This window comes from Mixta sp. Marseille-Q2659, from assembly GCF_940807255.1.
Lineage (GTDB): Bacteria > Pseudomonadota > Gammaproteobacteria > Enterobacterales > Enterobacteriaceae > Mixta.
Genome location: NZ_CALNWY010000013.1, coordinates 1 through 57,671, shown reverse-complemented (window position 1 = coordinate 57,671; position 57,671 = coordinate 1). Strand labels below are relative to the sequence as shown.

The 57,671-nt window shown below is 55.2% G+C and carries 47 protein-coding genes and 2 pseudogenes; 24 read left to right on the top strand and 25 right to left on the bottom strand.

The window, feature by feature from the left end; genetic code table 11:
* Nucleotides 1-130: 130 nt before the first annotated feature.
* The 5 genes and pseudogenes from purM (at nucleotide 131) to P3C52_RS11275 (ending at nucleotide 3,293) form a co-directional block, all read left to right on the top strand.
* Nucleotides 131-1,168, top strand: a complete 1,038-nt coding sequence (gene purM / locus P3C52_RS11295) for a phosphoribosylformylglycinamidine cyclo-ligase (protein ID WP_275555094.1) — start codon at nucleotides 131-133, stop codon at nucleotides 1,166-1,168.
* On the top strand, nucleotides 1,165-1,803 hold the full coding sequence (gene purN, locus P3C52_RS11290) for a phosphoribosylglycinamide formyltransferase (protein ID WP_275555093.1): 639 nt from the start codon (nucleotides 1,165-1,167) through the stop codon (nucleotides 1,801-1,803). Before purM ends, purN begins: the two co-directional genes overlap by 4 nt.
* Nucleotides 1,804-2,134: 331 nt before the next feature.
* A pseudogene (locus P3C52_RS11285) lies at nucleotides 2,135-2,356 on the top strand (type VI secretion system tube protein Hcp); the annotation flags it as partial.
* Nucleotides 2,356-2,718: a tlde1 domain-containing protein gene (locus P3C52_RS11280; protein WP_275555092.1), complete on the top strand. Its 363-nt coding sequence runs from the start codon at nucleotides 2,356-2,358 to the stop codon at nucleotides 2,716-2,718. The pseudogene P3C52_RS11285 and the gene P3C52_RS11280, both read left to right, overlap by 1 nt.
* Nucleotides 2,715-3,293 carry a hypothetical protein gene (locus P3C52_RS11275; RefSeq protein ID WP_275555091.1) on the top strand — a complete coding sequence of 193 codons (579 nt, stop codon included), beginning with the start codon at nucleotides 2,715-2,717 and terminating at the stop codon, nucleotides 3,291-3,293. The genes P3C52_RS11280 and P3C52_RS11275 overlap by 4 nt, the downstream gene beginning before the upstream one ends.
* 220 nt (nucleotides 3,294-3,513) lie before the next feature.
* Here the strand turns inward: P3C52_RS11275 and pstB are convergent, their stop codons facing one another.
* Genes pstB through P3C52_RS11260 form a run of 3 tightly spaced genes read right to left on the bottom strand, consistent with a single transcriptional unit; the run spans nucleotide 3,514 to nucleotide 8,074 of the window.
* Nucleotides 3,514-4,281: a phosphate ABC transporter ATP-binding protein PstB gene (gene pstB, locus P3C52_RS11270; RefSeq protein ID WP_275555090.1), complete on the bottom strand. Its 768-nt coding sequence runs from the start codon at nucleotides 4,279-4,281 to the stop codon at nucleotides 3,514-3,516.
* Between the two features lie 11 nt (nucleotides 4,282-4,292).
* Nucleotides 4,293-5,942: a phosphate ABC transporter permease PstA gene (pstA, locus tag P3C52_RS11265; protein ID WP_275555089.1), complete on the bottom strand. Its 1,650-nt coding sequence runs from the start codon at nucleotides 5,940-5,942 to the stop codon at nucleotides 4,293-4,295.
* Entirely contained in the window at nucleotides 5,939-8,074 is a 2,136-nt protein-coding gene (locus P3C52_RS11260; RefSeq protein ID WP_275555088.1) for an ABC transporter permease subunit, read from the bottom strand. The genes pstA and P3C52_RS11260 overlap by 4 nt, the downstream gene beginning before the upstream one ends.
* 151 nt (nucleotides 8,075-8,225) lie before the next feature.
* Between P3C52_RS11260 and ppk1 the strand changes: the two genes are divergently transcribed.
* Genes ppk1 through tehB form a run of 3 tightly spaced genes read left to right on the top strand, consistent with a single transcriptional unit; the run spans nucleotide 8,226 to nucleotide 12,479 of the window.
* On the top strand, nucleotides 8,226-10,286 hold the full coding sequence (gene ppk1, locus P3C52_RS11255; protein ID WP_275555087.1) for a polyphosphate kinase 1: 2,061 nt from the start codon (nucleotides 8,226-8,228) through the stop codon (nucleotides 10,284-10,286).
* Nucleotides 10,287-10,292: 6 nt separating this feature from the next.
* Nucleotides 10,293-11,819 carry an exopolyphosphatase gene (gene ppx / locus P3C52_RS11250; RefSeq protein WP_275555086.1) on the top strand — a complete coding sequence of 509 codons (1,527 nt, stop codon included), beginning with the start codon at nucleotides 10,293-10,295 and terminating at the stop codon, nucleotides 11,817-11,819.
* 57 nt (nucleotides 11,820-11,876) lie between these two features.
* Nucleotides 11,877-12,479, top strand: a complete 603-nt coding sequence (tehB, locus tag P3C52_RS11245) for a tellurite resistance methyltransferase TehB (RefSeq protein ID WP_275555084.1) — start codon at nucleotides 11,877-11,879, stop codon at nucleotides 12,477-12,479.
* On the opposite strand, the gene P3C52_RS11240 is transcribed toward tehB, so the two are convergent.
* Nucleotides 12,480-14,672 carry an EAL domain-containing protein gene (locus P3C52_RS11240; RefSeq protein ID WP_275555083.1) on the bottom strand — a complete coding sequence of 731 codons (2,193 nt, stop codon included), beginning with the start codon at nucleotides 14,670-14,672 and terminating at the stop codon, nucleotides 12,480-12,482.
* A 280-nt stretch (nucleotides 14,673-14,952) separates the two neighbouring features.
* Here P3C52_RS11240 and P3C52_RS11235 point away from each other — a divergent pair, with 280 nt between their 5' ends.
* The 8 genes from P3C52_RS11235 to P3C52_RS11200 all read left to right on the top strand — a co-directional run bounded on the left by P3C52_RS11235 (nucleotide 14,953) and on the right by P3C52_RS11200 (nucleotide 24,845).
* Nucleotides 14,953-15,144: a YfgG family protein gene (locus tag P3C52_RS11235; protein WP_275555082.1), complete on the top strand. Its 192-nt coding sequence runs from the start codon at nucleotides 14,953-14,955 to the stop codon at nucleotides 15,142-15,144.
* Between the two features lie 103 nt (nucleotides 15,145-15,247).
* Nucleotides 15,248-16,672 (top strand): magnesium transporter, encoded by a 1,425-nt coding sequence (gene mgtE / locus P3C52_RS11230; RefSeq protein WP_275555081.1) that lies wholly within the window; start codon nucleotides 15,248-15,250, stop codon nucleotides 16,670-16,672.
* Between the two features lie 151 nt (nucleotides 16,673-16,823).
* Nucleotides 16,824-18,089: an imidazolonepropionase gene (gene hutI / locus P3C52_RS11225; protein ID WP_275555080.1), complete on the top strand. Its 1,266-nt coding sequence runs from the start codon at nucleotides 16,824-16,826 to the stop codon at nucleotides 18,087-18,089.
* Nucleotides 18,086-19,039 carry a formimidoylglutamase gene (hutG, locus tag P3C52_RS11220; protein WP_275555079.1) on the top strand — a complete coding sequence of 318 codons (954 nt, stop codon included), beginning with the start codon at nucleotides 18,086-18,088 and terminating at the stop codon, nucleotides 19,037-19,039. Before hutI ends, hutG begins: the two co-directional genes overlap by 4 nt.
* A gap of 69 nt (nucleotides 19,040-19,108) precedes the next feature.
* Nucleotides 19,109-19,846 (top strand): histidine utilization repressor, encoded by a 738-nt coding sequence (locus tag P3C52_RS11215; protein WP_275555078.1) that lies wholly within the window; start codon nucleotides 19,109-19,111, stop codon nucleotides 19,844-19,846.
* Nucleotides 19,847-20,156: 310 nt separating this feature from the next.
* Nucleotides 20,157-21,842, top strand: a complete 1,686-nt coding sequence (hutU, locus tag P3C52_RS11210) for a urocanate hydratase (RefSeq protein ID WP_275555077.1) — start codon at nucleotides 20,157-20,159, stop codon at nucleotides 21,840-21,842.
* 1 nt (nucleotide 21,843) lies between these two features.
* Nucleotides 21,844-23,373: a histidine ammonia-lyase gene (hutH, locus tag P3C52_RS11205; protein ID WP_275555076.1), complete on the top strand. Its 1,530-nt coding sequence runs from the start codon at nucleotides 21,844-21,846 to the stop codon at nucleotides 23,371-23,373.
* An 86-nt stretch (nucleotides 23,374-23,459) separates the two neighbouring features.
* A complete protein-coding gene (locus P3C52_RS11200; protein WP_275555075.1) occupies nucleotides 23,460-24,845 on the top strand; it encodes an amino acid permease in 1,386 nt (461 codons plus the stop codon).
* 148 nt (nucleotides 24,846-24,993) lie between these two features.
* Here the strand turns inward: P3C52_RS11200 and P3C52_RS11195 are convergent, their stop codons facing one another.
* The 4 genes from P3C52_RS11195 to P3C52_RS11180 form a co-directional block, all read right to left on the bottom strand.
* Nucleotides 24,994-25,239: a DUF2543 family protein gene (locus tag P3C52_RS11195; RefSeq protein WP_275555074.1), complete on the bottom strand. Its 246-nt coding sequence runs from the start codon at nucleotides 25,237-25,239 to the stop codon at nucleotides 24,994-24,996.
* Nucleotides 25,240-25,360: 121 nt separating this feature from the next.
* Nucleotides 25,361-25,843 (bottom strand): cold shock domain-containing protein, encoded by a 483-nt coding sequence (locus P3C52_RS11190; protein ID WP_275555073.1) that lies wholly within the window; start codon nucleotides 25,841-25,843, stop codon nucleotides 25,361-25,363.
* Nucleotides 25,844-26,174: 331 nt separating this feature from the next.
* Nucleotides 26,175-26,872, bottom strand: a protein-coding gene (locus P3C52_RS11185; RefSeq protein ID WP_094106546.1) for an IS1 family transposase whose coding sequence is annotated in 2 segments (ribosomal slippage) — nucleotides 26,175-26,623 and nucleotides 26,623-26,872 — 699 coding nt in all. Because the reading frame shifts where the segments join, the coding sequence is not laid out codon by codon here.
* 476 nt (nucleotides 26,873-27,348) lie between these two features.
* Nucleotides 27,349-28,224 (bottom strand): hypothetical protein, encoded by an 876-nt coding sequence (locus P3C52_RS11180; protein WP_275555144.1) that lies wholly within the window; start codon nucleotides 28,222-28,224, stop codon nucleotides 27,349-27,351.
* Between P3C52_RS11180 and P3C52_RS11175 the strand changes: the two genes are divergently transcribed.
* From P3C52_RS11175 to P3C52_RS11165, 3 genes are all read left to right on the top strand, one after another.
* A protein-coding gene (locus tag P3C52_RS11175; RefSeq protein WP_094106546.1) for an IS1 family transposase occupies nucleotides 28,144-28,841 on the top strand; the annotation gives its coding sequence in 2 pieces (ribosomal slippage) (nucleotides 28,144-28,393 and nucleotides 28,393-28,841; 699 coding nt in all). The two genes, P3C52_RS11180 and P3C52_RS11175, sit on opposite strands and share 81 nt — an antisense overlap.
* A gap of 272 nt (nucleotides 28,842-29,113) precedes the next feature.
* The gene (locus tag P3C52_RS11170) at nucleotides 29,114-29,371 is read left to right on the top strand and encodes a substrate-binding domain-containing protein (protein ID WP_275555072.1); all 258 of its coding nucleotides are present in this window, start codon (nucleotides 29,114-29,116) and stop codon (nucleotides 29,369-29,371) included.
* A gap of 227 nt (nucleotides 29,372-29,598) precedes the next feature.
* Entirely contained in the window at nucleotides 29,599-30,180 is a 582-nt protein-coding gene (locus P3C52_RS11165) for a DUF4142 domain-containing protein (protein WP_275555071.1), read from the top strand.
* Nucleotides 30,181-30,854: 674 nt separating this feature from the next.
* Here P3C52_RS11165 and P3C52_RS11160 read toward each other — a convergent pair.
* Entirely contained in the window at nucleotides 30,855-31,007 is a 153-nt protein-coding gene (locus P3C52_RS11160; protein WP_275555069.1) for a hypothetical protein, read from the bottom strand.
* 247 nt (nucleotides 31,008-31,254) lie between these two features.
* Between P3C52_RS11160 and P3C52_RS11155 the strand changes: the two genes are divergently transcribed.
* Entirely contained in the window at nucleotides 31,255-31,620 is a 366-nt protein-coding gene (locus P3C52_RS11155) for a hypothetical protein (RefSeq protein ID WP_275555068.1), read from the top strand.
* Here the strand turns inward: P3C52_RS11155 and P3C52_RS11150 are convergent.
* The 4 genes from P3C52_RS11150 to guaB all read right to left on the bottom strand — a co-directional run bounded on the left by P3C52_RS11150 (nucleotide 31,617) and on the right by guaB (nucleotide 36,674).
* Complete coding sequence (locus tag P3C52_RS11150; RefSeq protein WP_275555067.1) at nucleotides 31,617-32,450, bottom strand: DUF4225 domain-containing protein; 834 nt, start codon at nucleotides 32,448-32,450, stop codon at nucleotides 31,617-31,619. The two genes, P3C52_RS11155 and P3C52_RS11150, sit on opposite strands and share 4 nt — an antisense overlap.
* A gap of 15 nt (nucleotides 32,451-32,465) precedes the next feature.
* Complete coding sequence (locus tag P3C52_RS11145; RefSeq protein ID WP_275555066.1) at nucleotides 32,466-32,930, bottom strand: type VI secretion system tube protein Hcp; 465 nt, start codon at nucleotides 32,928-32,930, stop codon at nucleotides 32,466-32,468.
* A 627-nt stretch (nucleotides 32,931-33,557) separates the two neighbouring features.
* Nucleotides 33,558-35,138 (bottom strand): glutamine-hydrolyzing GMP synthase, encoded by a 1,581-nt coding sequence (guaA, locus tag P3C52_RS11140; protein WP_275555065.1) that lies wholly within the window; start codon nucleotides 35,136-35,138, stop codon nucleotides 33,558-33,560.
* 69 nt (nucleotides 35,139-35,207) lie between these two features.
* Complete coding sequence (gene guaB / locus P3C52_RS11135; protein WP_275555064.1) at nucleotides 35,208-36,674, bottom strand: IMP dehydrogenase; 1,467 nt, start codon at nucleotides 36,672-36,674, stop codon at nucleotides 35,208-35,210.
* A gap of 169 nt (nucleotides 36,675-36,843) precedes the next feature.
* Here guaB and xseA point away from each other — a divergent pair, with 169 nt between their 5' ends.
* Nucleotides 36,844-38,214, top strand: a complete 1,371-nt coding sequence (gene xseA / locus P3C52_RS11130) for an exodeoxyribonuclease VII large subunit (RefSeq protein ID WP_275555063.1) — start codon at nucleotides 36,844-36,846, stop codon at nucleotides 38,212-38,214.
* Nucleotides 38,215-38,545: 331 nt separating this feature from the next.
* On the opposite strand, the gene P3C52_RS11125 is transcribed toward xseA, so the two are convergent.
* On the bottom strand, nucleotides 38,546-40,897 hold the full coding sequence (locus tag P3C52_RS11125) for a glycoside hydrolase family 31 protein (protein ID WP_275555062.1): 2,352 nt from the start codon (nucleotides 40,895-40,897) through the stop codon (nucleotides 38,546-38,548).
* Nucleotides 40,898-40,911: 14 nt separating this feature from the next.
* The gene (locus tag P3C52_RS11120) at nucleotides 40,912-42,210 is read right to left on the bottom strand and encodes an MFS transporter (RefSeq protein WP_275555061.1); all 1,299 of its coding nucleotides are present in this window, start codon (nucleotides 42,208-42,210) and stop codon (nucleotides 40,912-40,914) included.
* Between the two features lie 359 nt (nucleotides 42,211-42,569).
* Between P3C52_RS11120 and P3C52_RS11115 the strand changes: the two genes are divergently transcribed.
* The 3 genes from P3C52_RS11115 (at nucleotide 42,570) to P3C52_RS11105 (ending at nucleotide 45,137) form a co-directional block, all read left to right on the top strand.
* Nucleotides 42,570-43,658, top strand: a complete 1,089-nt coding sequence (locus tag P3C52_RS11115; RefSeq protein ID WP_275555060.1) for a LacI family DNA-binding transcriptional regulator — start codon at nucleotides 42,570-42,572, stop codon at nucleotides 43,656-43,658.
* 121 nt (nucleotides 43,659-43,779) lie between these two features.
* Nucleotides 43,780-44,808 (top strand): M4 family metallopeptidase, encoded by a 1,029-nt coding sequence (locus P3C52_RS11110; protein ID WP_275555059.1) that lies wholly within the window; start codon nucleotides 43,780-43,782, stop codon nucleotides 44,806-44,808.
* Nucleotides 44,805-45,137, top strand: a complete 333-nt coding sequence (locus P3C52_RS11105; protein WP_275555058.1) for a protealysin inhibitor emfourin — start codon at nucleotides 44,805-44,807, stop codon at nucleotides 45,135-45,137. Before P3C52_RS11110 ends, P3C52_RS11105 begins: the two co-directional genes overlap by 4 nt.
* A gap of 50 nt (nucleotides 45,138-45,187) precedes the next feature.
* Here the strand turns inward: P3C52_RS11105 and P3C52_RS11100 are convergent, their stop codons facing one another.
* The 10 genes and pseudogenes from P3C52_RS11100 to P3C52_RS11055 all read right to left on the bottom strand — a co-directional run bounded on the left by P3C52_RS11100 (nucleotide 45,188) and on the right by P3C52_RS11055 (nucleotide 57,647).
* The gene (locus P3C52_RS11100; protein WP_275555057.1) at nucleotides 45,188-47,623 is read right to left on the bottom strand and encodes a glucose/quinate/shikimate family membrane-bound PQQ-dependent dehydrogenase; all 2,436 of its coding nucleotides are present in this window, start codon (nucleotides 47,621-47,623) and stop codon (nucleotides 45,188-45,190) included.
* Nucleotides 47,624-48,190: 567 nt separating this feature from the next.
* Nucleotides 48,191-48,409: a zinc ribbon domain-containing protein gene (locus P3C52_RS11095; protein WP_275555056.1), complete on the bottom strand. Its 219-nt coding sequence runs from the start codon at nucleotides 48,407-48,409 to the stop codon at nucleotides 48,191-48,193.
* 142 nt (nucleotides 48,410-48,551) lie between these two features.
* Complete coding sequence (gene der / locus P3C52_RS11090) at nucleotides 48,552-50,042, bottom strand: ribosome biogenesis GTPase Der (RefSeq protein ID WP_275555055.1); 1,491 nt, start codon at nucleotides 50,040-50,042, stop codon at nucleotides 48,552-48,554.
* Nucleotides 50,043-50,212: 170 nt separating this feature from the next.
* On the bottom strand, nucleotides 50,213-51,394 hold the full coding sequence (gene bamB / locus P3C52_RS11085; RefSeq protein WP_275555054.1) for an outer membrane protein assembly factor BamB: 1,182 nt from the start codon (nucleotides 51,392-51,394) through the stop codon (nucleotides 50,213-50,215).
* 19 nt (nucleotides 51,395-51,413) lie between these two features.
* Nucleotides 51,414-52,030 (bottom strand): annotated as a pseudogene (locus P3C52_RS11080) (YfgM family protein).
* Nucleotides 52,031-52,066: 36 nt separating this feature from the next.
* Complete coding sequence (gene hisS, locus P3C52_RS11075; RefSeq protein WP_275555053.1) at nucleotides 52,067-53,341, bottom strand: histidine--tRNA ligase; 1,275 nt, start codon at nucleotides 53,339-53,341, stop codon at nucleotides 52,067-52,069.
* 143 nt (nucleotides 53,342-53,484) lie between these two features.
* Nucleotides 53,485-54,606, bottom strand: coding sequence for a flavodoxin-dependent (E)-4-hydroxy-3-methylbut-2-enyl-diphosphate synthase (gene ispG, locus P3C52_RS11070; RefSeq protein WP_085070722.1), 1,122 nt, complete (start codon nucleotides 54,604-54,606; stop codon nucleotides 53,485-53,487).
* 36 nt (nucleotides 54,607-54,642) lie between these two features.
* A complete protein-coding gene (gene rodZ, locus P3C52_RS11065; protein ID WP_275555052.1) occupies nucleotides 54,643-55,656 on the bottom strand; it encodes a cytoskeleton protein RodZ in 1,014 nt (337 codons plus the stop codon).
* Nucleotides 55,646-56,383 (bottom strand): type IV pilus biogenesis/stability protein PilW, encoded by a 738-nt coding sequence (pilW, locus tag P3C52_RS11060; RefSeq protein WP_275555051.1) that lies wholly within the window; start codon nucleotides 56,381-56,383, stop codon nucleotides 55,646-55,648. Before pilW ends, rodZ begins: the two co-directional genes overlap by 11 nt.
* Nucleotides 56,384-56,477: 94 nt before the next feature.
* A complete protein-coding gene (locus tag P3C52_RS11055) occupies nucleotides 56,478-57,647 on the bottom strand; it encodes a bifunctional tRNA (adenosine(37)-C2)-methyltransferase TrmG/ribosomal RNA large subunit methyltransferase RlmN (RefSeq protein ID WP_275555050.1) in 1,170 nt (389 codons plus the stop codon).
* Between the last annotated feature and the right edge of the window lie 24 nt (nucleotides 57,648-57,671).

The window sequence follows — 57,671 nt, the reverse complement described above, 5'->3', positions numbered from 1 at the left end:
TGCGCTAAGCATCAGCCAAAAATCAGCAAACCGCAATGTCAGCCTCAGATGGCACTCGCAAACGTTTGCCTGCGCTGTTAGAATTGCCGCGCTTTAATTTAAACCGCAAAAACCGCGTGGGGAAACCGCTGTGACCGACAAAACCTCTCTCAGCTATAAAGACGCAGGCGTCGATATTGATGCCGGCAACGCGTTAGTCGATCGAATCAAAGGCGTGGTGAAAAAAACCCGTCGGCCAGAAGTCATGGGTGGCCTCGGCGGCTTCGGCGCGCTCTGCGCGCTACCGCAAAAATATCGTGAGCCCGTGCTGGTGTCCGGCACCGATGGCGTGGGCACCAAACTGCGTCTGGCGATGGATCTGAAGCGTCACGACGCCATCGGCATCGACCTGGTGGCAATGTGCGTTAACGATCTGGTGGTTCAGGGCGCTGAGCCCCTCTTTTTCCTTGATTACTACGCCACCGGCAAGCTGGATGTGGATACCGCATCGGCGGTGATCGCGGGTATTGCGGAAGGCTGTTTGCAGTCAGGCTGCGCGCTGGTTGGCGGTGAAACCGCAGAGATGCCGGGCATGTATCACGGCGAAGATTACGATGTGGCAGGCTTCTGCGTCGGCGTGGTGGAAAAATCAGAAATCATCGACGGCAGCAAAGTCCAGGACGGCGACGTGCTGATCGCCCTCGCCTCCAGCGGCCCGCACTCTAACGGCTATTCGCTGGTGCGTAAAATTCTTGAGGTGAGTCAGACCGATCCGCTGAGCAAGCAGCTCGACGGCAAACCGTTGGCCGATCATCTGCTGGCACCAACACGCATCTACGTTAAAAACATCCTCAGCCTGATTGAGCAGATCGATGTTCATGCCATTGCTCATCTGACCGGCGGCGGCTTCTGGGAAAATATTCCGCGCGTGCTGCCGGACAATACCCAGGCGGTTATTGATGAAGCGAGCTGGCAGTGGCCAGCGGTATTTGACTGGCTTCAGCAGGCAGGCAACGTCAGCCGCCACGAAATGTACCGCACCTTTAACTGCGGCGTCGGCATGGTGATTGCCGTAAGCGCTGACGAAGCGGACAAAGCGGTTGAGCTGATGAACGCTGCCGGCGAGCAGGCGTGGAAAATCGGCGTAATTGCCGCCTCTGACGCAGAAGAGCGTGTGGTTATCAAATGAAGCGGCTGGTCGTGCTGGTATCGGGCAACGGCAGCAACCTGCAGGCAATCCTTGATGCCTGCGAACAGGGCCGTATCGATGCCCGCGTAGCGGCGGTATTCAGCAATAAAGCGAGCGCGTTCGGCCTTGAACGCGCCCGTCAGGCGGGTATTGATGCGTATGCGCTCTCCGCCGCCGATTATGAAAGCCGCGAAGCCTTCGATCGCCAGCTGATTGCCCGGATCGATGACTACGCGCCCGATCTGGTGGTGCTGGCAGGCTATATGCGAATCCTCAGCCCGGCCTTTGTCGCCCGCTATCACGATCGGCTGCTGAATATCCATCCTTCTTTACTGCCGAAATATCCCGGTCTGCATACACATCGTCAGGCGATCGCCAACGGCGACAGCGAACATGGCACCTCGGTGCATTTTGTTACTGACCAGCTGGACGGCGGCCCGGTGATATTGCAGGCGAAGGTGCCGGTTTTCAGCAATGACAGCGAAGAGGACGTGATCGCGCGTGTTCAACAGCAGGAATACGCCATCTATCCGCTGGTGATCAGCTGGTTTGTTGATGGCCGTCTGGTCATGCGCGATAACGCCGCCTGGCTTGACGGCGCGAAACTGCCGTCCAACGGCTACGCGGGCGAATAATTGACCAATATATAACCATTCCGGTCTGTGTTCTCACAGGCCTTTTTTTTCAGGAACTGAAGCCCAACCGTGTAAAACGGTACGCCAAATATATTTCCAGCCAGATTTAGTAAATAAAGAAAACGAGGGGTTTATTTACTCTTGTCATTGATGCTGACATTCAATATCACTGACGAAATATGAGCATCAATATTATTAACGACGCGGAAGTATCTATAATATCTGTGACGAATCACTTATTTATTATTTTTCCTCTTCATATAGCGCCATTGATAAATGACAGGGAGGGAAGCATAGAGATAAATGAGTTAATGCATTCTGTAGAACAGCCTATAGATTTTCTGACAGGCAAGAGGAGGAGGAATATTTCAGGACTACGCTGGAGAACGTTAAGGTAACAGAAATAGAACCTTTCATGCTGGACATTAAAAATCCTTACTGGGAAAGACATGAGCATCTTGAATACGTAGATTTAGCTTATGAAAAAATCACATGGCACTATCTGGACGGTAATATTGTTCACTCTGATTCATGGAAAGGACAGGCTATATAATGACATGGGAATACGAAGTAGCAACGCACACATTTACCCGCAATGGTGAAAAATACACGGCAAATTACGCAGGTGCAACAGGATATAAGAATGATAGTTCTCAGGAATGCGTAAGCGGTAAAGGGCCACTTCCCAGAGGAACTTATACAATCGGCCATCCTCATAACTCTGTTCATACTGGTAAATACACGCTCAACCTTACTCCCAACCTGAGCAATGTGATGTGTGAGCGTTCTGTTTTTCGTATTCATGGTGCAAGTAAGAAACATCCACTGGATTCATCAGAAGGCTGTATTATCGCTTCTGTCAGCGTCAGAAAGAGCATTTGGGCCAGTGGTGACAGGGAGTTGAAGGTGAAATGAAATTTCTTCTCCTTATTCTTTCTATTATCTCTCCTGTTGCTATGGCTAAACAAATGGAAGGTTTTGATGCCAACTACTACCGGGATGATCTATCCGTCTCCAACTACGACACCAATAAAAGTTTAGTGCCTGATGTCATTATTGGCGATACCGTCTTTGTAATGGCGTTTAGCAAACTGGCAGACATTACAGAAACGACTGGCGTAGCGGTCATCCAGGGCGACCAGGCATCATGGCTTTGCCTTGCATCTAATAATGTTAATTACTGGTTTATCTCTGATAATGAGATGGGGCAAGGCGATTTAACATCTATCGCAATTGCTAAGGCAGGACGACAAAAAGGCTGTTCTTCTTATCATGGTGATTTGAGCGTTACGGTTAAAGGCATTCCTTTGCTGAGTGCGTCATTAGAAAATGTCTCATCGACATTCTCGAACAAGCCAAATGGCAACATCATCCAGTATTGTACTGACACCAAAAGCTACGGTGATTTCACTCAGATGAATTGCCTGCAATATTATCTTAAAAACAAGAAAATTATTGGTCTGTTTATTAGTCAGGTTACGTCCAACTAAATATCTTAAAAGAGGCGGCCAGCGGGTAGCCTTTTCTTTTAGAGTCATTAAATCAGCGCTGCGTTCTGCATTTCCAGTTATTTAACAGCCGCTTCAAGGTCATTCAGGACTATTTAAAAATAAGTTTTATACGTCTGACTTTCACGCCACCGTTGCTGGCCTGAACCACTTTCGCAATTTTTTTCCTGCGCGCAGCCGTTTGAAAGCCAGCGCGCTTTGTTCAGCCAAAACGACCGGTAATATAATCTTCGGTGCGCCGCTGCTTCGGCGTGGTAAACAGCGTATCGGTATCGGCGAACTCCACCACCTTTCCCTGATGAATAAACGCGGTATAGTCCGAAACGCGAGCCGCCTGCTGCATATTATGGGTGACCAGAATCAGGGTGAAATGCTGCTTCAGCGTGGTCATCAGCTCTTCAATCACCAGCGTGGAGATGGGATCCAGCGCCGAGGTCGGCTCATCCAGCAGTAGCACTTCCGGCTCAATGGCAATGGCGCGCGCAATCACCAGCCGCTGCTGCTGGCCGCTGGAGAGCGTCAGGGCATTCTGCCGCAGACTATCCTTCACTTCCGGCCACAGCGCCGCCGCCCGCAGCGCCCGCTCCACCGCCTCATTTAAAATGCGCCGATCGCGCACGCCCTGCAGGCGCAGGCCGTACACCACATTTTCATAGATCGATTTGGGAAACGGATTGGGGCGCTGAAACACCATCCCGACGCGGCGGCGCAGCGCCGAAAGATCGCCGCCTTCCTCCAGGATGTTACGCCGATCCAGCAGGATCTCGCCCTCAATGCGGCAACAATCGATGACATCGTTCATGCGGTTAAAGCAGCGCAGCAGCGTGGATTTTCCGCAGCCGGATGGCCCAATCAGCGCCGTAATACGGTTTTTCGGGATCGCTAAGCTAATCGAATCCAGCGCCTGTTTGTCGCCATACCAGAGGGAAAGATTATTAATCGTCAGCGCGGTTTCAGTTTCAGCCGTCATGGTTCTCACCGTTATTGCACCAGCGAGCGGTAGCGCTCGCGCAGACGATGGCGCAAACCCATCGCCGTAAGATTTAAGCCCAGAATAATCATCACCAGCAACAGCGCCGTGGCGTACACCACCGGGCGATCGGCCTCGGCGTTGGGGCTTTGAAACGCCAGATCGTAAATCTGGAAGCCGAGGTGCATAAACTTGCGGTCAAGATGCAGATAGGGGAACACGCCGTCTACCGGCAGCTCCGGCGCCATTTTCACCACGCCCACCAGCATCAGCGGCGCCGTTTCGCCCGCCGCACGTGCCACCGCCAGAATCAGGCCGGTCAGCATCGCGGGCGCTGCCTGCGGCAGCGTCACGTACCAGAGTGTTTCTGCCCGCGTTGCCCCCAGCGCCAGCGAGCCGTGCCGCAGGCTGGCGGGAATACGCGACAGCCCCTCCTCGGTCGCCACAATCACTACCGGCAACGTCAGCAGCGCCAGCGTCAGCGACGCCCACAGCAGGCCCGGCGTGCCGAACGTGGGATTAGGCAGCGCCGTGGCGTAAAACAGCTGGTCGATGGTGCCACCGATCAGCCAGACATAAAAGCCCAGGCCAAATACGCCGTAGACAATCGACGGCACGCCCGCCAGGTTAGCCACCGCAATACGCACCAGCCGCGTTAGCGGATGCTGACCGGCATATTCATGCAGCCAGACGGCGACCACCACCCCCAGCGGCATTACCACTACCGACATCAACAACACCATCAGCACCGTGCCGAAAATAGCCGGGAAAGCGCCCCCTTCGCCATGGGTAGCATCTGGCGAGTCAGCCACGAAATGCCACAGCTGAAGTAAGAAGTGATGCCATTTCTGCGCGAAACTCATAGCGTTGGGATACCAGGCGTCGCTGATTTGCGCCAGCGGAATACGGTGCAACTGCCCGTTAGTATCGCGCAACATCAACGCATTGCGCGCGCTCTCTTCCAGCAGCGAAGCGCGGCGCTCCGCCTGTACGGCGAACTGGCGCTGTAACTCAGCGCGATTCGCCATCAGCATTGACCTCTCCTGCTCATTCTCCTGCCCGCTGGCCTTTTGCTTTAACGCTTCCACCTCCAGCGCCTCAAGCTGCGCCGTAATATGCGCCATATCGCTGCGCCGGATGCGTTCGGCCAGCTCCAGCAACTGATGCGTCTGCTGCAGGCGCTGCCGTAAAGCTTCCTGCATATTCTGAGCGGTGAGCGGCTGCTGATTTTCATACAGCCCGGCAAACCAGCCAAGCGCATCGCCGCCGACGCGCCGTTGCAGCACCAGCACGTCATGCGGCTGCTCGCGTCGCTGAATATCGCTCTCCAGCAGCGTGCGGAAATCGGGCGCGGCAAAATCGCGGTTGCCGGTTTTTATCAGATAGCGGGTAACGCGATCCGGTAGCTGCCGGGCCTGCGGCAAACCAGCGTCGATCAGCTGCTGGCGCGGCAGCGACTGAATGCTGACCACTTCGCCCAACAGCTGCGCCTCGCCAGCAGCGGGCTGCGCCAGGGTAAACAGCGTCACCGGCTGCGGCCAGAAATGACGCAGCCCCTGCCAGGCGAGCAGCAGCAACAGCAGCAGAAAAGCCAGCAGGCTGAAGGTGACCGCGCCAGCCGTCAGCCAGCGCCAGCGATCGTTTTGCCTGAGCGCGTTCATCCCTGCCCCTCATGTTGTCCATAGCGGCGACGTAAGTTCTGACGGACCACTTCCGCCAGCGTATTCAGCACCAGCGTAAATATCAGCAGCACCAGCGCGCTAAGAAACAGAATGCGATAATGGGCGCTGCCCGCCGCCGCTTCCGGCATCTCCACGGCGATATTGGCCGAAAGCGCGCGCACGCCGTGAAACAGATCGCCTTCGGTTACCGGCGTATTGCCCGTCGCCATCAGTACAATCATCGTTTCTCCCACCGCCCGGCCAAAGCCGATCATCAGCGCGGCGAAAATGCCGGAAGCGGCGCTGGGCAGGATCACCCGCGACAGCGTCTGCCACGCCGTGGCGCCCAGCGCCAGCGAGCCCTGCCCCAGCGCGACCGGCACGCTAAAAATGGCGTCTTCCGCCAAGGTGAAGATCAGCGGCACCAGCGCAAAACCCATTGCCAGCGCGGCAACCAGCAGGTTGCGTTGCTCGTAGCCGCCCGGCAGCCGTTCGGCGAGCGGTCTGCCCCACAGCGCTATATCAGCTAACGGCATTAGCCACAGGCAGAGCGCGCTTACCAGCAGCAACAGCGGCACCAGCAGCCAGACTTCGCGGCCCGGCCCATCCAGCCGTTGACGCCAGCGCGCCGGCAAACGGCGCAGCAGCGGGCCGCACAGCAGCAGCGCCGCCGTCAGAGCGAAAGGCAGCAGCAGCACGCCGGAAAGCCGGGAAGCGATCTGCGGCGCCAGCCACAGACTGGCAAACAGCCCCACCACCACGCTGGGCAACGCGCCCATCATCTCGATTGCTGGCTTGATCCAGCGGCGCAGCGCGGGCGACATAAACCATGCGGTATAGCTGGCGGCGGCCAGCGCCAGCGGCGTGGCAAACAGCATCGCTAATGCAGCGGCCTTCAGCGTACCGGCAACCATCGGCACCAGACTGAATTTGGCCTGATAAGGATCGTCAACCGCCGTTGATTGCCAGACCCAGTCCGGCTGCGGATAGTTTTCATACCAGACTTTCTGCCACAGGCTGCGCAGACTGATGTCAGGCCAGGGGTTATCGACGCGCCAGTATTGCCAACCATCGGCCCGCTCGATGAGCAAGCCGTCGCCCTGTGGCGTAAAGCGCGCCTGCTGAACGCCCGCGCCCAGCGCATGGGTAAAGAAAGCGCCGTCACGTTTGCTGGCGAACATCTGCATCTCACCCGCCGCGCTCAGGGTGGCAAAAACCCGGCGCTGCGGCTCGGTAATTAATAATTCCTGAGCGCGCGCACCGTTGAAATCGCGAATACGATGCAGATGAACGCCTTTGGCGTCAGCAATATCAAACCACTGGCTGATGCCGGAGGCGTCGGCGAGCAGCAGCGAGCGACCACCGCTCAGTAACGCCATCTGGCGCGGCGGCTGCGCTAAAGCAATGGTGTCGCGCAGCGTAACCTGCTGGCCGTTTATCTGCCAGACGCGCAGCGTGCGATCGCTGGCGGCGAACAGCAGTTTGCCGTTGGGCGCCAGCAGCAGTTGGCTAATCGGGCCGCTGGCCAGCGTATCGCTCTGTATCGGCTGGCCCGCCGTTAACCGCAGCAGACGGATCTGTTCTCCATCGCTTAGCGCCGCCAGCCACTGCCGCTCGCCGCTGGCCGCCAGCGCCGCCTGCCTGACTCCACGCATGCGGCTGTTAATATCGCTATCGCCAAGCGGAAATTTCCAGCGCGGCTGCCCATCCTCAGCGCTAAAGTCAGGTTGGACCAGTCTGAAATTGCCATCCGCCTGCAACAACAGTAGGCTGCTGTTATCGGCGGTTGCCGCGCTTATCAGCGGGCCACGCGCCAGTTTCAACGCCGGCTCAGGCTGTGCGCCGTTCAGCGCGAAGAAACGGCCATTGCCCTGCGTATCAATATGCCAGCCCCAGCCATCCTTAACGCCCAGCGCCGTGGCCGGCTGGTTCGACAGCGCAGGCTGAAGCGGGCCTGGCCGCACCGAGGGCGTGGCGAACAGCGGCATTACCACCCAGAGCAGCCAGATAAAGAGCAGCATCATCACCAGCAGTACGCTAATGCCGCAGGCACCGATCGCGCGCGCGGTCAGGCGGTCAACAAAACGCCGGTTGCGGTTGCTGTAGTGAACGGGGATATGATTATCGATCATCGAGCCTGCGGTTCCTTGCTAATGGAGCCGCTATGTTGCCCGTAGCTCTCTGATATGACAACCATTGAGGTTAGACATTGCTGCCATACTCTCGCCATAATGGACGTGGAAACTGGATACCCTCGTCTCAAATCAGCATAACGGAGCCATAATGGGTCAGGAAAAGCTATACATCGAAAAAGAACTGAGCTGGTTATCCTTTAATGAGCGCGTGCTACAGGAAGCCGCCGATAAAACTAATCCACTGATTGAGCGTATGCGCTTTCTTGGCATCTACTCCAATAACCTGGAAGAGTTTTATAAAGTGCGCTTCGCTGACCTGAAACGCCGCATTCTGATTGGCGAGGAGCAGGGTTCGCCGAGTACGCCGCGCCATCTGCTGAAAAAAATCCAGCAGCGCGTGCTGCGCGCCGACCAGGAATTTGATGGTTTATATAACGATCTGCTGCTGGAGATGGCGCGTAATCAAATCTTCCTGATCAACGAGCGCCAGCTGTCGCCCAATCAGCAAAGCTGGCTGCGTCACTACTTTAAGCATGAGCTGCGCCAGCACGTTACGCCGATTCTGATTAACCACGATACCGATCTGATTGAATTCCTGAAGGATGATTACACCTACCTGGCGGTGGAGATCATTCGCGGCGCGGATATCCGCTATGCGCTGCTGGAGATCCCATCAGATAAAGTGCCGCGCTTTGTCAATCTGCCAGCGGAATCGCCGCGCCGTCGCAAGCCGATGATCCTGTTGGATAATATTCTGCGCTACTGCCTGGATGATATTTTTAAAGGCTTTTTCGACTACGACGCGCTGAATGCCTATTCGATGAAAATGACGCGCGACGCCGAGTACGATCTGGTTACCGAAATGGAATCGAGCCTGCTGGAACTGATGTCCTCCAGCCTGAAACAGCGCCTGACCGCCGAGCCGGTACGCTTTGTTTATCAGCGCGATATGCCGGATGCGATGGTAGAGCTGCTGCGCGATAAGCTCAATATTTCTAACTACGACTCCATCGTGCCCGGCGGCCGTTACCATAACTTTAAAGATTTCATCAGTTTTCCGAATGTCGGCAAAACCAACCTGGTGAATAAGCCGATGCCGCAGCTGCGTCATATCTGGTTCGATGGCTTCCGCAACGGTTTCGACGCTATCCGCAATCACGATGTGCTGCTTTACTATCCTTATCACACCTTTGAGCATGTGCTGGAGCTGCTGCGCCAGGCGTCGTTCGATCCCAGCGTGCTGGCGATTAAGATCAACATTTATCGCGTGGCGAAAAACTCACGCATTATCGATGCGATGATCCATGCCGCCTATAACGGCAAAAAGGTCACGGTGGTGGTGGAATTACAGGCGCGCTTTGATGAAGAAGCGAATATTCACTGGGCCAAGCGCCTGACGGAAGCGGGCGTTCACGTTATTTTCTCGGCGCCTGGGCTGAAAATTCACGCCAAGCTGTTTCTTATCTCGCGCCGTGAAGGTGAAGAAGTTGTGCGCTATGCGCATATCGGCACCGGTAATTTTAATGAGAAAACCGCGCGCATTTATACCGACTATTCGCTGTTAACCGCCGATGCGCGAATTACCAATGAAGTGCGCCGGGTCTTTAACTTTATTGAAAACCCTTATCGCCCGGTGAGCTTTGATTATCTGATGGTGTCGCCGCAGAACTCGCGCCGCATGCTCTACCAGCTGATCGATGAAGAGATCGCCAATGCGCAGCAGGGCATTCCGGCTGGGATTACGCTGAAAGTAAATAACCTGGTCGATAAAGGGCTGGTGGATCGACTCTATACCGCTTCCAGCGTCGGCGTGAAGGTAAATCTGCTGGTGCGCGGCATGTGTTCATTGATCCCTAATCTGGAGGGGATCAGCGAAAATATCCGCGTAATTAGCATCGTTGACCGCTATCTGGAACACGATCGGGTTTATATCTTCGATAACGGCGGCGATAAAAAAGTCTTTCTTTCTTCCGCCGACTGGATGACCCGCAACATCGATTACCGTATCGAAGTGGCGGTGGCGATCCTTGATCCTGTTCTGAAACAGCGCGTGCTGGATATTATTGCCATCCTGTTCAGTGATACTGTTAAAGCCCGCATTATTGATAAAGAACTGAGTAACCGTTATGTCCCGCGTGGCAACCGCCGTAAAGTGCGCGCACAACAGGCCATTTATGATTACATCAAATCTCTGGAACAACCTGAATAATTCACTATGCCGATAACCCACAAAAACATGCCCCGACCGCAAGAATTTGCCGCTATTGACCTCGGTTCCAATAGCTTCCACATGGTGATTGCCCGCGTAGTGGACGGTGCGATGCAGGTGCTGGGCCGCCTGAAACAGCGCGTGCATCTGGCGGACGGGCTGGGCGCGGATAACGTTCTGAGCGAAGAGGCGATTCAGCGCGGCTTAAGCTGCCTGGCGCTGTTTGCCGAACGTCTGCAGGGCTTTAGCGCCTCCAACGTGACGATTGTCGGTACCCATACGCTGCGCCAGGCGATCAATGCGCAGGACTTTTTGCAGCGTGCGGCAGAGGTGATCCCTTACCCGATTGAAGTGATTTCCGGCCACGAAGAGGCGCGCCTGATTTTTATGGGCGTTGAACATACGCAGCCGGAAAAAGGGCGCAAGCTGGTGATCGATATTGGCGGCGGCTCTACCGAGTTGGTGATTGGCGAAGATTTTGAGCCCAAGCTGGTAGAAAGTCGCCGTATGGGCTGCGTCAGCTTTGCCAATCTCTATTTTCCCAACGGCATCATCAGTCAGGAAAATTTTCGCCGCGCGCGGCTGGCGGCAGCACAAAAGCTGGAAACGCTCGCCTGGCAATATCGGCTGCTCGGCTGGCAATACGCGCTCGGCGCGTCGGGCACCATCAAAGCGGCCTGCGAAGTGCTGCAGGCGATGGGTGAAAAAGAGAAGCTGGTTACCCCCGAACGGCTGGATATGCTCTATGACGAAGTCATAAAACATAAATCCTTCGCCGCCCTGAGCCTGCCTGGTCTGTCGGAGGAGCGTAAGGCGGTGTTTGTGCCTGGCCTGGCAATTTTGTGCGGCGTGTTCGACGCGCTGGCGATCCGCGAGCTGCGCCTTTCTGACGGCGCGCTGCGCGAAGGCGTGCTGTATGAAATGGAAGGCCGCTTCCGCCATCAGGATATTCGCAGCCGTACCGCGCAAAGCCTGGCTAATCACTACAATATCGACAGCGAGCAGGCGCGGCGCGTGCTGGAAACCACGGACGATCTCTGGCAGCAGTGGCGCGATCAAAATCCCCGGCTGGCCAACCCTCAACTGGCGGCGCTGCTGAAATGGGCGGCGATGCTGCATGAAGTGGGCTTAACCATCAACCACAGCGGGATGCAGCGCCACTCCGCCTATATCCTGCAAAATACCAACCTGCCCGGCTTTAACCAGGATCAACAGCTGCTGCTGGCTACGCTGGTACGCTATCACCGCAAAGCGATGAAGGCCGACGATCTGCCACGTTTTACGCTGTTTAAAAAGAAGCAGATCCTGCCGTTGGTGTTTTTACTGCGTCTCGGCACATTGCTGAACAATCAGCGCCAGGCGACCACCAGGCCGGAGCGGCTAACGCTGGTCACGGATGAAGGTCACTGGACGCTGCGCTTTCCGGCGGGATATTTCAGCCAGAATACGCTGGTGCAGCTCGATCTGGAGCGTGAGCAGACCTACTGGCAGGATGTCTCCGGCTGGAAGCTGACGATAGAAGAAGAGGCGTAAAGTACGCCAGCGAATACGGGCGGCGCTTCCTCCGCCCGCATCAATCAGAAACCGATCATGACTACACGTCCCGATAATTACTTCACTGAAAAATATCAGCTTACCGCCACGCACTCAGAAGTGGTGGCGGCGCTACCGTTACTGACGCCCGGCAAAGCGCTGGATGTGGGCTGCGGCAGCGGACGCAACGCGCTCTGGCTGAACATGAAAGGGTTTGACGTTACCGCCTGGGATAAAAACCCGCAGAGCATCGCGCGGCTGAACCAGATCATCGCCGCCGAAGCGCTGAGCGGCATTGAAACGCAGATCGTCGATCTCAACAGCCAGCGCTTTAACGGGGCCTATAACTTTGTGTTGTCCACCGTGGTGATGATGTTTTTGCAGCCGGAAACCATTCCGCAGCTGATCGCCGATATGCAGGCCAGTACGGTAAGAGACGGCTACAACCTGATTGTCGCCGCGATGGATACCGCAGATTATCCCTGCCCGCTGCCCTTTTCCTTCACCTTTAAATCGGGCGAGCTGAGCCACTATTACCGCAACTGGCAGATCGTGAAATATAACGAGGATGTCGGCCAGCTGCACCGCACCGATGAAAACGGCAACCGCATCAGCCTGCGCTTTGCCACGCTGCTGGCAAAAAAGGCGCCGGCGGAGTAATTACTCCCCAACCAGCGACGTTAACGGCTGCAGTTCACTAATGGCGAAGCCCTGCAAATAATCCACGCCCAGTGCGCGCAGGGCTGTCGCCACCGCCTCTGATTCCACCGATTCCGCCACGATCTGCATGCGTTTCAGGCGCGCGACCCGACAGATAGATTCAATAATTTGATAGTCCAGCGGGCTGTGCAGCATGTTCTTGATAAAACTGCCGTCAATTTTCAGGATGTCGGCCTGCAGCGTTTTCAACTGCAGGTAGCTGGCATAGCCGACGCCGAAATTATCGATCGCGATGCGGCAGCCCATCTGGCGCAGACGATTAATGTTGCGATAGCACACGGTAAAGTCGATGGTTCCCGTCGCTTCGCTGATTTCCATGATCAGCTGCCAGGGCTCAACCTGATAGCTTTTCAGCAGCCGCTCCAGCTCGTTAACAAAATGGGGCCGGTAAAGCGTGGCGGCGTGAATATTGACTGCAAAACGCATGGCAGGCATCGATTCGCGGCAGCGATCGATAAAGCTCAGCGCATGTTCCAGCACCCAGCGATCCACTTCCCACGTCAAACCAAATTCCTGCACCACAGGTAAAAAACGGTCCGGCGTCAGCTGCTCTCCCTGCTCATCAATCAGCCTTAACAACAGTTCGTGATAATCATCGCCGCGCAGACCCTCAATGCGCTGCGCCATCATCACAAAGCGCTCGTTATCCAGCGCCAGCTGAACTTCGCTCAGCTGCGCCAGCTTCTCTTTGACGTGGCGCTGAGCGTTGACGTTACCCAGCTGCAAAAGCTCCGCCTGATGGCTGCGCAGCGAAAACTCCGCCATTTCGCTCAGTTCGCCCAACAGACCGGGCAAATTATTGACCGGCGGCACCACATGGCAGTAGCTGATGCCGATATCGGGCTGTAGCGGCAATCCCTGCCAGCGCAGGCTGTAGCTGTTTACCCGATCGCTAATCTGTTGGATGCGATCTTCGTAAGTAGCTTTATTCAGCCGTAGCGCCAGCGCAAAGCCCGGCAGATGGTAAATCACCTCATTGGCATCCAGTAATGGCTGCAAATGCGCGGCTAGCCGCCGCTTATACTCAATGCGCAGATCCAGTCCCCAGGTGCGGCTAAGGCGATCCAGATCGGGAATACGTAAAAAACAGAGCGTGGAGGAAGCCTGCTGCGTCAGCATTACTTTTAGCGCGCGCAGATTGGGCAGATCCACCACCGGATCCACCAGCGCCGCCGCGCGCGATTTCTTAATCAACCGGCGCTGGCGCACGCCGTTAACTGCCGTAAAGTAAAGTATTAGCGACCAGACCAGCAAATTACTGGTGTTAATCGCCAGATGCAGCGAGATCTCAGGACGGGTATGAAACTGATACAACAAAATCAGCACCATCGCCCACGCCAGCGCGGTAAACAGATAGCCGAAGCGGGCTGCCGACCACAGCATGGTGGGCAATAAGAGTAACAAAGCGAAATCGCCCATCGCCTGATTTCGCAGCTCGCTGTGTAAAATCATCAGCAGACCGACCAGCGACACCAGCCAGAAAAACCAGATTTTTATCTCCGCTGCGCTGACGCTTTCCGCGATTTGCTGACGCAGCAGGTTTATCTGACGCGAAAAATAGCGCGGATGGCGAAAGCAGCGCAGCATCATGGTGTAAAGCGGCAGCACCGCCACGCAGGAGAGTAAAAACGCCTGGTAATTAATCAGCGTGCGTAGCGTGAGCGGATTGCGATTAAAAATGGAGGTGTCGGCGGATACGACGCCAAGCGTAACCATAATTTGCAATAAAGAGACCAGCAGCGTCGGCAGGAAAAAACCGATCCAGAACAGCCGCATCAAACCAAGCCCCTGCATGCCCGGCCCGGCGCCCCAGCTTCTTCCCGCCCAGATTCGATAGCCCAGCCAACAGATGCTGATACAGCTGATAAAAAGCGTGGAGGTGATCAGCGCATGGCCCGGCGAAAAAACCATCAGGTAGCGCCACAACAGCGACAGCGCAATGCCGGGCAGCGCCGCCCAGTCAAAGACTGACAACAGCGCAATCGCTAATGTCACCGGTAAAAACAGCAGATAAACCGGGCCGTCAGGCAGCTGCAGCTTGACTGAAAGCGCGCCGGAAAGCGGCATCAGCAGCAGCGCCAGCCATAGGGGAATACCCCACCAGCTCCGGCGAAAGCGACTAAACGATGACAAATTATACCCGGTAAACAAGAACGGCCTCTCCGGTAAGATGAGGCTCATGACAAGAGCCGCACAGCGCAAAAAAACGTTCTCATACTAATTTCCGCCCAGCTTTCAGGTTTGATATACGTCAAACAGCAACGCTAAAAGCGCGCCTGTCACTATCTTGTTTAGCCTGTGGACAGGTTAGCTCCGCTAGCTTTAGATCATTAATGACGGCGCTCATTGACCTGAAGATAGCGCTGTGCCTAAATTGTTTCTCCGCCTTCGGGCCTGCTACAGGAGACTCTGCGTGAATAGCATTACCTCATTGCGAAAGCGCCGTAAAACTGGCCGAATGACCCGCATTGTGTTGCTTATTAGCTTTATAATTTTACTCGGCCGTTTGTTGTATGTTTTGCCCGGCGCATTTCAGCACCATCAGGAAAAAAAAGTAAATATGGAGACGCCGGTCGCGACTCAGCCCGTCAATAATGAGCCATGACGCGAGCGTTAAGTTGCCTTTGTCGAGACAACTTACCCTCTCCTCATGCCTGTAGATCATAACGGGCTTGCCTTGCCCGTGTTTCAGACACAAGGGAATTTTTATGTCTGTATCCCAAGCTCAGCAGCTCGCCGATACCCGCAGCCGCATTCTTACCCTGTTACTTAATGAACCGGAGCTGGTTGAAAGTCTGCGTAATCCGCAGGACGCCGAGCCGCTTTCCGCTGAAACCGAAGCCCAAATTGCCCGTCTGCATCAGGATCTGACGCTGCTCCATGCGGCCGATATTGCCGATATTTTGGAAGCGCTGCCGGAAGATGAACGCCAGGCGCTGTGGCAACTGGTGGATAATTCCCGCCGCGGCCAGGTGCTGGTAGAAGCGTCAGAAACGGTCTGGGAGAGCCTGACCGAAGCGATGAGCGATAAAGATATTTTGCAGGCTATCGAGCCGCTGGATATCGACGATCAGGCCTACCTGGCGAAATATCTGCCGCGCGATTTAACCGGTCGGCTACTGACCACGCTGGAACCGGCGCTGCGCGCGCGCGTGCTGGACGTGGTGCATTTCGACCGCGATCGCGTCGGCCGCATTATGGACTTCAATTTTATCACCGTGCGCGCCGACGTTAACCTGGCGACGGTGCAGCGCTTTTTGCGCCGCAAGCGCGCGATCCCGGAAGGCACCGATAAGCTGTTTATCACCGATAAAAATAATGTGCTGCTGGGCGAGCTGCCGCTGACCGATATTCTGCTTAACCAGCCCGATACGCCGGTTTTCTCGGTTATGAATGACCGACCGAATACCTTTCGCCTGGATGATAAAGCGGAAGATGCCGCCGGCGCCTTCGAACGTTATAACCTGATTTCCGCCGCGGTAATTGACGCCCAGGGCAAGCTGATCGGGCGCGTGACCATCGAAGATGTTATCGACCTGGTGAATGAAGAGAACGAAAGCAATATCCGCAAAATGGGCGGTCTGAGCCAGGAAGAGGAAGTTTTCGCGCCGGTAAGAAAGGCGGTGCGCACGCGCTGGACCTGGTTGGCGATCAATCTCTGCACCGCCTTTGTCGCGTCGCGCGTTATCGGCCTGTTTGAAGAGACCATTGCCGAGCTGGTGGCGCTGGCGACGCTGATGCCGATCGTCGCAGGTATCGGCGGCAATACCGGCAACCAGACCATTACCATGATCGTGCGCGCGCTGGCGCTGCATCAGGTTGAACCGGGTAACTTTAGTTTTCTTTTTATGCGTGAACTGGGCGTGGCGCTGATTAACGGCCTGTTCTGGGGCAGCATTATGGGCTGCATCACCTGGCTGATGTATGACAATCTGGAGCTGGGTGGCGTAATGATGCTGGCGATGATCCTGAACCTGCTGCTGGCGGCGCTGATGGGCGTGCTGATCCCGCTGGTAATGACCAAACTGAAACGCGATCCGGCCATCGGCTCCAGCGTGATGATTACCGCCATTACCGATACCGGCGGCTTCTTTATTTTCCTCGGCCTGGCGACACTGTTTTTGCTGCATTAATACCGAACATAAATTCAGACCATCAGCCTCCGCCTGCGGAGGCTTTTTTATCGCCCGCCCTCACCCGCTTTCCCGACCAATCCGCCAGCTATCACAAATAGCCAACATTGTTGCAGGGTTTTATTGACAACCTGCGGTGGTTGAAAAATAAATGTATATACAACTCATGACAAGAGAAAGGACCACCGTGCAGCTTATTTCTACCGATACGGTTTGGCGCAATGCCAGACTGGCAACGTTCGATCCCGACCGTCCCGCGCCTTACGGCTTGTTGGACCAGCACGACCTTATCCTGCGCGACGGTCACATTCTTGCCGTTTTACCCCGTGGCGAGACGGTCGGCGGCACGATTCACGATGCCCAGGGACGGCTCATCACGCCCGGCCTGATCGATTGTCATACGCATCTGGTATTTGGCGGCAACCGTGCCGCCGAATGGGAGCAGCGGCTGAACGGCGTCTCCTATCAGGCGATCAGTGCGCGCGGCGGCGGCATTAACGCCACGGTTGAAGCGACGCGCGCGGCCACGGAAAGCGAGCTGCTGACGCGGGCGGCAGCGCGCCTGCAGCGTCTGCTGCTCGAAGGAGTGACGACGCTGGAAATCAAATCGGGCTACGGCCTTAACCTGCAGAGCGAAGCGAAAATGCTGCGCGTAGCCCGCCAGCTCGCCGCACGCTATCCGGTTGAGATCAGCCCGACGCTGCTGGCCGCCCATGCAGTACCCGCTGAGTACCGACATGATAAAGCGGCATATATCGATCTGATTTGCGACAGGCTGTTGCCGTCGCTCTGGCAGGAAGGATTGTTCGAGGCGGTAGATGTCTTTTGTGAAAGCGTCGGTTTTAGTCCAGCGCAGTGCGAACAGGTATTTGCGGCGGCGCAACGTCATGGTATTCCGGTGAAAGGCCATGTGGAACAGCTCTCTTTGCTGGACGGCGCGGCGCTGGTAAGTCGCTATAAGGGCCTGTCGGCGGATCATCTGGAGTATCTCGATGAGAACGGCGTAAAGACGATGAGCGACAGCGGTACGGTTGCCGTGCTGCTGCCCGGCGCATTTTATTTTCTCAAAGAGAGCCAGCGCCCGCCGGTGGAGACGCTGCGGCGCTATCAGGTGCCGATGGCGGTCGCCACCGATTACAACCCCGGCACCAGTCCTTTCGCCAGCCTGCATCTGGCGATGAATATGGCCTGCGTACAGTTTGGCCTGACGCCGGAAGAAGCCTGGGCCGGCGTGACGCGCCATGCAGCCCTGGCATTAGGCCGTCAACGTTCGCACGGTCAGCTTAAGGCGGGATTTGTCGCCGATCTGGCGATCTGGGAGGCGGAACAGCCGGTGGAAATGGTTTACGAACCGGGCCGCAGCCCGCTTTATGCGCGCCTGTTTCGCGGCAAGATCACGCACGGGAGCGCATTATGAAACAGTGGCGCCCTACGTCGCCTGAGGTCTGGCAAGGCCGCGACGACACGCACGAGGCCAGCAACGCGCTGCGCCTGTTTCAAACCGTCGCCCGCAGCGCTGCCTTCAGCCCTGATGCAGAAAACGGCGAGATCGCGCTGTTAGGATTCGCCTGTGATGAAGGCGTTAAGCGCAACCAGGGACGACCCGGCGCGGCCCAGGCGCCAGATACGCTGCGGCGCGCGCTGGCCAATATGGCCAGCCAGCCGGAACATACGCGGCTGGTGGATTTCGGCACGATTTTCGTGGTGGAAGATAAGCTGGAAGAGGCACAGCAGGCGCTGCATGATGCGGTCGTCTATTGTCAGCGCGGCGGGAAGCGCACGCTGGTGCTGGGCGGCGGCCATGAAACCGCTTACGGCCACGGACTTGGCCTGCTTGATGCCTTTCCCGATGAAAAGGTCGGCATTATTAATCTGGATGCGCACCTCGATTTACGCCATGCGCAACGGGCAACTTCCGGCACGCCATTTCGCCAGCTGGCACTCGACTGCGAGACGCAGCAGCGCGATTTCTGCTATGCCTGTTTCGGCTTAAGTATGGCGGCCAACACCCAGACGCTGCTTGATGAAGCGGCAAAACGCAACGTTACACTTATCGAGGATCTGCGCTGTCTGAATGCGCCTGACGAGGCGATTGCCCAGCTGAAGCATTTTATAACGGATTGCGATCGTCTCTACCTGACCATCGATTTGGATGTACTGCCCGCATGGGAAATGCCAGCGGTTTCGGCGCCCGCCGCGCTCGGCGTTCCCAGCGCAATAATCATGCGACTGATAGAGCCGATCTGTCGCAGCGGCAAACTGCAGGCGGTGGATCTGGTGGAGTTTAATCCGGCGCGCGACCGCGATGGACAAGGGGCGGCGCTGGCGGCGCGCATCGCCTGGCAGCTGGTCCGCTGGTGGGGATAAATTGCTGAATTATGGTCGAAACTAAGTATACTTAGGCCACACAGCCAAGCAGTCGTAAGGAAGGCCCGTATGTTTTCGTCCCGATCCCGATCGGCAGTTGCCGGCACGCCCGCGCCCTTTTATGCCAAAGTCAAACAGGCGATCAGTAAAAAGATCGCCGCAGGCGTTTGGCGTCCGCACGATCGCATTCCTTCCGAAGCGGAGCTGGTGGCGCAGTTCGGCTTTAGCCGGATGACGATTAATCGCGCGCTACGCGAGCTGACCGATGAAGGTCTGCTGGTACGTCTCCAGGGCGTCGGCACCTTTGTTGCGGAGCCCAAAGGGCAATCGGCGCTGTTTGAGATCCGCAGCATCGCCGATGAAATCGCCGCTCGCCAACATCAGCATCGCTGCCAGGTACTGAAGCTTGAGCTGATCGACGCCGGTTTTAATCAGGCAACGGCGCTGGATGTGGAAGAAGGCACGCCGGTCTTTCATTCGATCATGGTTCATTTTGAAAACGATATGCCGGTGCAGATTGAGGATCGTTGCGTCAATGCGACGGTCGCGCCCGATTATCTGGCTCAGGATTTTACCCACACCACGCCGCACGCCTACCTTTCGCGGGTAGCCCCGCTTACTGAAGGCGAGCATATTGTCGAGGCGGTACGGGCAACGCCGGAAGAACGTACGCTACTGCAGATAGACGACGGCGAACCCTGCCTGTTAATCCACCGTCGCACCTGGTCCACACAGCATATTGTCTCTCATGCTCGCCTGCTATTTCCCGGCTCGCGCTATCGTTTACAGGGACATTTTATGTCGTAACCCACGGCAAAATACGGATTTGCCGCGAAGTAAAAAAATGGTGAAATTCGTGATAACTAACGCAAATTCGCTTAAAAGTGCCATTTCATACTATTTAATTGAAATAAAAAGATAAATTAGAAAACACTTCTTTAAACACGATTTCCTCGCCTTTTTATTACGCTGATAAATAAAGATTTTTATTGTTTCTTTATTGTTAAATCCCGGCTTGCACGCATTTGTATATACAAGTATATGTGTTTGCAGATGTTCTCTGAACGGCCTCACCAGGCCAGATACTTGTTAATGCAACCGTCAGGAGTTAACTGCGATGCCGCAAAGCAAATACCGAGACAAGGAAATCCGTGCCCCGCGTGGCACCACGCTCAATGCCAAAAGCTGGCTCACCGAAGCGCCGCTACGCATGCTGATGAACAATCTCGACCCGGAAGTAGCGGAAAACCCGCATGAGCTGGTGGTATATGGCGGCATTGGCCGCGCGGCTCGCGACTGGGAATGCTTTGACGCCATCGTGGCATCGCTGGAAAAACTGGAAAGCGACGAGACGCTGCTGGTGCAGTCCGGCAAGCCGGTCGGCGTGTTTAAAACCCATGAAAACGCCCCGCGCGTGTTAATCGCCAACTCGAACCTGGTGCCGCACTGGGCGACCTGGGAACACTTTAACGAGCTGGACGCCAAAGGGCTGGCGATGTATGGCCAGATGACCGCCGGCAGCTGGATCTATATCGGCAGCCAGGGGATCGTACAGGGCACTTATGAAACCTTTGTCGAAGCAGGTCGCCAACACTTCAACGGCGATCTGACCGGCCGCTGGATCCTGACCGCCGGTCTGGGCGGCATGGGCGGCGCGCAGCCGCTGGCAGCTACGCTGGCAGGCGCCAGCTCACTGAATATTGAATGCCAGCAGAGCCGCATCGATTTTCGTCTGCGCACGCGCTATGTGGATGAGCAGGCCGATTCGCTGGATGACGCGCTTAATCGCATCAAAAAATATACCGCTGAAGGCCGGGCGGTTTCGGTTGCGCTGTGCGCCAATGCGGCAGAGATCCTGCCGGAACTGGTGAAGCGCGGCGTGCGGCCGGACATGGTCACCGATCAGACCAGCGCGCACGATCCGCTACACGGCTATCTGCCAAAAGGCTGGCAGTGGGAAACGTACCAGCATCGCGCGCAAACCGAACCACAGGCGGTGACCGAAGCGGCAAAACGTTCAATGGCCGATCATGTCAGGGCGATGCTGGCATTCAAACAGATGGGCGTGCCGGTTTTTGATTACGGCAACAATATTCGTCAGATGGCAAAAGAGATGGGCGTGGAAAATGCCTTTGATTTCCCCGGCTTCGTGCCCGCCTATATTCGTCCGTTGTTCTGTCGCGGCATCGGCCCGTTCCGCTGGGTCGCGCTGTCTGGCGATCCGCAGGATATCTATAAAACCGACGCCAAAGTTAAAGAGCTAATTAAAGACGACAAGCATCTCCATCACTGGCTGGATATGGCGCGCGAACGCATCAGCTTTCAGGGACTGCCGGCGCGCATCTGCTGGGTAGGCCTGGAGTGGCGTCAGAAGCTGGGCCTGGCATTTAACGAAATGGTACGCAGCGGCGAAGTTTCCGCGCCGATCGTCATCGGTCGCGACCATCTCGATTCTGGCTCGGTCGCCAGCCCCAACCGCGAGACCGAAGCGATGCGCGACGGCTCCGACGCGGTCTCTGACTGGCCGTTGCTGAATGCCTTGCTCAATACCGCCAGCGGCGCCACCTGGGTTTCCCTGCATCATGGCGGCGGCGTGGGCATGGGCTTCTCGCAGCATGCGGGCATGGTAATTGTCTGCGACGGCAGCGATGAAGCGGCAGCGCGTATCGCCCGCGTGCTGCATAACGATCCGGCGACCGGCGTCATGCGCCACGCCGATGCCGGTTACGACATCGCCATCAACTGCGCGGCGGAACAGCAGCTTAATCTGCCGATGATTGCGGCAACCCAGGAGAAACGCTGATATGAACTTCACACTGACGCCCGGCACGCTCACCCTCGCCCAGCTGCGCGACATCTACAGCAATCCGGTTCACATTGAGCTGGATGAGCGCGCCATTCCGGCAATCAACAGCAGCGTGGCCAGCGTAAACGCCATTCTCGCCGAAGGCCGCACCGCCTACGGCATTAATACCGGTTTCGGGCTGCTGGCCCAGACGCGTATTCCGGCGGAAGATCTGGAAAATTTACAGCGCTCGCTGGTGCTTTCCCATGCGGCGGGCATCGGCGAGCCGCTGGACGATAAGCTGGTGCGCCTGATGATGGTGTTGAAAATCAATAGTCTGGCGCGCGGTTTTTCCGGCATTCACCTGAGCGTGATTCAGGCGCTGATGGCGCTGGTGAACGCCGAGGTCTTTCCGTTTATTCCGGCTAAAGGCTCGGTGGGCGCATCGGGCGATCTGGCACCGCTGGCGCATATGTCGCTGACGCTGCTCGGCGAAGGCAAAGCGCGCTATCAGGACGAATGGCTGCCAGCCACAGAAGCGCTGGCAAAAGCGGGCCTGCAGCCGATTACGCTGGCCGCTAAAGAAGGCCTGGCGCTGCTTAACGGCACCCAAACCTCTACCGCCTTTGCCCTGCGCGGCCTGTTTGAAGCGGAGGATCTGTTCGCTTCGGCCATTGTCTGCGGCGCGCTGACCACCGAAGCGGTGCTGGGCTCGCGTCGCCCGTTCGATGCGCGTATTCACGAGGTGCGCGGCCAGCGTGGACAGATTGATGCGGCGGCGCTGTTTCGTCACCTGTTAACCGACAGCAGCGAGATCGCACAATCCCATCAGAATTGCGACAAGGTACAGGATCCCTATTCGCTGCGCTGCCAGCCGCAGGTGATGGGCGCCTGCCTGACGCAGATCCGCCAGGCGGCGGAGGTGCTGTTAATCGAGGCCAACGCGGTTTCGGATAACCCGCTGGTATTTGCCGAAGAGAATGAGGTGATCTCCGGCGGCAACTTCCACGCCGAACCGGTAGCGATGGCGGCGGATAACCTCGCGCTGGCCATTGCCGAGATCGGCGCCCTTTCCGAGCGACGCGTCGCGCTGATGATGGATAAGCATATGTCGCAACTGCCGCCTTTCCTGGTGAAAAACGGCGGCGTTAACTCCGGCTTTATGATCGCCCAGGTGACTGCCGCCGCGCTGGCGAGTGAAAACAAGGCGCTGGCACATCCGCACAGCGTTGATAGCCTGCCAACCTCCGCCAACCAGGAAGATCATGTTTCCATGGCGCCCGCCGCCGGTCGTCGGCTGTGGGAAATGGCGGCCAATACGCGCGGCGTGATTGCCGTGGAGTGGCTTGCCGCCTGCCAGGGTGTCGATTTGCGCGAAGGGCTGAAAACCAGCCCACCGCTGGAAAAAGCGCGCCATCTGCTGCGCGAGCAGGTTGCGCATTACACTCAGGATCGTTTCTTCGCGCCGGATATTGAACGCGCCGCTGAGCTGTTGAGCTACCGTCATTTGACGGCGCTGTTGCCTGCCGTACTGCCCAGCCATCAATAACTGTTGTCTCTGTATGCTGCCGGAAAAAACGCCTCCGGCAGCCATACGCATATTTGCAGTTATCATCTTCTAATCAGGATCCTGCTATGCAACAACAAACATCGCATCTGCTGCGCGGGCTCAGCGCGCGTCATATTCGCTTTATTGCGTTGGGTTCCGCTATCGGCACCGGACTTTTTTACGGCTCCGCCGCCGCGATTCAGATGGCTGGCCCGGCCGTGCTGCTGGCCTATCTGGTGGGCGGCGCCGCGGTATTTATTGTGATGCGCGCGCTGGGAGAGATGGCGGTACGCAATCCCGTTTCTGGCTCGTTCGGCAGCTACGCCCGTCACTATCTCGGCCCGCTGGCCGGTTTTATCACCGGCTGGACTTATACCTTCGAGATGATCATTGTCTGCCTGGCGGATGTGACCGCCTTCGGCGTTTATATGGGGCTGTGGTATCCGGATGTGCCGCGCTGGATTTGGGTGCTGAGCATCATCTGTTTTATCGGCGCGCTGAATCTGTGCCATGTAAAGGTGTTTGGCGAAATGGAATTTTGGCTGTCGCTGATTAAGGTGACAGCGATTGTCGCCATGATTGCGGCAGGCGCAGGCGTGATTTTCTTTGGCTTTGGCCACCATTTTCCGGCAACCGGCGTGGAGAATCTCTGGTCACACGGCGGCTTTGCGCCGGAGGGCTTCGGCGGGATCGTCGCCTCGCTCGGCATTGTGATGTTTGCGTTCGGCGGCATCGAAATTATCGGCATCACGGCGGCGGAAGCGCGCAACCCGGAAAAGGTCATCCCACGGGCGATTAATACGATTCCGCTGCGCATTATCCTGTTTTATGTCTGCACGCTGTTTATCCTGATGGCAATTTTTCCATGGACCAGCATCGGGCAACAGGGCAGCCCGTTTGTATTGATTTTTGAAGGGCTGGGATTGCCTGCCGCCGCCAACGTGCTGAATATTATCGTGATTAGCGCCACTATCTCGGCGATTAACAGCGATATTTTCGGCGCGGGTCGCATGATGTTCGGCATGGCGCAGGAAGGTATGGCGCCGAAAAGCTTTTTGCGCCTGGCCCGCAACGGCGTGCCCTGGATGACGGTGGTGGTCCTGGCGGCCTCTCTGCTGGCAGCCGTGGTGCTTAACTATCTGATCCCGGAACAGGTGTTTGTGCTGATCGCGTCGCTGGCCGCTTTCGCTACGCTTTGGGTATGGCTGATGATCCTGCTGTCGCACTTTGCGATGCGCCGCAGCTTAACCGCTGAGGAGCGCCGGGAGATCCGTTTTCCGGTGCCCTTCTGGCCGCTGGCGCCGGTGTTGACGCTGCTGTTTATGCTGTTGGTGATCGGCGTACTGGGCGCCGTAGCCGAAACGCGCATGGCGTTAATGGCCGGACTGGTCTGGCTGGCGCTGCTGACGGCGATCTGGTTCTGGCGGGTCAGGAAACAGCGGCGGCCGCTGGCGCTGGAGCAGCCAGAGTAAGCTCACTGCGAGGATTCAGATGTTGCGCCGGAGATCGGGCGAGAAGACAGGAAACCGCCGTTTGAAGCATAAATAAGCCCCGTAACGGGGCTTATTTATAGCGCGGAGCGAACGCATGTTGCCTGCATAAAGATAACCTCAGCGGGCGCTATTCATTGCCCCACTGATTCAGAAATTCCGCGATATCATCAATACGCTCTTCATCGATACCGGCTTCGATGGCCATTTCTTTCTGCGCATCTTCACTGATCTCTTCGTTATTCATCAGGCGGGTAAGCAGCAGCTGGAAATAGTGCGCCAGGGATTCATGTTCTGTCTCGTTTACCGGCTTTGCCGATTCCGTCGAATACTCATCGACGATGTCATAATATTTAAGTGGTATCTCTTTATTCATACGTCATCCCCAGGGTTAAGGTCGGTGCTGCGTAGTATCGTCGGTAAAAGCGCCGTATCACGAGCGCATTAAGGCCAGTCAGCGAATCCGCTTAACTGGCGCTGGGTCCGTCCGGATTATCTCAGACCTTGAGCAGTTTTACCGTGGCATCAATATCGATCTCATCTTCCGAAAAGATTAACGTCGATCCGTGAAAGGTGGTGATCGCCAGCTTTTTCAGCGAACGCATTTCACCCGGCTTTACGTCTGATTTTGGCCTGATGCTATTCATCAACAGGCCCACCGAGAGAACCGTTTTTTCTTTATCAATGCGCGTCTCAACTGGCACTTCTTCGCTGTAAACCACGTAAGACTTAATCGAGGAAAGCTTCAGGCGCTCGCCCGCAATATAGATATATTTGCTTTCCGGGACGACTTTCACCGCATAGGCTGACAGGCCTTTACTGTTGGTGCCGGGCTCGAACGTTACCGCCGCATCTTTCTTAATCAGCTCAGGGTTGGCGACCTTAATCACATGAAAATAACGGTTATCACCGTTCTCATCTTTGATAAATCCAAAACCTTTATCCTCAAACCACGTTGTGATCGTTCCGTTCATCGCCATTACCACCTGATACTTGTTTATCTACTCAGATTTTGCAGCGCGCAGTGTAAAACACAATGCCCGCACAGACTACGCCTTTGACGTAAGTGTGGACGATCTCTGTCCGGTATACCTAAGCGGGCGGCCAGATAAAACGTTAGCCAGCAGCGATGGCGGCAGGCAACAGCGCGGCAGAGTTAACCAGCGGGTTAAAGGACAAATTATGAGTAGCGCCTGCGTCTCCAGCTAACAAAAAATTTTCGCCACTCTGTTTTTTCCGCTTTTTATTTTATGACGAATATTGAATTTTACTTTCAGCAAATAATATGAAAAATCCGGTAATGACTCCAACTTACTGATAGTGTTTTATGTTCAGATAATGCCCGATGACCTTGTCATGCAGCTCCACCGATTTTGAGAACGACAGTGACTTCCGTCCCAGCCTTGCCAGATGTTGTCTCAGATTCAGGTTATGTCGCTCAATGCGCTGAGTGTAACGCTTGCTGATAACGTGCAGCTTTCCCTTCAGGCGTGATTCGTACAGCGGCCAGCCATCCGTCATCCATACCACGACCTCAAAGGCCGACAGCAGGCTCAGAAGACGCTCCAGTGTGGCCAGAGTGCGTTCACCGAAGACGTGCGCCACAACCGTCCTCCGTATCCTGTCATACGCGTAAAACAGCCAGCGCTGACGTGATTTAGCACCGACGTAGCCCCACTGTTCGTCCATTTCAGCGCAGACAATCACATCACTGCCCGGTTGTATGCGCGAGGTTACCGACTGCGGCCTGAGTTTTTTAAGTGACGTAAAACCGTGTTGAGGCCAACGCCCATAATGCGTGCACTGGCGCGACATCCGACGCCATTCATGGCCATATCAATGATTTTCTGGTGCGTACCGGGCTGAGAGGCGGTGTAAGTGAACTGTAGTTGCCATGTTTTACGGCAATGAGAGCAGAGATAGCGCTGATGTCCGGCAGTGCTTTTGCCGTTACGCACCACGCCTTCAGTAGCGGAGCAGGAAGGACATCTGATGGAAATGGAAGCCACACAAGCACCTTAAAATCACCATCATACACTAAATCAGTAAGTTGGCAGCATTACCAGATCGGTACAGAATCTTCTCTTGCGTTGCGCCAACAGGTAAATGTCATTCTGAAAACGCATACCCCTGTCCCAGAGTTGGTCATTTCTTCTAATGAGATTTAAACAGTAATCCTTTTTAAAGAGTGATTTATATAATATTTCAATCGGTTTACCGTTAGGCTTGAATACTTTCATTACATAGTACTTCCTGCCGTATTCAATTAGCATGACCTTGGTCTTTTCCTGATTGCGGAATACTTTCAGGATCGGCAGTTTGTAATTAATAAAATCCAGGAATATCTGGTTGTAGACGACATTATCCTCTTTATAGTGCAGAGTAAATTTATCATATTTATTTTTTCTTAGCATAAATATCCCAGGCGCAGGTAAAAGAAAGGAACCAGAGGAAATAAATAGACATTCATTTCCTATAAAATATTTTATCCGATGTAAGTCTGTCGAATGGCTTTCGCTTTTTTACTGCATCGGAACTGCAGCGCTGCAACCAGGGCCAGCAAAGGCAGAGACATCTCCAGCATCTCCTCCTGCGAGGTCTGCAGCGCGATTAACCAGTGGGGAGCGTACCAGCTAAATGTCTCTTTCAGTAAACCCAGTGAGCGATCGGCAATGTTCGTCAGCGGTATTAACACAACCAACGTTACCGTCGTTATCGCATAAGCCTGATGCGCTCTCGCCTGAAGCCATATATTTTTTGCATGCTTAATAACCAGATAAAGACAGGCGGCCACCACAGGCAACATGATAAAAAAAGCTTCCAGTTTAGTGTACAGAGGAAGATTGCCGGTCCAGAAGCGCAGTTTCAGCATGCTCATATGCGCGATATATTTATGTAAATCTGCTTCTCTGGCCATCATGCCAAACAACACCAAAATAATTGAGATGCGGGTAAGAAAAGTAATGTGCAGATTAGGCCGCAAGATAAAATAGAGCAGTGCGATAGCATAAGCGTATAGCGTTAATGTCTCAACCAGTTGCCCTTCTTCCATTAAATGAATGAGGGACTCTACAGGTACCACACAAGTTAATAACAATGCAAAAGCAGAAATAAAAACAGCCAGTCCGGCCCCAAAATACGAATGAGCAAACATGAATATTCCCAGGGTGAAAAAAACGAAAAATATAGACCAATTATCTTTAAAGTTATTGATAAAAAATGCCAGGTAATGCTGCCAACTTACTGATTTAGTGTATGATGGTGATTTTAAGGTGCTTGTGTGGCTTCCATTTCCATCAGATGTCCTTCCTGCTCCGCTACTGAAGGCGTGGTGCGTAACGGCAAAAGCACTGCCGGACATCAGCGCTATCTCTGCTCTCATTGCCGTAAAACATGGCAACTACAGTTCACTTACACCGCCTCTCAGCCCGGTACGCACCAGAAAATCATTGATATGGCCATGAATGGCGTCGGATGTCGCGCCAGTGCACGCATTATGGGCGTTGGCCTCAACACGGTTTTACGTCACTTAAAAAACTCAGGCCGCAGTCGGTAACCTCGCGCATACAACCGGGCAGTGATGTGATTGTCTGCGCTGAAATGGACGAACAGTGGGGCTACGTCGGTGCTAAATCACGTCAGCGCTGGCTGTTTTACGCGTATGACAGGATACGGAGGACGGTTGTGGCGCACGTCTTCGGTGAACGCACTCTGGCCACACTGGAGCGTCTTCTGAGCCTGCTGTCGGCCTTTGAGGTCGTGGTATGGATGACGGATGGCTGGCCGCTGTACGAATCACGCCTGAAGGGAAAGCTGCACGTTATCAGCAAGCGTTACACTCAGCGCATTGAGCGACATAACCTGAATCTGAGACAACATCTGGCAAGGCTGGGACGGAAGTCACTGTCGTTCTCAAAATCGGTGGAGCTGCATGACAAGGTCATCGGGCATTATCTGAACATAAAACACTATCAGTAAGTTGGAGTCATTACCAAAATGCCAAACCTAATATCTTAAAAAATTATTAATTACAGCAACTAACTAATCAACGTAACATCTGCTGTGTCATTTCAGAAGAAGGCCAACTGACGTTAAAAATGTCACAAGTCTGTTATGAGAGCGTTGTATAATGAGGATCAATTAAGCCAACCAGCGCGGAATAATTATTAGTGCCACTCATAGAGATAATAAATCGTAGTATGCGTTAATATTATCAGGCCACAACCAAACAGAGTTTCCAGACCTGAAATATGCAGTGGCTCTGTACAAGCCGGTATATCTCGCTGATTGGTCATGATGGCGTTTCCGCAGGCGCATACAGTAATCCGCCGCTGACCACGATAGCCATCGATCCGCTCTCTTTAGGGCAACACGCAGCCAAACAGATTTTGCAGCGCATCGAGAATCCGGCAAAACCGGTCAGCCATCTGGCGGCCAAACTTACAAGTACGATCGTCAACCGGAAAAGCGCCGCTCGCCCGTTGATAAGCACAGTATTTATAAAATAACGTCTGGTTTACTAAATGCGCCGTTCCGGTTTCAGTCAGAAAGCTTCCTTCGTTATAGCTTCCATAGCGCTTTCGTCATTTCCTGCCATCCTCCGTTGAGAACCATAACTTAATCTGCTGGCTCAGTTGATCCACTATACTGACCATTACAGCTGAAATTGACCTATAAAGCTGCGCACGATTAATTACCGGATACTCACCCTACCTATGACCCGCAGGAGAACAAAATGCAAAAAAGTAAAAGCTTGAAAGGGCTGTTAGCCATATCAGCAATAGCAGCTATGTTCAGCACTGTCGGCGTGCAAGCTCAGACGCCAACGAGTGCTGCACAGAGTGGCGCTGCAGGCCAGACAGAATCGAGCGCCCAGCTCAGTTCCGGCGATGAAAAAGCATTGAAGGACATGGCGCAGGCCAATATCAATGAGATCGCCGCCGCCAAGATCGCGCTGAGCAAAGCCCAAAGCAGCGAAGTCAAAGCATTTGCTCAGCAGATGGTCAAAGACCACGGTGATGCCTTGAACAAAGTACAGACAGTCGCCCAGCAAAAAGGCGTGACACTGCCAACTGAGCCGGACGCCATGCACAAAGCCATGGCCACCAAACTGGAAAGTCAGAGCGGCGACGCATTTGACAAGTTGTATATGGAAAACGCCGGCACCAAAGATCACCAGATGGTACTGTCGAAGCTGCAGAGTGATTCTAAGATGATTAAGGATCCAGATGTGAAGGCCCTTGCCGATGCACACACGCCGGTCGTTGAGCAGCACCTAAAGGCCGCCGAGCAGATGTCGATGCAATCAGGTAAATAAAGAGGCCGTTCGGCAGGTAAATGATCCTGCGACCTGGACCTCCTTTGTTCAACGTGTTGCAGAAATTCACGGCGGGAGTGTCATTGTTGACCGTGCTGAAGACGGGGACAATCTTTACGGTGAGTGTGCCGATCGATGCTCGCTTATGTGCAGTCGCAAGCTGACACTCCCTCTATGTGTTAATGGCCAGAATTAAGCCAAAGCAGCCGTTCGCCAGGCTGCATGACGAAACATTGCGAAGGATCGCTTCAGGCATTTAACGGACGATTAAATTGCCTCCTGCCCTACCAGCGCAAAGGCTAAAACAAGCCACGACCTTCTTATTTAGCCAGAACCGAAAACGTAAGCATTCAGCTCTCTACAAGCCTTCCTGCAAAACTTTTAGCGCAATAACAATCCCCTCAGCCTTTTGGAATAAACCAATGGGAACACGCCACATCGCCCATTCCACACGTCAATAAAACAGGGCTTTCCCGTCTTATCTATACCGAATCTGCAGAATCGGGATAGGGGTTGATCTCACGACCAGTCTCCTCCCACACCACCGTACGTACGGGTCCGTATAAGGTGATTCGGTTATGTTGATCGTCGCCTGCCTGTAACTCCGGCAGGCCGAGTCTGATAAACAGTATGTTGGGAAGAGCTATGCCCAGTGCCGGGCTACAACTGATCTGTCACTGCTTATGGCAACTTCCCACCGTCTGGGCCGCCAGGTCTTTGCTTACCCCGCGATTGCACAGTACACTGCAACGCTTGCTGCCCGTTTTCCACTGTTTCCACAGTACACTTCGCAGCCTCCATCTTATCCACCTGCTCAGGTCACGCATCAGACTCGGCCATTCGTTCAACCTGTCGTAACTTTGCCAGCCCGTCAGTTAACGCTTTAACGGCTGGATTAATGTAAAACATAATGCCCACGCAAACTACGCCTTTGACATAAGCGTGGTCGATTTCTGGCCGAAATGGATAAGGCGATGGCCAGGAGGAATGTAAGCGATGTTATATGCAGAACAATGATCATTGAGAAGGCGTTTTATCGTAAGATATTATGGTATTGATAAGACAAGGAAAGGGATGATGTCAGATCTAAAAGGTAAAATAGCAAATGCCAGGTTTAGTAAGCGAGAATTGTTGGGTTTTAAAGATCAACTCAGGGCGTTAAAAAAGATCTATCATCCTAATCTGACAGACAAATTGACGCTTCAACGTCTGATACAAGAAGAAGCAAAAAAGTCAATCGTCATGACCAGATACTACTTCGTCGCAATTATCTTATTTACCCTTGCTACGCTTATTTTTGGAGAGTGGTCTTATCTCTACATGCCCGCCGGAATGCTCTTTTTTGCTTTACTGGACATACGCTCCTCAGCCAGAGAGGCTAACCGAACCATAAAATGCCAGGTTAAGTTGATGAAACTGGCAGTAACGTTATGGTTCTAATTGTCGAATTTGTAGCCGCCATCGATGAATTCAGCTTTAGCTTTATATAAAGAGTTCCCTGAAAAATATAGTTTCATAGCACCGTTTTTACTGGCCCATTTAGATATAAAATCATTACTTACATATCGGAATAACTTTCCAGTCCCAGGCTGGTCGCCAAGATATTTAGTGGCAAGTCTTCCAGGATTCTGGATAAGTACTGGAGTTCTCATTGCAGCATACAACGTTAGCGAAAATTCAACACCGCTATAAGCCAGGTCCCCCGCATCATTACTAAGCCCCGCCATATTTGCCGCCTCCCGGTAAATCTTGCGTATTAACCCTGTATGCTTATGTTCATAAATTAGCGGGGAAGCCGATTCATAGATATCGTTCAAACCATGAGTAACGAGCATGAGCCCTACCCCTCGCATGGCTCGAAGATTAAGCGATTTTCCAATCCTGGTCAGTCGATACCCTCCCCAGGCTTCTATTCCACCACCAACGACGCCACCAGCAATTTTGGCGTATTTCAGGACACCATGCTCTTCAAACACATCCGTCACAGCATAGATGACACGATCTTTCATCCTGAGCATCTGATATTCTTTTTCTGTGAGTTTCAGCTCCGCTTTCAGCTCTTCGATGATCCCTATCTTTTTTTGAGGATTTATTTCCGCATCAAAACGAGACTGATAATCCCTGATACTGGAATTAATATCACGCAGATAGTCATGGCGAATTAACGAATCTCTTATCAAAAACGAGGCAGCAAGATTAGCCACGCGCTGTAACTCAATGATGTAGGTATCAAGATCGTACCTCAGGTGAGAAAATGCACTTGTACCCATAATATCCCCTGCGCGTCAGAAGCAAGATATTGAATTTTTAATATCCCAGCCCATACGGGATTCTGCGCCTTTACCGCCCATGCCTCCCTGTTCCCAGTACTGAAATTTCACCTTATCAGCTTCAAACTCGTATTCAACGTCAGTTGTCGCCCCGTGATCTCTGAAAAGCACTTCCACAAGGATGACGTTTTCCAGCGTAATTCTGTAATACTCCATTTGTCCGTCGCCTGCTTTACAGGCTGACAGTTCAACCGTTTTAATTCTGTTACCATTTGAGGCGTATAGCAGGGCACCCGCTGTCGTTTTATCAACTTGGCAGTGTACCGTCAGGTTATGGTAATTAACTTTTCCTTTCCCCCCTGGCGCACCGCTACTTCTTTTTGAACCCCATGAATAGGCGTTAACATCAGTCCATCCGAGATGCTGTGCGTCTTTTGATTCACCCTTAATTCCATCAATTTTTAAGAAAATATTGTTCATTTGGTCCTTGCTTTCTGGTCGTTTTGAGCTTTATTTTCAACAATCAGGGATTGTTACCTAAAAGTTTAAATTTTAAAAATAGCAGACAGGGTTTCTCCGTGTCCCATCAAGCGGACTTCCACATTCTGCATGCCTCGCTTAAAACTTCTACAGGTTTTATTAACTCAGATCGTCCGTGCATGCGGCTTAATAAACGTGTCACTTGCAACACTAATCAGATGCTGTGGCTTGCTGTCTGGCCTTTTTTGTCATTTTCCGATGTTCTCAATTCCAGCATATTTTCGGTACCGTTTTACACCTGATTGGTTGTGCAACGATGTCTGCTTCTGACACGTAACGGATTATTAAATTCCTCCTTTTCCAAGCCAGCATGAATAATAAAGCAAGCCACTACTTCCCTATTTAACCAGTACCGAAAACTTAATTATCCAGCTACTGATAAATCCTCCGGCAAACGTTTGAAAGCAATAACGTCTTTTGAATGAACCAGGTAGAAATTGCGCCGTTTCAACCTCTCTAAAATCGCAAAAACAGGGCTTTCCCGCCTTATCTATACCGAATCTGCAGACACAAAAAAGCCCGCCTGATGCGGGCTTAAAACGTTTACTGCTTAACAGAGCGGTTAAATCATTCCCACTCGATCGTTGCTGGTGGCTTACCGGAAATATCATAAACGACGCGGGAGATGCCGTTCACTTCATTGATGATGCGGTTGGAGACGCGGCCGAGGAACTCATACGGCAGATGTGCCCAGTGCGCGGTCATAAAGTCGATGGTTTCTACCGCACGCAGCGATACCACCCAGTCATATTTACGACCGTCGCCCATCACGCCGACTGAACGAACCGGCAGGAACACGGTGAAAGCCTGGCTCACTTTATTATAGAGATCGGCTTTACGCAGTTCGTCGATGAAGATGGCGTCGGCACGGCGCAGCAGGTCGCAATACTCTTTCTTCACTTCGCCCAGCACGCGTACGCCGAGGCCTGGCCCCGGGAACGGATGGCGATACAGCATATCGTAAGGCAGGCCCAGCTCCAGACCAATTTTACGCACTTCATCTTTGAACAGCTCTTTCAGCGGCTCAACCAGGCCCAGCTTCATCTCTTTCGGCAGGCCGCCGACGTTGTGGTGCGATTTAATCACGTGCGCTTTGCCGGTGGCGGAAGCAGCGGATTCAATCACATCAGGATAGATGGTGCCCTGTGCCAGCCATTTCACGTCGGTCAGGCTGGTCGCCTGCTCGTCGAACACTTCAACGAAAACGCGGCCAATGGTTTTACGTTTGGCTTCCGGCTCGTCGATGCCCGCCAGCGCGCTCAGGAAGCGCTCTTCTGCCGGAACATGGATAATGTTCAGGCCGAAATGGTCGCCGAACATATCCATCACCTGCTCTGCTTCGTTCAGACGCAGCAGGCCATTATCCACGAACACGCAGGTCAGACGATCGCCGATGGCGCGGTGCAGCAGCATCGCCGTTACGGAGGAGTCAACGCCGCCGGAGAGGCCGAGAATCACTTTATCGTCGCCCACCTGCTCGCGCAGACGCTCAACGATATCTTCGATGATTTTTGCCGGTGTCCACAGCGCTTCACATTCGCAGATGTCGCGCACAAAACGCTCCAGCATGCGCAGGCCCTGACGGGTATGAGTTACTTCTGGGTGGAACTGCACGCCGTAAAAACGTTTTTCTTCATTCGCCATAATGGCAAACGGACAGGTTTCGGTGCTGGCGACGGTAACAAAGTCAGACGGGATCGCGGTCACTTTGTCGCCGTGGCTCATCCAGACGTCCAGCAGCGGCAGACCCGCGGCGCTGACCGAATCTTCGATGCCGCGCACCAGTGCGCTGTCGGTTCTGACTTCCACCTGCGCGTAGCCAAACTCGCGCTCGCTGGAGCCTTCAACTTTGCCGCCCAGCTGCATCGCCATGGTCTGCATGCCATAGCAAACGCCCAGAACCGGTACGCCAGCGTTAAAGATATATTCCGGCGCGCGCGGACTGTTGAGTTCCGTGGTGCTTTCCGGGCCGCCGGAGAGAATAATGCCGCTCGGCTTAAATCCGCGGATCTGCTCTTCGGTCACATCCCACGCCCACAGCTCACAGTAAACGCCCAGCTCACGCACGCGGCGCGCGACCAGCTGGGTATACTGCGAACCAAAATCGAGGATCAAAATACGGTGCTTATGAATATTTTCCGTCGTCATTAAGGCAATTCCAGAGCGATAGACTCAATAAAAGCGCCCGGCTGATGCCGGGCGAGAAAAATTACGGGATTACGATCCCATGCGGTAGTTCGGAGACTCTTTCGTAATGGTCACGTCATGAACGTGGCTTTCCGAAATGCCCGCGCCGCTGATGCGTACAAATTCTGCTTTGGTGCGCAGCTCGTCAATGGTGGCACAGCCGGTCAGGCCCATGCAGGAGCGCAGGCCGCCCATCTGCTGATGCACGATCCCTTTCAGGCGGCCTTTGTAAGCCACGCGGCCTTCGATACCTTCCGGCACCAGCTTATCCGCAGCGTTATCGCTCTGGAAGTAACGGTCAGAAGAGCCTTTGGACATCGCGCCCAGTGAGCCCATACCGCGATAGGATTTAAAGGCGCGGCCCTGATACAGCTCGATTTCACCCGGTGATTCTTCGGTGCCGGCCAGCATGGAGCCGACCATGACGCAGGCGGCGCCTGCCGCAATCGCTTTAGCAATATCGCCGGAGAAGCGAATGCCGCCATCGGCGATAACCGGAATACCGGTGCCTTCCAGCGCTTCCACCGCGTCGGAAACCGCAGTGATCTGCGGTACGCCAACGCCGGTAACGATACGCGTGGTACAGATTGAGCCAGGGCCGATGCCCACTTTCACTGCGCTAACGCCCGCGTCGGCCAGCGCACGTGCGCCAGCCCCGGTTGCCACATTGCCACCGATGATTTGCAGGTCAGGATATTTAGCGCGGGTTTCGCGGATACGTTGCAGCACGCCTTCGGAATGGCCGTGCGAGGAGTCGATCAGCAGCACGTCAACGCCCGCCGCGACCAGCGCATCGACGCGCTCTTCGTTGCCTGCGCCCGCGCCGACCGCCGCGCCAACGCGCAGGCGACCATGCTCATCTTTACAGGCCAGCGGCTTACGCTCGGCCTTCTGGAAATCTTTTACGGTGATCATGCCCAGCAGGCGGAAAGCGTCATCCACCACCAGTGCTTTTTCTACGCGTTTCTCATGCATTCTTTGCAGCACGACTTCACGCGCCTCACCCTCTTTTACCGTCACCAGGCGCTCTTTCGGCGTCATCACCGCGGTGACTGGGAGGTTCAGATCGGTAACGAAGCGCACATCGCGGCCAGTAATAATCCCCACCAGCTTATTGTCATCGCTCACCACCGGATAACCGGCAAAACCGTTACGCTCGGTCAACTCTTTGACTTCGCGCAGCGTGGTGGTCGGCAGTACGGTTTGCGGATCGGTTACAACGCCGCTTTCATGTTTCTTCACCTTGCGCACTTCTTCCGCCTGGCGCTCGATGGACATATTTTTGTGGATAAAGCCCAGCCCGCCTTCCTGCGCCAGTGCGATAGCCAGACCAGCTTCGGTCACGGTATCCATAGCAGCAGAGAGCATTGGAATGTTCAGACGAATGGTTTTGGTCAGTTGGGTACTGAGGTCAGCCGTGTTAGGCAGAACAGTGGAGTGAGCAGGAACGAGCAAAACGTCGTCAAAAGTGAGTGCTTCTTTAGCGATTCGTAGCATGGCAATATCTCAACCTGGGGTGAATGAGAACAGATAAAATATTGCCGCGGCATTATACAGGGCGTAATCGGTTGCCTCCAGCTTTTTTTCAGAAAATGTCTTGATCCCCTGCATCAGCCATGTAGTATCGATGAATTAACTCGCTGATTTATTATTTGATCCTCATCACATGTCGCTACCGCCTTCCGCCAATATTTTTACCGTTAGCCGCCTTAACACCACGGTGCGTCAGCTGCTGGAAGGCGAAATGGGCCAGATCTGGCTCAGCGCTGAAATCTCTAACTTTACCCAGCCCGCGTCCGGCCACTGGTACTTTACGCTGAAAGACGATACCGCCCAGGTGCGCAGCGCGATGTTCCGCAACAGCAACCGGCGCGTGACCTTTCGTCCGCAGCATGGTCAGCAGGTGCTGGTACGCGCGACGGTTACGCTCTATGAGCCGCGCGGCGATTATCAGCTGATCGTGGAAAGCATGCATCCAGCTGGCGAAGGGCTGCTGCAACAGCAGTTTGAACAGCTAAAGCAGCGGCTGGCGGCGGAGGGCTTGTTTGAGCAGCAGCATAAGCAGCCGCTGCCCGACCCGGCGCGCCAGGTCGGCGTCATTACCTCCGCCACCGGCGCAGCGCTGCACGATGTATTGCGCGTGCTGCATCGGCGCGATCCGTCGCTGCCGGTTATCATCTATCCCACCGTGGTTCAGGGCAACGACGCGCCTGCCGCTATCGCTCGCGCCATTGAGTTGGCTAACCAGCGCAACGAGTGCGACGTACTGATTGTCGGACGCGGCGGCGGCTCACTGGAGGATCTCTGGTGTTTTAACGATGAGCGCGTGGCGCGGGCGATTTTCGCCAGCCGTATTCCCATTGTCAGCGCCGTCGGTCATGAAACCGATGTCACCATTGCCGATTTTGTCGCTGACCTGCGGGCGCCGACGCCCTCCGCCGCCGCAGAGATCGTTAGCCGTAACCAGGTCGAGCTGTTGCGCCAGCTTCAGTCGCAGCAGACGCGGCTGGAAATGGCGATGGATTACTACCTGGCGCAGCAGCAGCGCACTTTTACCCGTTTGCAGCATCGCTTACAGCAACAGCATCCGCAGCTGCGGCTGGCGCGTCAGCAAACTGCGCTGTTCCGCCTGCAGCGGCGTCTGGATGAGGCAATGCAGCTACGGCTGCGCAACGCCGCGCGTCAACAGGATCGGCTGGCCCAGCGCCTGACAGCGCAGCAGCCGCAGCGCAATATCGCTCGCGCTCAGCAGCAGCTGCAACAGTGGCATTACCGCTTAACGCAGGTGATGCAGCAGCGCATGAGCGGCGAGAAACAGCGCTTCGGCGTACTGGTTGCGCATCTGGAAGGCGTCAGCCCACTGGCGACGCTGGCGCGCGGTTTTAGCGTGACGCAAACGCCGGGCGGCGCCGTACTGAAAACCACCGCACAGGTACAGCCGGGCGAAGTGCTGCAAACGCGGCTGGCGGATGGCTGGGTGGAAAGTGAAGTGAAGGCGATTACACCGCTGAAAAAAACGCGTAAAAAGCGCGCCTGACGTTCTTTATAGCGCCCCCTGCGGCAATCGGGTAAACGCTGCCGTTACGCCAGAAAAAACCGCGCATATAACGGCACGCGACCATTCGGCGAATGCCTCCGTTACGCCGTAAAAAACCACCTGCATAACAGGTGGCATTGATTACGCCCTGGAAGGGCGTAATCAAATCCTCAAAAAGAAGTCCCTGCCAGTCCTGTGAGATTTAAATCCAAAGACAATAAGGCCGAGCCAAAACCCGTTGATGACCACGCCCACAGGACGTGATATTCAGATGCGTATAAAAAAGCGCGCCGAAAGCGCGCTTTTTTTACCTGCTTTTCCTCTACAGATATCAGACTGAAGCCGGCTCGCCGTTGATCCACAGCGCGCGATGCTCGCCGGGCGGCAGTATCACCTCCAGCTGTCGCCACGCGGGCTGATAGCGTCCTTCCCGTTCCACGCTCAGCGCAATGCGCGTCGCGTCGCAGGTCATGCGCCAGCGCAGCCAGAGCGCATCGCCCTCACGCCAGCCGTGGCTTTCGCCATCATCCTCAAACAGTAGCCCTTCGCTTTCTCCTGACGAGATCGGGAACAATCGCAGCGCGCGCCGATCGTCCGCCGCCACGTCCACATGCGCCATGCGCTGCGACATCGGCAGCCCGGCGCCAGCGCGCGCCAACAGCGGCAGCCGCTCCAGCGGCGCCTCCAGCGTGATCCACTGTCCACCGCCGTACCACTGGCCGCTCCAGAAGCAGTACCAGCCCACGCCATTATCCGGCAGCCACACCCGGCGCTGACGCTGCCCCGGCTCCACCACGCTCGCCACCAGCAAATCGCGGCCGATCAGGAAATCGTCCGTTTCCCGCCAGGTCTGCGCATCCTGCTCGTGATCCAGGAAGGTGGGCCGTAGCATCGGCTCGTCGTCGACGCAGGCCTGCCACAGCAGGGTGTAAAAATAGGGCAGCAGGCGATAGCGCAGACGGATCGCCTCGCGTACGATGTCCGTTACGGCGGGATACATCCACGGCTCGTTTACCGTGCCGTCATCGTTCCACGAATGAATGGTAAAGCGCGGATGCATAACGCCGTTCTGCACCCAGCGGGCGAATAGCTCCGCATCCGGCCTGTCACCGGAGAAACCGCCGACATCGTGACCGACGTTATACAGTCCGGAGAGGCTCATTCCCAGCCCCATGCGAATGTTGTAACGCAGCGTCTGCCAGCTGGTGCGGTTGTCGCCGCTCCAGGTCTGCACATAGCGCTGCATACCGGCGCAGCCGGAGCGCGAAATCAGGTAAGGTCGCTGCTGCGGCGCGAAACGCTGCTGCGCCTCCAGCGAGGCGCGCATCATCAGCAGCGGCATCACCGGGCGCAGATGCTTAATCGCCACGGGGCGGCCGAAGCCGTGACAGCGCGCCTCGCCGTCCCAGATCTCATATTCGTTGTTGTCGTTCCAGGTGGAGTCGATGCCCATCTCCAGCAGCTGCGTGGTAACGCCCTGCTGCCACCAGTGAATCGCATCAGGATTGGTAAAATCGAGGTGCGATCCCTCATCGTCCCAGAAGCAGGAGCGCTCCGGCGCATCCGTTTCAGAATCGCGGATAAACAACCCCTGCCGCGCCGCCTCTTTATAATGCGGATGGTCCCGCAGCAGGCAGGGTTTGATATTGGCCGCCAGCCGCAGCCCCGCTTCATGAAACGCCGCGCTTAGCTGGCGCGGCTGCGGCACCTTGTCATAATTCCAGTTAAATACGTAGCGCTTATTGCCGATAGAGGTGTAGCCGGAAGAAAGCTGGAAAGCGTCGCAGGGAATAGCGTGCTGACGGCAAAGCCGAATAAACTGCTGTAGCTGGTGCTGCGCGTCGGGCGCGTCGGTGTACTGCATAGTGGAGCCGCTGTAGCCCAGGCTCCACTTCGGGCCGAAACAGGTTTTGCCGGTCAGCCGCACAAAGGCTTGGGTGACATCCAGTACGCGCGGGCCGAAAAGCAGGTAGTAGTCGAGATCGCCCGCCTCCGCCTGATAGCGCCGGTAAGGCTGATGGTAGTTATCCAGCTCGTTACCAAGGTCGAGCCAGCAACTGCTGAGATTGTCGTAAAACAGGCCGAAGCTAACCTGCTCGCGGCGGGTAATGGTAAACGGGATATGCTTGTAGAGCGGATCGGTGCTGGCGGCGTTATAGCCCATCGCATCCAGGTTGCGCATCTCAAAGCGGCGTCCGCTGCGTTCAAGATCGCCTGCTTTCTCTCCCAGCCCGTAGTAGCGATCATCGGCGAAGCGGCGCTGATAGTGCGCCACGCCGTCGCCATGCGCATTCAGCAGATAGGCACTGGTGCGGCGATCTTCGGCCAGCGGACGCCACTGGTTATCCGCATCCAGATATTCCCACGCCAGCCAGAGCGGCTGATGCACCGTGACGCGCAGGCGCTGGCTGCTGACGATCAGCCGATCATCGCAGGTTTCCAGGTGATAGCCGGGCAGGCTGAAGCCCGCAGCGCTCAGGCGATCGCGCCCTTCCCAGGGCACATCCTCCTGCGGCGCGATGCTCCAGGTGCGATCCAGCGCCAGTTCGCCGTTGCGTTTGATCAGAATACGGAACAGCGACTCTTCCAGCACGTAGAGGCAAAACAGATGCCGCTCGTCGACCTGCAGTTCAATCCTGTCGGCGTACGTTCCCGCCAGCGTCCAGTTTTTTAACGTCTTCATATCCACTCCAGCATTTAACGTTTTTTAGCGCAGCGCTCGGCCAGCAGAGCAATCAGGAACAGCGCGCCGATAAGGTCGAAAAAGCCCATCGCCACAAACAGCGGGCCGAAGCCGATGGTGTCGGAAACAGCGCCGATTAGCAGCGAAAAGAGAAAGCTGGCGATCCAGGCGCAGGAGCCACGCATGCCGTTGACGGTCGCCATCTGATTTTTATCGAACGACTCCACCACCAGCGCGCTCAGCATGCAGGAGATCACCTGATGGCCGAAGCCGCCGATAGAGATCAGCGCAATCGCCAGAAACGGATCTTTGGTCACCGCGACCAGCGTCAGCGACAGCATCAGGAAGGCACCGGTGACGGAGCTGGCGATCACCGAATTAATGCGCTGGAAGCCGAACCATTTGCGATACAGGTTAGTGAGGTAGCCGCTGGCGACGCTGCCGATATCGGCCGCCAGAAAAGGCAGCCAGGCGAACAGCGCGATCTGCTTCAGATCCATGCCGCGCTCGGTGGCGAGATAGAGCGGCACCCAGAAGCTGAAGACCGCCCAGGCCGGTTCAGCGAGAAAAGCGGGTATGGCGATGCCGTAAAATTTTTTGTCGCGGCAGAGGCGCGCCAGCGAGGTGAAAAACGGCAGCTTCGGTAGATCCGGCTCGTTATCTTCACGAATCAGATCCAGCTCCTGCTGGCTGAGATTCGGGTGCTGCTGCGGCGCATGATAGAAGCGCCACCAGAGTACCACCCAAACCAGCCCCAGCGCGCCGGAAAAGAGAAAGGCGCCCTGCCAGCCCAGCGTCAGGTGGGCGACGACGATAATCGGCGGCGCCAGCATCGCGCCAATGGAGAAGCCCACTCCGGCCCAGCCGGCGGCGACGGGGCGCTCTTTCTTCGGAAACCAGTCGGCGATGGCGCGGGCGTTGGCGGGCGTGGCGGCCGCTTCGGCGCCGCCCATGAAAAAGCGCAGCAGCGCCAGCTGGATCCAGCTTCCCGCTCCGGCGTGCAGCATACAGACCATCGCCCAAAGCGTGGCACAGATCAGAAAGCCGGTTTTCAGGCCAATCACGTCGATCAGCCAGCCGCAGAGCGGCTGAAACAGGGTGTAGGCGAGCTGAAACGCCGCAACCACCCAGGAGTACTGTTCGGTGGTCATATTCAGGCTGACCTTCAGCTCCGGTGCCAGAATCCCCAGTGAGTTGCGGGTAATGTAGTTAATAGTGATGCCCAGCAGGAAAAGCGCCAGCATCCACCAGCGCAGCGATTTGAATTTACGGGCGGGGCGGGCTGCGGCGGTCTGTTCGGTTTCAATACTCATCTGTCTTCTCCATCGCCGTCTCTGTGACGGTGCGCCCACGGGGCGCTTCAGTGGGGGTATCGAAGGCTACAACAGCGGTGCAATGCGACGGCTTTCACAAAACAGCCTTATCACCAGCTTAACCCTATGATTATCGGTTGATTTCCCTGGCGAGCCATCAGCATAGTGAAGCGTCGCGTCTGTCCAACCGAGCTACCGTTGCAGACTAGCCAGCAGCGTTGCCGAGCGAAACCGCGTTTTTTGCAAAAATTTTCATTCGCAAGCAAATCGTCGTAAGCAACAGGGCCTGAGTGCCTAACAGCAGGCTATCCAGCGCTGATGAAAAAATTTTCATCAGCTGATTTGACGGGGATCACAAAATGAATGGAAAGTTAAAAATCACCCTGATCGCCCAACAAACCGGGCTGTCGATCAGTACCGTTTCGCGCGTACTGGCAGGCAAAGCCAACACCAGCGAATCGGCCCGCCAGAGAGTGATGGCCTGCGCGCGTCAGCACGGCATTTTGCAGGATCTGTCGCAGGGCAGGCTGATGCTGAACAACCTGGTGATTTTCGCGCCGCCGCGCGCTTTTTCGGTGCGCACCGACATTTTTTACTACAAGGTGATCCAGAGCGTGATCGACGCGCTCAGGCCGTATGAGTTGCGCATCAGCTCCTGCGGGCTGGAAGAGGAGCGCAGCGACAGCGCGCTGTTTGTCGAAAGGATGAACCATCCGCACACCCAGGCGGCGCTGATTATCGGTATCGACGATCCGCATATCCATTCGCTGGCGGCGGATCTAAATAAGCCCTGCGTATTGATTAACTGCAGTGACCGCAACATGCATCTCGACAGCGTTTCCCCCGATCACCAACTGATCGGCGAGTTCTCCGCCAGCTATTTGTTTCAGCAGGGGCACCGCAACATCCTTAACTTGCAATGCCTGCGGCGTAACACCATGGAACTGCGTCTGGCGGGCATCCGCCAGGCGTGGATGCGGCAAAACCTTACCTTTGACGCAGGGCAGCATCTGATCACTACCGCCGGCTTCGGCGCGGAAGAGGCGGAGCTGGCAGTGACCAGCTGGCTGAGCGCTCTGCCCGATCGCCGCCGCTGGCCGAGCGCCATCCTCGCCGGCGGCGATTTTATGGCGATGGGCGCGGTCGCGGCAGTCAATAAGTTCGGCCTGTCGGTGCCGGGCGATATGTCAGTGATGAGTACCGACAGTTCAAACCTGGCGGAGATTCACGATGTGCCGTTAACCTCGGTGCAGGTGCCGCGCGACGAACTGGGCGTCGAGGCGATTCAGCTGTTGCAGCGCAGGCTGCTGCGCCCCGCCGCCCCGCCCTGCAATTTGCTGCTGCAGGGGAAACTGGCGTTACGGGAATCGGTGCGGCGCTTTAACGCGCATAAGATGCAGCCGGCGCTCAGCACCCATCATCCGCAGCTCTATGACGATCGCACATAACATCAGCATTTTTAATAAATAAACGATCGCAGCGCGCGGCCGGCCCCTGGGAATATCTGAACTACACTTAGCAGGATAAGCTTTCATCAATGAGGGTTATTTCAGCCTAAGGAGAGCCACAATGCCTCGTACGCCTGTCCGCTCGGTTATTCCTCCCTATATTCTGCGCAAAATTATCGATAACGCTTCCGGTCATCAGCAGGACTATGCCCGGCGCACCTTAAACCATGTTCAGCATCTGATGGCGCATAACTGGCAGAAGCCGGTCGCGCCGAAAAATGCCGTCGGCGGCCATGTCGATCGCGAAATTTATGATGCGCAAAACACCGAGAGCCTGCCCGGTACGCTGGTGCGTAAGGAAGGCCAGCCGGAAACCGGCGATGTCGCCGCCACCGAGGCCTGGGATTATCTGGGCGTCACCTATGATTTCTTCTGGCAGGCGTATCAGCGTAACTCGCTGGATAATCAGGGCTTAACGCTACGCGGCACCGTTCATTACGGCAAAGATTATCAAAATGCTTTCTGGAACGGCCAGCAGATGGTTTTTGGCGATGGCGACGGTGAAATTTTCAATCGCTTCACGATTGCCATCGACGTAGTCGCGCATGAGCTGTCGCACGGCGTCACCGAAACGGAAGCGGGCTTAATCTATTTCGAGCAGGCGGGCGCGCTGAATGAATCGCTTTCTGATGTGTTCGGCTCGCTGGTGAAGCAGTTTCATCGCAAACAGACGGCGGATCAGGCTGACTGGATCATTGGCGAAGGGCTGCTGGCGGACGGCATTAACGGACGCGGCCTGCGCTCAATGAGCGAGCCGGGCACCGCCTATGACGATCCGCTGCTGGGCAAAGATCCGCAGCCGGCGCACATGCGCGATTATATCCAGACGCGTGATGATAACGGCGGCGTGCATCTTAACTCCGGCATTCCGAACCGCGCCTTTTATCTGGCGGCGAAAGCATTGGGCGGCTACGCCTGGGAGCTGGCAGGACGCGCCTGGTATGATACCGTTTGCGATAAATCGTTGCCGCAAGATGCGGATTTCAACACCTTTGCGCAGTTCACCATTCGTCATGCCCAGAGCCGTTTTAATAAGGCTACGGCGCAGGCGATTGAGAACGCGTGGAAAGAAACGGGCGTTTTATCATGAAAGAGTTACCGGAACTGACCGACGACGCCGTAATCGATCTGGCGCGCGAAGGCGGTTTTGCTTACATCCCCAAACTGGCTGGCGAGCGCCGTATTGCGCTGGGGCAGCTACCCGATCCGCAAAAAGCGCGCGTTTGCGAAATTTTGCGCCATTCCCTGCCGCTGGGCGAACCGGCCGATAAGCCGGTGCAGGCTGGACGCGGCGATCAATATTATTACCGCATTCAGATTAGCTACAATACCGACCAGCAATCCGGCGATATTGTGATCGTGATCCCTGACAGCCTGGCGCCGCCGGAACTTAAAGCGCTGTGGAAAGAGGGAGAATGATCCCATAAAAAAAGGCCCCGAATCGGGGCCTTTTTATTTTCAACGACGCGTTATTTATCCAGCGCGTAAGCAATCACATAATCGCCGCGATCCGGTGACTGACGCGCACCGCCCGCAGAGATAAGAATGTACTGTTTGCCGGTTTTCGGTGAGACGTAGCTCATCGGGCCCCCCTGGCTGCCTACCGGCAGACGGGCTTTCCACACCTCTTTACCGGTTGAGCTATCGAAGGCGCGCAGATAGTAATCCTGCGTACCGGCGATAAACACCAGACCGCCCTGCGTCGCCAGCGTACCGCCCAGCGTCGGCATACCAATCGGCATTTTCATGCGCATTTTAATACCGAACGGACCGGTATCCTGCACCGTGCCGACCGGAACCTGCCAGACGATTTTCTGCGTTTTCAGGTCGATGGCAGAAAGCGTACCAAACGGCGGCTCCTGGCAAGGAATGCCCAGCGGCGACATAAAGCGGTTCTTGTTAACCGCATAAGGCGTGCCCTTCAGCGGAACCGCACCCATACCAGTGTTAATCGCCTCGCCGCCGTTGCTGCCGCGCGCGATTTTATCAGTATTGGCCGGGATCATCTGCACCCACAGACCCAGACGCATATCATTGACGAAGATGTAATGATTGTTCGGATCGGTAGAGAGGCTGCCCCAGTTCATGCCACCCAGCGAGCCTGGGAAGCTGAGTGATTTGTCGGTGCCCGGCACGGTGAACAGGCCGTCATAGCGCATCGACTTAAAGCTGATGCGGCAGACCAACTGATCGAACGGCGTGGCGCCCCACATATCGGACTCTTTCAACGTCTGCGCGCCAATTTGCGGCATGCCGACAGAGTGCGGCTGGGTTTTGGTGTACTGCTCGTCAGGAATATTGCCCTGCTTCATCGGCAGCTCTTTGACTTCCGTCAGCGGCTTGCCGGTCAGACGATCCAGCACAAATACCTGGCCTGCTTTGGTGCCGAAAACGATCGCCGGCTTAGTGCTGCCATCTTTTTGCGGGAAGTCCACCAGGCTCGGCTGCATCGGAATATCGAAGTCCCACAGATCGTTGTGAACCGTCTGATAAACCCATTTCTCTTTGCCGGTGGTGGCATCAAGCGCCAGGATGGACGCGCCATATTTATGATCCAGCGGTGTGCGGTTAGCGCCCCACAGGTCAACGGACGAGCTGCCCATCGGAATAAATACGGTGTTCATCGCCGGATCGAAGGACATCGGTGCCCAGGAGTTTGGTGTGCTGCGCGCGTAAGACTGTCCCGGCTGCAGCTGGGCATTCGGATCCTCATTGCCCGGATCGAAGGCCCAACGCATCTGGCCGGTAATCACGTCAAAACCGCGCAGAACGCCGCCAGGCATATCGGTCTGGACGTTATCCGCCACGCGGCCGCCGACCACTACGGTTGTACCCGCCAGCGTCGGCGCCGACGTTAATTGATATTTCGGATCCTGCGCTTCGCCCATGCCCTCTTTCAGGTTAACGATGCCGTTATTACCGAACTGCTGGCAAAGTTCGCCGTTATCGGCGTTGATAGCAATCAGGCGCGCATCGATGGTGTTCATCAGCAGACGGCGCTGACAGCTATCGCCCGCAGGCAGCGTGACCGGCGTCACCGGCGTTGAACCCGGCACCGTCGGCTGCGTCAGCGGCTTGTTAACATCAAAGTAAGCCAGCCCACGGCAGCGATTCCAGACCTCAGCCTGCGCATTAACTTCATGCTTCCAGATCTGTTTGCCGCTGTCGGCGTCTACCGCGATAACGTTGTTATGCGGTGTACACATGTAGATGCGATCGCCAATTTGCAGCGGCGTTTGCTGATCTTCTGCGCCGTTGCCGGTTGGGCTGTCCGGCACGTCGCCGGTATGGAATGTCCAGGCGACCTTCAGATCTTTTACGTTGTCACGGGTGATCTGATCGAGCGCGACAAAACGGCTACCGCCTGAGGTGTTGCCGTAGTTTTCCCAGTCTTTTTGCGCTTTGCTTTGGTCAACCGGTACCAGCGGTAGCTGTTGACCGTCAAACGCGACGGTGGGATGCGGCTGGAACATCTGCACCAGCGTAATGACCATTGCGATTGCCAGTACGCCGCTGGCGCTCCAGGCCGCTTTGGCAACGGAAGGCTTACCTTCACGCTTACGCAGCGCTGGCAACGTCAGCAGCGCAAGGATCATAAATCCGGTCGGCACCATCAGGCGTGATACCAGTGGCCAAAATTCAAAGCCGCCGTCAATTGGCGCCCAGATTAAGGAGCCAATAAATACCAGCGCAAACAGCCATACCGCCGACGTTTTGCGACGAAAGAACTGGATTGCCGAAAAAATGGTGACGATACCCGCAATAAGGAAGTACTTGCTACCGCCAAGCAGGGCCAGCTTGCCGCCCCCGATCGTAAAAAACAATCCGGTAGCAAGTAGTATCAGACCCAGCAATATGCACCACAAACTCAGCCATTTTGACGGTCTGGTGGTTGTTTGAGCCATAGTAAAACTCTCCTGGTGAAACCGAGGTTTGTTAACTCTGTACGTCGCGATTTACGTCGGCGCTGATGAGCTAATGCTCAAACCATGACAATTTAATTCGCTGAAGCAGGTGATGCCTGACCGCTGGCTGCAGGCATCTTCAATCGCCGATACCTGAGCCAGGGAAGCGGAGGATCATCCTCAGCGCGCCGGATTGTACCAACCGGTACATAATTTAATAAACAATTTTTTAACAAGAGCGCGAAAATTCGCACTTTTGCTGAAAAGAATGCTCAGATAAATCTTAGTTTAAAAAACAGAAGGGCGACGCTTCTGTCCGGTTCCGTGAAAGGCAACATTTGAGGCTGGGAAATAAGAGAAGCAGCAGCTGGCTCGGTTATAAAGGGGAACGCTGAGCAATAAGAGGAACAGTGGGGCCCTTTCAAAAACGAAAAGTATCTGATAAGCGGACACAAGAAAGTATCCGGGAGGCGAAAATAAGCGGCGCAACGCTTAATGTGAATGCTGAAAAGCAGAAGGAGCCGCGCCAGGCTTACCATAAAATCCTATGACGCCTGACGCCGCGATTTACTGGCTTACCGCTATAAATTCAAGGCGTTTTTTAGAAATGAGCCCATGTCCGTGCTGGCAAAAATAGTCGGTTGCGCCGCAGGCGGTCAGAACCTGTAACGGCTGATGGCAGTCGGGACATAACGCCTGACGCGCATAATGCGCGCCGCACTGTTCACAATAAAAATCACTGTCGGTAAGCGTCAGCGTATGCTGACATTTTTCACATAGCTGCATGAGATATTCCTGTAATACGCCGCTGGCTTGAGAATCATCCTTCCCACAATAACGGTAACAGAAACCCAATTCTCTGATTTACGTTCCCGCTGCTCAATAATATTGCTAAAGAAAAGGGCCGCGTTTCCGCAGCCCTTATTCATTAACGCTTATTCTTTTTAAGATGCGACAGCAGACGCTTACGCTTACGCTGCTGATTTGGCGTCAACAGGTTGCGTTTGCCCGCAAACGGGTTGTCGCCCTCTTTAAACTGGATACGGATCGGCGTCCCCATCACGTTCAGCGAACGACGGAAGTAGTTCATCAGGTAACGCTTGTAAGAGTCCGGCAGATCCTTAACCTGGTTGCCGTGAATGACCACGATCGGCGGGTTATAGCCACCGGCGTGCGCATATTTCAGCTTCACGCGGCGACCGCGCACCAAAGGCGGCTGATGATCGTCAGCGGCCATCGTCATAATACGCGTCAGCATAGATGTGCCGACGCGACGGGTTGAACAATCGTAGGCTTCGTTAATGGATTCAAACAGGTTGCCGACGCCGCTGCCATGCAGAGCAGAAATAAAGTGAACGCGGGCGAAATCGATAAAGCCCAGACGGAAATCGAGCGTCTCTTTCACTTCATCTTTAATTTCCTGCGACAGGCCATCCCACTTGTTGACCACAATCACCAGTGAGCGCCCACTATTCAGCACAAAGCCCAGCAGCGAGAGATCCTGATCGGAAATCCCCTGGCGGGCATCAATCACCAGCAGCACGACGTTGGCATCTTCAATCGCCTGTAGCGTTTTGATCACCGAGAACTTCTCAACGGTATCGGTAACCTTGCCGCGCTTACGTACGCCAGCGGTATCGATCAGAATATATTCGCGATCGTCACGCTCCATCGGAATATAGATACTGTCGCGCGTGGTGCCCGGCATATCGTAAACCACCACGCGATCTTCGCCCAGAATACGGTTGGTAAGCGTTGACTTACCTACGTTAGGACGGCCAACAATGGCAATTTTTACCGGCAGACCGGTCGGGTCGAAGTCTTCTTCTTCCTCCTCGGCCTCTTCACCGTTTTCTTTGGCTTCCAGCGCCGCCCAGTATGCCTCGTTCTCTTCCTCTTCGGTCAGCGGTTCCGCCGGTGCCACTTCGTCCATCCACGGCAGCAGCGCCGTTTCCAGCAGCGAAGTGACGCCACGGCCGTGCGAAGCGGCGATAGAGTGAATTTCGCCCAGGCCCAGCGCGTAAAAATCGACAACCGCGCTGTCCGCGTCCAGGCCGTCAGTTTTGTTCGCCACCAGGAACGTCGCTTTTTCGCGCGAGCGCAGATGCTTGGCTATCGCCTGATCGGCTGGCATCAGGCCGGCACGGGCGTCAACCATAAACAGCACCACATCCGCTTCTTCAATCGCCAGCAGCGACTGTTCCGCCATTCGGGTTTCCACGCCATCTTCAGTGCCGTCAATACCGCCGGTATCAATGACGATAAATTCTCGCCCTTCTACCTCGGCGCGCCCGTATTTACGATCGCGCGTCAGACCGGGGAAATCAGCCACCAGCGCATCGCGGGTGCGCGTTAAACGGTTGAACAGGGTGGATTTGCCCACGTTAGGACGCCCAACCAGCGCGACCACAGGTATCATAAATAAAGCCTCATTACGAAACGAAAAATCAGAAGCCTGAACAGGTTAGTATAAACGGTCAGCGCCGCCCCGATCAGGCTGAAGGCGCTAAGGATAACACGCCGTCAAAAAAACGAAACGGCCCCTGTAAGCCAGGAGCCGTTAATCAGCTATGCGTTCACCGCCAGGGGTTAACGCTTGATGGAATAGACTTCGCCGTTTTTCGCCTGAATCAGCAGCTTATCGCTGGCGACGACCGGTTCCGTCTGGAAGCCGGAGCCGTCAACTTTCTGCTGGGCGACGAAACGTCCATCGTCGGTATTCAGCCAGTGCAGATAACCTTCGCTGTCGCCAACCACAATATAGCCGTTGTAGAGAACCGGCGAAGTCAGGTTACGGTGCAACAGATCGCTCTGGCGCCAGATAGCAACGCCGCCGTCGGCGTTCAGCGCCACGATACGATCGTCCTGATCGACCAGATAGATACGGCCTGCATCAACAATAAAGTCTTTCACCGAACCGATTTCACGTTTCCACAAAATCTGGCCGGAGCGCAGATCCAGCGCGGTCAGGTTGCCGTTGTAGGCCAACGCGTAAACAACGCCGTTAACGATGACCGGCGTGGTGTCCACATCGCTCAGGCGATCGATTTCGGTCGCGCCGCTCGGCTGGGAAATACGCTGCTGCCAGATAATCTGGCCCTGATTCAGGATCACCGCGCTGACGCGGCCGTTATCACCGCCCACGATTGCGCCGCCGAAGGCGGTTGCAGGCGCCGATTCGCCGCGCAGCGACAGCGCTGGCATATCGAGGTTAACCGTCCATTTCACAACGCCGCTGCTCTGATCCAGCCCCTGCAACATGCCGTTGCTGGTGTGAATCAGCACCAGGCCATCGCTGACCACCGGACGCGAAAGTGCTTCGCCAGCCACTTTTGTCTGCCAGGCAACGGAACCATCAGCGCTGTTCAATGCATAAACCAGCGCGCGCTCGCTGCCGATATAGATATGTTCGCCCGCTGCGGTAACGCCGCCAGAGAGCAGCGCTGGCGTATTTTTCGAGAAGAAGCCATTATCGGTAGAAAGGTTTACTTTCCATTTCTGCGAACCGTCACCAGCGTCCAGCGCCTTAACGATGCCAAAACGATCGGCGGCATAAACGGTGCCATCCTGCCAGGCGGGATGCAGATTTGAGTAGAAGTCGCCGATGCCGTCGCCGACAGAGGTACTCCACACTTCCTGCGGATCGAACTGGTTTTCAACTTTCGGCAACGGGGCCATTTTGACGACATCTTCTTCGCCGCTAAACAGCGAGCAACCGCTGAGTAAAGTGACTGAAATCAGCCCTGGCAGCAGGTATTTACGTAATTCCATGCGCTCTCTCTTTAATGGCTTAACCTAAGTTATTCATCTTCATCTGCATCATTTCTTTCAGCGCCGGAGACGCCTCGGAATCGATCCCCTTACTCCAGGCATCGCGGGCGCCTTGCTTGTCGCCCTTGCTCAGCAGCGCTTCACCGCGAATATCTGCGACGATGGCCGTCCAGCCCTCGCCTTTTACGCTATCCAGGGTTTTCAGCGCGTCGTCAGCCTGCTTTTGCTGGAGCTGGATACGCGCCACACGCAGATTCATGACCGCCTGTAGATTGGCGTCCTGCGTATTTTGATGCCGTTCTGTAACTGCGTGGCCGCTTTCGCCAGCTCGTTTTTATCAACGTACTGCTTCGCCAGATCGAGCGAGGCCAGCGCACCATAGGTATTGCTGTTTTCACTGGCGAACTTTGCCGCCGCTTCCAGCGTCTGCGGCTTGTTGGCGTCCAGCGCGCTGGTAACCTGCTGATAATTCGCCGACACTTCACGTGCAGAGGTATCCTGGTGCGTACTCCAGTAGCGCCAGCCGACCAGAGCGCCAATGCCCAGCACCACACCGATCGCCAATGCTTTGCCGTTATTGGCAAAAAAACGACGGAGCGCGTCCACCTGTTCGTTTTCGTTGCTGTAAACTTCCACGCAATCCTTCTCCTTAACTGTTCCTGCCGTAAGTGCTTATGACAGCAGCGTGACTAACGCCGCGGCGACATCATTTTGCGCCAGCGTTTGTTGCTCACCGCTGCGCAGGTCTTTAACCACTACCTGCCCGGCTTTGACTTCATCTTCGCCCAATACCAGCGCAACGCGAGCGCCCCACTTATCGGCACGAGCAAACTGCTTCTTAAAGTTACCGCCGCCGAAGTTAGTCATCAGCTTCAGCGCAGGCGCGGCATCGCGCACCTGCTCCGCCAGCTGCATAGCAGCGGACTGCACGCCCTGGCCCGAAGCGATAACATAGACATCAACAATACGTGACGGTTCAAAATCAGGGTTTACCGCCTGCACCAGCAGTACCAGACGCTCCATGCCCATAGCGAAACCGACGCCCGGCGTAGCGCGTCCGCCCAGCTGTTCAACGAGGCCGTCGTAACGGCCGCCGGCACAAACGGTGCCCTGCGCGCCCAGGCTGGTGGTTACCCACTCAAACACGGTGCGGTTATAGTAGTCGAGGCCGCGCACCAGACGCTGGTTAATGGTGTAAGCGATACCGACGCTATCCAGCAGCGCGCACAGGCCATTAAAATGCTCGCGTGATTCGTCGTCGAGATAGTCGCCCAATGTCGGCGCATCGTTTAACAGTGCCTGTACGTCCGGGTTTTTGCTGTCCAGCACGCGCAGCGGGTTGCTGTACATACGACGCTTACAGTCTTCGTCCAGCTTCTCTTTATGCTGCTCCAGGAACGCCACCAGCGCGTCACGATAGTTAGCGCGCGCGTCGAGGGAGCCGATGGAGTTCAACTCCAGCGCAACGTGATCGGCAATGCCCAGCGCTTTCCACCAGCGGGCGGTCATCATAATCAGTTCGGCATCAATATCCGGCCCCTGCAGGCCAAACACTTCCGCGCCGATTTGGTGGAACTGGCGATAGCGGCCTTTTTGCGGACGCTCATAGCGGAACATCGGCCCCATGTACCACAGACGCTGCTCCTGGTTATAGAGCAGACCATGCTCAATACCTGCACGTACACAGCCAGCCGTCCCTTCCGGGCGCAGCGTCAGGCTTTCGCCGTTGCGATCGTCGAAGGTGTACATCTCTTTTTCTACTACGTCGGTCACTTCGCCAATCGCACGCTTAAACAGCGGCGTATGCTCGACGACCGGCAGGCGGATTTCACTGTAGCCATAGCTGGCCAACACCTGTTTAAGGATCCCTTCGATACGCTGCCAGACAACGGTGTCGGCCGGCAAATAGTCGTTCATGCCGCGGATGGCCTGGATGTTCTTCGCCACGTCATTTCTCTCTATATGTAAATTGCACCAGGCAAATTGCCTGGCCGTTCTGGTGATAATCCCAGAAACCTAAAACAGAAAAAAACCTGCGCGGCTTCAGCCGTTCAGGTTCATTCAGCGCGCCACTGGTGTGACGCTGCCGTTTACTTTTCTACCTGCTGCACGTTAATACGGCGGGTTTCGTCGAGCATTGCCGCTTTGGCGCGGATGCGCGCTTCAAGCTGATCGATCATATCGTCATTATCGAGACGATCGCGCTGACGTACACCGTCTTCATAAAAGCCGCTTTTCTTATTGCTGCCGGTTACGCCAAGCGTGGAAACCAGTGCTTCGCCCGGCCCGTTAACCACGCAGCCGATGATGGAAACATCCATCGGCGTAATGATATCTTCCAGCCGCTGCTCCAGCGCATTGACCGTGCCGATAACGTCAAACTCCTGGCGCGAACAGGTCGGACAGGCGATAAAGTTGATGCCTCGGGTACGAATACGCAGCGATTTCAGAATATCAAAACCGACTTTGACCTCTTCAACCGGATCGGCCGCCAGTGAAATACGCAGCGTATCGCCAATCCCTTCCGAAAGCAGCAGCCCTAAACCAATGGCTGATTTTACTGCGCCAGCGCGCGCGCCGCCCGCTTCGGTAATGCCCAGATGCAGAGGCTGATCGATCTGCTTCGCCAGCAGACGATAAGACTCGACGGCCAGGAAGACATCGGAGGCTTTTACGCTCACTTTAAACTGATCGAAGTTAAGCCGATCGAGATGATCAACATGACGCATCGCCGACTCCAGCAGCGCCTGAGGCGTCGGCTCGCCATACTTTTCCTGCAGATCTTTTTCCAGTGAGCCGGCGTTGACGCCGATACGGATGGGGATATTACGATCGCGCGCGCACTCAACAACCTGGCGGATACGCTCATTGTTGCCGATATTGCCGGGGTTAATGCGCAGGCAGTCAACGCCATATTCCGCCACTTTCAGCGCAATACGGTAATCAAAGTGAATATCCGCGACCAGCGGAACATTGACCTGCTGCTTGATAAGCTTAAAGGCTTCTGCCGCGTCCATGGTAGGTACTGAGACGCGCACTATATCTACGCCGACACGTTCCAGTGCTTTAATTTGTTTAACCGTCGCTTCCACATCCGTGGTACGCGTATTGGTCATGGATTGAACGGCGATAGGCGCGCCGTCACCCACTGGCACCTTGCCGACGTAAATACGCGTTGATTTGCGACGGATAATGGGTGCTTCGTTATGCATGCTGTTTCTCCATAATTGCCGCAAAGCACAAAGGGCTTACTGTGCCCCAAGCGTCAGGCGGGCAACCTGGTTGGTACGAATAAAACGACTTAAATCAACGGGCTGGCCCTGGTAATGTACCTGTACAGCCGCCGGCGCGCCAATCTTCAGACGATAAGGCGCGGTGCCGGAAAGGCTGAGTTTACCACCACTGCGCTGCATTCCGCTGAACAGTTTTTTGCCGGACGCATCGGTGACTTCCAGCCAGCAGTCCGCATTAAAATTCAGAACCACCGTGTTGGCGTCTGCGGCAGGTTCGCTAACGCTGGCGCTGGCGGTCGGCAAAGGCGAGCTGTTGGTAGCCGCAGGCGCTGGCTCAGTCACCGGCGCCTGGCTTGGCGATACCACAGCATTAGCATCACTCGGGTTCGCTACTGGTGCCGCATTATTCGGCACCGGCGCGCTGGCGCCCGGCGCAGCGGTATTGGCCGCCGCGCTGGTCGTATTGTTTACTGGCGTATTGGTTAACGGCACGCTGGTGCCCTGGCTGTCAGCCTGAGGCGCAGTTTCAACGCTACCGTCGTTTAACGGAATCGACTGGCTGTTATCATCGCCAGTGCTGCTCTGATCGGAGAGCGAGACCAGATCATCCTGTGCGGCTTTATGATTTTGCCACCACCAGGCGCCGGTCAAACCGACCACGACAAAGATGACCAGCCAGGTAAAAATCATCAGCCAGCCATCACGTTTTTTACGACGTTTGCCCAGCGAGAAGCTCTGCATCGGCTCGACTTTTGCTGCACGTACCGGCGCCTGCTTTGCCATCATCGGCAGCAGTTCCTCTTCCGGAACATGCACCAGGCGAGCGTAAGAACGGATATAACCGCGTAAAAAAGTCGAGGCCAAATCGGCTGGCGCCTTGTCCTCTTCAATATCTCGCACGGTGGTAAGTTTCAGGCACAAACGCTCAGCAACATTTTGCTGCGTCAGCCCCATCTGCTCACGGGCGGCACGCAGGCGAGCGCCTGTGGAATTTGCTGCTGTTGTATCTTGAGTGGCTTCAGTATTCATTAGCTAGAAAATGCTGGTACTGTATCGATTGTGGAAAATTTTGCGCCAGTTGTTGACCGTAACGTTCTTTATCTACGGTCCGCTGTTCCAGCGCAGCGAAACGAATCTCCAACCACAGGCTCTCTGCTGTTGCAGGCGCGCTGTGATGATATACCTCCAACAAAAGCCGCGTTTGTTCAGGCTCCTGTCGTTCAAGATGCTTATTAGCTTCGGCCAGTAGCACGTTCGCTTTTTGCCGATCGCTTTGCAGCGCCTGTAATAACGCTTGCTGGGCAGCCGGGTAATTTCCCTGCTGCAGATAGCAATAACCGGCGCGTTCCTGGCTATCAGCCCTGGCTGCGGCAGAATTCTGCTGTGCGGCCAGAGTAAATTGTTGATGCGCCGCATCATACTGCCCTAAACCGCAAAGAAACGCACCGTAATTGTTAAGTGCATGATTATTTTCCGGGGCGTATTCAAGTGCCGTCTGAAAATAATGCTGCGCCATTGCGCTATCGCCCTCTTGCTGATAAAGACGCGCCATCGCCAGCAAAACGCGATAATCCTTCGGCGCATCCTGCAACGCACGCTGTAAATTGCGCCGCGCTGCGGGCAGATCTTTCTGCGAGAGATAGATCAGCCCAAGCTGCAGGCGGATCTCTCCGCTGCCACTGGCATGTTGATGCCCGCCACAGCCTGCTAACGTTAGCATCGCTAACATAACCAGCCATCGTAATCCTTTACGCATACTGCCTCCTTCTATCCTGAAGTCTGGTATGTTACGCCAAACTCAGCAAGGGAGGCAGGCTGCTACGCTGGAAACCCGCTTTTCTTGCGCGGTTTCAGAGCGCCTTCACAGATATTTGTTCGCCAACCATTTTCTTGCGCAGCGTACGCTTGGTGCGGTCAATAACATCGCCCGCCAACTGTCCGCAGGCGGCATCAATATCGTCACCGCGCGTTTTACGCACAATGGTAGTAAAACCATAGCTCATCAGTACCTTAGCGAAGCGATCGACCCGACTATTGGAGCTGCGGCCATAAGGCGCGCCCGGGAAGGGGTTCCAGGGGATCAGGTTGATCTTGGATGGCGTATCCTTGAGCAATTCCGCCAGCTGATGCGCGTCGTCAGTGCTGTCATTGATATGATCGAGCATGACATATTCAATGGTAACGCGACCCTGATTGGCATTGGATTTTTCCAGATAACGGCGCACCGAATCCAGGAACATCTCAATATTATATTTTTTATTAATCGGCACGATTTCATCGCGGATCTTATCGTTCGGCGCGTGCAGGGAAATCGCCAGCGCGACATCGATCATATCGCCCAGCTTATCCAGCGCAGGCACGACGCCGGAGGTGGAAAGCGTTACGCGTCGTTTGGAAAGGCCGAAACCGAAGTCATCCAGCATGATTTCCATCGCCGGCACGACATTCGTCAGGTTCAGCAGCGGCTCGCCCATTCCCATCATCACGACGTTGGTAATCGGACGCTGACCGGTGACTTTCGCGGCGCCGATAATTTTCGCGGCACGCCACACCTGACCGATAATTTCAGAAACGCGCAGGTTGCGGTTAAAGCCCTGCTGCGCGGTTGAGCAGAATTTACACTCCAGCGCACAGCCTACCTGGGATGAAACGCACAACGTGGCGCGGTCGTCTTCAGGAATATAAACCGTTTCCACCAGCTGATCGCCAACGCGAATCGCCCATTTAATGGTGCCATCGGCGGAGCGTTTTTCTTCAGCCACTTCCGGGGCGCGGATTTCAGTTAGCTGCTTAAGCTTATTACGCAGCACCTTATTGATGTCGGTCATTTCATCGAAGTCATCACAGCAGTAGTGATACATCCATTTCATAACCTGATCGGCACGGAAGGGTTTCTCGCCCAGAGAAAGGAAAAATTCACGCATCTGCTGACGATTAAGATCGAGCAGATTAATTTTTTCATTTTTCGGGGAAACAACAGCGGGAGTTGCGGACGACGGCGTCACAATGTGTTCGGACATAATTTTCTCTGGCCTCGTTATTAC

Coding starts and splice junctions, on each gene's coding strand:
- P3C52_RS11200 (WP_275555075.1), top strand. CDS start 23,460: ATGCAACAACAAACATCGCATCTGCTGCGCGGGCTCAGCGCGCGTCAT.
- P3C52_RS11105 (WP_275555058.1), top strand. CDS start 44,805: ATGAAAGAGTTACCGGAACTGACCGACGACGCCGTAATCGATCTGGCG.
- P3C52_RS11215 (WP_275555078.1), top strand. CDS start 19,109: ATGTTTTCGTCCCGATCCCGATCGGCAGTTGCCGGCACGCCCGCGCCC.
- P3C52_RS11190 (WP_275555073.1), bottom strand. CDS start 25,843: ATGGCGATGAACGGAACGATCACAACGTGGTTTGAGGATAAAGGTTTT.
- pstB (WP_275555090.1), bottom strand. CDS start 4,281: ATGACGGCTGAAACTGAAACCGCGCTGACGATTAATAATCTTTCCCTC.
- pstA (WP_275555089.1), bottom strand. CDS start 5,942: ATGAACGCGCTCAGGCAAAACGATCGCTGGCGCTGGCTGACGGCTGGC.
- P3C52_RS11145 (WP_275555066.1), bottom strand. CDS start 32,930: ATGAACAATATTTTCTTAAAAATTGATGGAATTAAGGGTGAATCAAAA.
- P3C52_RS11165 (WP_275555071.1), top strand. CDS start 29,599: ATGCAAAAAAGTAAAAGCTTGAAAGGGCTGTTAGCCATATCAGCAATA.
- guaA (WP_275555065.1), bottom strand. CDS start 35,138: ATGACGACGGAAAATATTCATAAGCACCGTATTTTGATCCTCGATTTT.
- ppk1 (WP_275555087.1), top strand. CDS start 8,226: ATGGGTCAGGAAAAGCTATACATCGAAAAAGAACTGAGCTGGTTATCC.
- purN (WP_275555093.1), top strand. CDS start 1,165: ATGAAGCGGCTGGTCGTGCTGGTATCGGGCAACGGCAGCAACCTGCAG.
- der (WP_275555055.1), bottom strand. CDS start 50,042: ATGATACCTGTGGTCGCGCTGGTTGGGCGTCCTAACGTGGGCAAATCC.
- P3C52_RS11170 (WP_275555072.1), top strand. CDS start 29,114: ATGCAGTGGCTCTGTACAAGCCGGTATATCTCGCTGATTGGTCATGAT.
- P3C52_RS11275 (WP_275555091.1), top strand. CDS start 2,715: ATGAAATTTCTTCTCCTTATTCTTTCTATTATCTCTCCTGTTGCTATG.
- P3C52_RS11120 (WP_275555061.1), bottom strand. CDS start 42,210: ATGAGTATTGAAACCGAACAGACCGCCGCAGCCCGCCCCGCCCGTAAA.
- P3C52_RS11155 (WP_275555068.1), top strand. CDS start 31,255: ATGATGTCAGATCTAAAAGGTAAAATAGCAAATGCCAGGTTTAGTAAG.
- P3C52_RS11195 (WP_275555074.1), bottom strand. CDS start 25,239: ATGAATAAAGAGATACCACTTAAATATTATGACATCGTCGATGAGTAT.
- xseA (WP_275555063.1), top strand. CDS start 36,844: ATGTCGCTACCGCCTTCCGCCAATATTTTTACCGTTAGCCGCCTTAAC.
- P3C52_RS11280 (WP_275555092.1), top strand. CDS start 2,356: ATGACATGGGAATACGAAGTAGCAACGCACACATTTACCCGCAATGGT.
- P3C52_RS11150 (WP_275555067.1), bottom strand. CDS start 32,450: ATGGGTACAAGTGCATTTTCTCACCTGAGGTACGATCTTGATACCTAC.
- mgtE (WP_275555081.1), top strand. CDS start 15,248: ATGTCTGTATCCCAAGCTCAGCAGCTCGCCGATACCCGCAGCCGCATT.
- hutH (WP_275555076.1), top strand. CDS start 21,844: ATGAACTTCACACTGACGCCCGGCACGCTCACCCTCGCCCAGCTGCGC.
- ppx (WP_275555086.1), top strand. CDS start 10,293: ATGCCGATAACCCACAAAAACATGCCCCGACCGCAAGAATTTGCCGCT.
- P3C52_RS11110 (WP_275555059.1), top strand. CDS start 43,780: ATGCCTCGTACGCCTGTCCGCTCGGTTATTCCTCCCTATATTCTGCGC.
- P3C52_RS11100 (WP_275555057.1), bottom strand. CDS start 47,623: ATGGCTCAAACAACCACCAGACCGTCAAAATGGCTGAGTTTGTGGTGC.
- P3C52_RS11160 (WP_275555069.1), bottom strand. CDS start 31,007: ATGCGTGACCTGAGCAGGTGGATAAGATGGAGGCTGCGAAGTGTACTG.
- tehB (WP_275555084.1), top strand. CDS start 11,877: ATGACTACACGTCCCGATAATTACTTCACTGAAAAATATCAGCTTACC.
- pilW (WP_275555051.1), bottom strand. CDS start 56,383: ATGCGTAAAGGATTACGATGGCTGGTTATGTTAGCGATGCTAACGTTA.
- bamB (WP_275555054.1), bottom strand. CDS start 51,394: ATGGAATTACGTAAATACCTGCTGCCAGGGCTGATTTCAGTCACTTTA.
- P3C52_RS11125 (WP_275555062.1), bottom strand. CDS start 40,897: ATGAAGACGTTAAAAAACTGGACGCTGGCGGGAACGTACGCCGACAGG.
- P3C52_RS11180 (WP_275555144.1), bottom strand. CDS start 28,224: ATGTCCGGCAGTGCTTTTGCCGTTACGCACCACGCCTTCAGTAGCGGA.
- hutG (WP_275555079.1), top strand. CDS start 18,086: ATGAAACAGTGGCGCCCTACGTCGCCTGAGGTCTGGCAAGGCCGCGAC.
- P3C52_RS11115 (WP_275555060.1), top strand. CDS start 42,570: ATGAATGGAAAGTTAAAAATCACCCTGATCGCCCAACAAACCGGGCTG.
- guaB (WP_275555064.1), bottom strand. CDS start 36,674: ATGCTACGAATCGCTAAAGAAGCACTCACTTTTGACGACGTTTTGCTC.
- hutU (WP_275555077.1), top strand. CDS start 20,157: ATGCCGCAAAGCAAATACCGAGACAAGGAAATCCGTGCCCCGCGTGGC.
- hutI (WP_275555080.1), top strand. CDS start 16,824: ATGTATATACAACTCATGACAAGAGAAAGGACCACCGTGCAGCTTATT.
- P3C52_RS11055 (WP_275555050.1), bottom strand. CDS start 57,647: ATGTCCGAACACATTGTGACGCCGTCGTCCGCAACTCCCGCTGTTGTT.
- P3C52_RS11095 (WP_275555056.1), bottom strand. CDS start 48,409: ATGCAGCTATGTGAAAAATGTCAGCATACGCTGACGCTTACCGACAGT.
- rodZ (WP_275555052.1), bottom strand. CDS start 55,656: ATGAATACTGAAGCCACTCAAGATACAACAGCAGCAAATTCCACAGGC.
- ispG (WP_085070722.1), bottom strand. CDS start 54,606: ATGCATAACGAAGCACCCATTATCCGTCGCAAATCAACGCGTATTTAC.
- P3C52_RS11260 (WP_275555088.1), bottom strand. CDS start 8,074: ATGATCGATAATCATATCCCCGTTCACTACAGCAACCGCAACCGGCGT.